Origin of the sequence: Streptomyces sp. AK010 (assembly GCF_014207295.1) — a bacterium.
Classification (GTDB): domain Bacteria; phylum Actinomycetota; class Actinomycetes; order Streptomycetales; family Streptomycetaceae; genus Streptomyces; species Streptomyces massasporeus.
Map to the genome: position 1 here is coordinate 226,333 of NZ_JACHCX010000008.1, position 57,671 is coordinate 284,003.

Here is a 57,671-nt window from a genome sequence, read left to right on the forward strand (position 1 = left end):
ACGTGCTCAGCGTCCCCGACCGGCTCGGGCTGCTCGCGCTGGACCTCCTGTGGCGCGACCCGCTGAGGGTGCCCGGCCCCACCCTGATGGACTGCGCGGCCCGCAGAGTGGGGTTCTTCCTGCCGCCCGATCCGGTCAGCGAGTGGGTCGGCTTCGGGGTGCGGCACGTGGGCCGGGGATCCTGGGTCGCCGTGCCGCCGCCGTACCGGCCCGCCGGTCGCCTGGAGTGGCTCGTGCCGCCGGACGGAACCGGCACCCTGCACATCCCCGGCACGCTCGAGGCGGCTCTGCGGGAGGCCAGCGGAACCCTTGCGGTGCTGGCGCCGGTCAGCGCGGAGCCGGTGGCGCCGGACGGCTGGTGAGGCGGGCGCCTGACGAGGGCACCGTCGCCGCGGGGGGACGGCCGGGGCCGGGGCGGGTGCCCGCGGGGCCGACCTGGCCCGGGTGCCGGCCGGCGGCGGGGTGGGGAGTTATGGCCGAGTGGGGGGCGACGGCCGGGTAAGGAGCGGCGGGCTGGTGGGAACCGCCCACCGGGTGAGACGCGGCGGGTGAGTGAGGACTTGGGGCCGTGCGGGGGCCACCGGGGACGACCGGGCCCATGTGCCGGCCGGCGGCCCATGAGGTGACGGCGGTCCAGGTCTCGCTCTCGGCCGGCGCGGCGAAGGAGACCCACTGGCCGTCGCGGTGCTCCGGGACCGTGTGGCCCCGCGCCTCCCACTCGGCGACCAGGGCCGCGTAGATCGGCGGATGTCCCGCGTACCCGCTGGTGAGTTCGGCGTACGAGCGGGGCGCGGCGTCGTTCCCCGGAAGGCGCCGGGCCGTCTCCGTGCTGTCCATGCCAGGGGAACGCGGCGCCGCACACCGGTGGCACGCGGGCCGGGCCCCGTCCGTCGGGTCGAGTGAACCCGTCACCCGTACGGCGGCACGCGCGCACCGGACAAACATCCAGTCAGGCGGTCGCCCGTTCAGAGGTGGGGACGTTCCCGGCCACACGGCGGTTCCAGGCCAACCGGCTGCCCCCGGCGGCCTCGTGTCGCCCCTGGCCGCCCTCTGGCCTCCTCATGAGGAACAGTTTCGCCGGGTCCGACGGAGTTCTCGACCGGGACGGGCCTGTCCGGTCAGACTGACCTCACGCCGACAATCCGGTACGACGCCAGGGAGAGGCCATGTCACAGCGCCCTGACCTCCGGCAGCGCAGGGCCGTGCTGGAGCACGAGTGGTCCCGCTGGGTGCCGAGGCTGAGCGTCCCGGGCGCGCGGCCGGGCGGCACCGCGACGCTGCGCCACGAGGTGACCGAGTCCTGGGCGCGTTCGCTGGGCAGCGTGGACCCGGCCCGGGACAGCGCCCCGGTCACCGACGGCGGCCAGGTGCACCAGCGCTGGACGTCCTCACCGCTGTACCGGCCGGTCTCCGCCCTCGCCGGGGAGCTGCACAGCATCGCCGAGGAGGCCGGGTTCGTCACGGCGGTCACCGACGAGTCGGGCACCATCCTGTGGACCTGTGGCGGCCCCACCATGCGGCGCCGGGCCGAACAGGTCAACTTCGCACCGGGCGGCCGCTGGGACGAACAGGCCATGGGCACCAACGCGCTGTCCCTCGCCCTGCGCACCGGCCGCCCCAGCTCCGTCTTCTCGGCGGAGCATCTGGTGTCGGCCCTGCACGGCTGGGTCTGCTACTGCGCCCCGGTGCACGGCCGGGACGGCCGCGTCCTCGGCGTACTGGACCTGTCCACGACCTGGGACCAATCACACCCCCTGGCCATGTCGACCGTACGGACACTGGTGTCCAGCATCGAGGCCCGCCTCACCACACAGGAACCCGGTACGGGACACCTGCGGCTCAGCTGCCTGGGCGTCGAGCGGGCCGTGCGGGACGGACGGCAACTGCACGTGCGTCCACGCCAGTTGGAGATCCTCGTCCTCCTCTCCCTCGAACCCGGGGGGTTCTCCGCGGAACGATTGCGCGCGGCCCTGTACGGCGACCGCCCGGTGACGTCGTCGACCTTCAAGGCGGAGATCTCCCACCTGCGCCGCGTGCTGGGCGGCGCGATCTCCCCCCGTCACTACACCCTCACCGATCCCGTGTCCTGCGACGCCGCCGACGTCCTGCGCGCACTGGAGCAGGGCGACACGGACACGGCCCTGCGCCGTTACGGCGGCCCGCTGCTCCCCCGCTCCGAGGCCCCCGGCATCGAGGAGTGGCGCACGCGCATCGAAGTGGCGGTACGCGACGCCGTGCTGGTGAGCACCCGCCCCGAGCACGCCCTGCGCTACGGCGAACGGGCCCCGTACGACACGGAGGTCCACGAGCACGCGCTGCGGCTGCTCGGCCCAGGCGACACCCGCCGGGCGATCGCGCGGGGCCGGCTCGCGACGGCCCTGAGCGGCTGACGGGCGCCGGGTGCGGCACGGCGCCAACCTTGCGCCAACCTCCCGGGAGCACAGTGAGGGCGTCGCAACCCGCCCCGCACTTCACCGAGGAGAGCCGCCATGGTGTACGCGCAGCCAGGAACCGAAGGCAGCATCGTCACCTTCGCCCGCCGCTACGACAACTTCATCGACGGCGACTGGACAGCGCCTGTCGAGGGCCGCTACTTCGAGAACCCGACGCCCGTGACCGGCAAGGCCTTCTGCGAGGTCGCGCGTTCCACGGCGGCCGACGTCGACCTCGCACTGGACGCCGCGCACCGGGCGGCCGACCAGTGGGGCCGCACGTCCACGACGGAACGCGCGAACATCCTCAACAGGATCGCGGACCGCATCGAGCAGAACCTGGAGAAGATCGCGGTCGCCGAGACGTGGGAGAACGGCAAGCCGGTCCGCGAGACCCTGGCCGCCGACATCCCGCTGGCCGTGGACCACTTCCGCTACTTCGCCGGAGTCGTCCGCGCCCAGGAGGGCAGCATCGCGGAGATCGACGCCGACACGGTCGCGTACCACTTCCACGAGCCGCTGGGCGTGGTCGGCCAGATCATCCCGTGGAACTTCCCCATCCTCATGGCCACATGGAAGCTCGCCCCCGCGCTGGCCGCGGGCAACTGCGTCGTCATCAAACCGGCCGAGCAGACCCCGGTCAGCCTGCTTTATGTCATCGACCTGATCGCCGACCTGCTCCCGCCGGGCGTGGTCAACGTCGTCAACGGCTTCGGCGTGGAGGCGGGCAAGCCGCTGGCGTCCAGCCCGCGCGTGGCGAAGGTGGCGTTCACGGGTGAGACGACCACCGGCCGCCTGATCATGCAGTACGCGAGTGAGAACATCATCCCCGTCACCCTGGAACTGGGCGGCAAGAGCCCGAACATCTTCCTGCCCGACGTCATGGCCGCCGACGACGACTTCCTGGACAAGGCGGTCGAGGGCTTCGTGATGTTCGCCCTCAACCAGGGCGAGGTCTGCACCTGCCCGTCGCGCGCCCTGATCCATGCCTCCATCTACGACGACTTCATGGCCCGCTGCGTCGAACGCACCCGGGCCATCGTAGGCGGCGACCCGCTGGACCCGGCCACCATGATCGGCGCGCAGGCGAGCAACGACCAGTACGAGAAGATCCTTTCCTACCTCGACATCGGCAGGAAGGAGGGCGCCGAGGTCGTCACGGGCGGCAACCCCCGCGCGGTGCCGGGCCTGGAGGGCGGCTACTACATCGAGCCGACCATCTTCCGCGGCACCAACGACATGCGGATCTTCCAGGAGGAGATCTTCGGCCCGGTCGTCTCGGTCACGACGTACGACTCGGTCGACGAGGCCCTGAAGACAGCCAACGACACCCTGTACGGCCTCGGAGCCGGCGTCTGGACCCGCGACGGCAACACGGCCTACCGCCTGGGCCGCGAGATCAAGGCGGGCCGCGTCTGGACCAACTGCTACCACGCGTACCCGGCCCATGCGGCGTTCGGCGGCTACAAGAAGTCGGGGATGGGACGCGAGACGCACAAGATGATGCTGGACCACTACCAGCAGACCAAGAATCTTCTGGTGTCGTACTCGCCGAAGAGGCTGGGCTTCTTCTAGACACAGGCGGAAGGGCGCCTGACCGGGCAGACACCCCCGGGCGCCCTTCGTGTAGCACAGCTCCGGGCCGAGCCCGGGCCAACGCGCGGCCGTCGCTGCATCCTCTCGGGCTCTCCATCACCGCACGGAGTCCTCGATGAGACGGTTCGTGAGGGGCCTCGCGCTTTCCGGACAGGCTTCTGACCGTCTATGTCACGCGGCGATTCGCGACTTCTCGTACTCGGCGTGGACTTCGCGCGGAGGGCGGTAACCCACCGCCGAGTGGAGGCGTTTTCCTTCGTGCAGCAGTCGATGACCGTTGCGAGGTACAGCCAGCCTTCCCCGGTCGCGATGCAGGTGATGTCACCGACGAGTTTCCCGCCGGGCGCATCCGCGGTGAAGTCGCGGCCGACGAGGTCCGGCACCTGGCCGGCCGCAGCCTGCGTGGTGGCGCCGCTTCTTTCTCGTTTCCCTGTTCAGGACAACCCTATTGGGTGCCTGTCCGGAAGCATCGTGGTCCCTCATCGCGTGCTGACGTCCTGGGCGAGGAACTCGGCGTGGTCGCGGCGCACATCACTGCGACCGTCATGGGCTTTCGAAGAACACGGCCTGGTTCTTGCCCGCGGTTTTGGCTCGGTACAGGGCGATGTCGGCGTCCCGCAGCGCTTCTGCCGGCGTGGTCGGCCTGGTGATGCTCCGTGCTCCGATGCTTGTCGTCACCCGGACCGAGCGGCCATGGTCGAGGATGAACGAGTCCATGAAGGAGTCGAGGATCCGCATGGTGTAGTCGCGGAGCGCGCCGGCGTCCACGCCCACCGCGAGGAGTGCGAATTCGTCTCCGCCGATCCTGGCGACCGTGTCCTGCTCACGGACCCTGGCTGTCAGCCGCCGGGCGACGTCGATGAGCAGTTCGTCACCGGACGGGTGGCCCAGGGTGTCGTTGACCTCCTTGAAGCCGTCGAGATCGAGCATCAGCAGCGCGGCGGGGAAGGATGCGGTGCACCGGCTGAGAACAGACTCCAGACTCTGGTTCAGCAGCGCTCTGTTGGCCAGCCCCGTCAGTGGGTCGTGGGTCGCCTGATGGCTCAGCTGCTTCTGGAGCTCTTCCTGTTCCCGCAGTGACGCCGCGAGGTAGTGGGCCTGTGTCCGGGCTTCGATGGCCCTGCTCTGGGCGTACCGGGCCAGGAACGCGATGCGCAGCACCAGCAGCAGCGAAAGGGTCGCCAGCATGCCGACGATCACCGTGATGTTCACGGGCTGGCCCCGGATGCCTCCGACATTGGCCAGCACGATCACCGGCCCCACCAGGATGAGCGCGATCAGGATCGACAGTCGTTTCCGGGGCATCCTCTCCTTGCCGTCCGACAGGCGTGTCGGCCAGCCGACGGAGGGGTGCAGCGCCGCAGCCCCCAGCAGGAGGGACGACACCATCCACCCCGCCTCGGACACGTCCTCAGCGATCGCGGTCCCTGTCGTGGCCATGGTTCCGTAGTAGAGGCCGTCTGCGGCGAGGAGGACCAGAAGCCACCCGGTGCACAGAAGAATCGAAGGGGTGCGCTTGCCGGTGGTGAGCATCAGCCGGGCGGCCACGCACAACAGCACCAGGTCGGCGACGGGATAGGCGACGGACACCACGAGCGGCCACGCAGACAGCTCGCTGCGCAGGTAGGGGGCGATGATGAACGCCCATGACAGGATGCCGAACCCCAGCGTGACGATTCCCGCGTCGAGCCACCCCGCCCAGTGCAGGCGGCGAGTGTACTGCCGGGCCAACGTCACCAGCCCGGCGGCGAACAACAGGTAGCTGCCGAGGTAGAGAAGGTCGGCCACACCCGGGAACGGAACCTCCGCGTCGTGCACCTGGTACAGCCCCCAGATCGCGTCCGCGACCGCGAACGGTGCCATGGCCGCCGCGAAGAGGAGCCACGGAAGGATCGATGGCGGCCTGTTCCTGATCACTCCCCACGCGATCGCGAAGACGACTGAGGCGGGGATCAGTACGGGCAGCATGTACCGCGCCGTGGAGGAGGTGACCAGATAGATGATGATCAACACGGCCCCTGCTGCCGCGTACAACCAGGCCGTCGCATCACGGCGGACGGGCAACTGGACGTCAAGCTTGCCCACAGGCTCTCCTTCCCTCCGGCACGTACGCCCGCCCGGGGGGCGATGTCCGAGCGGCTCGTCAGCCGGGTTCGTGGCCTGGAGGGCGGGAGCGCACCGTGCCGAGGGTGCGACAGGTCCGGTCGAGTTCCTCCTGGAGCCGGGGAGCGGTCTCGGCCAGTGACGCCGGCTCTCCGGACCGCGCGTGCTCTTCCAGTTCCTGGCAACAGGCGGCGAGGCTCACGGCCCCCACGTTCCCGGCGGCGCCTCTGAGGCTGTGAGCCTGGTCTGCGATCTCCTGCGCGTCGTGGCGGCCGAGCGCGTGGAAGAGCGCGCTGGTCATCTCGGGGGCCCGGACGAGGAAGTGGTCCACCAGCCTGTCGACCAGTTCGCGCTCGGCGGGGCTGCCGGCGCCGCGCAGTTCGTCCAGCCGCTGCTCGATGGAGACTCGGAGGCCGTCGTTGCCCGTCCGCGGTGGGGTGGTGGGGTGGACCCAGCGCGCGAGGGCTTGTTCCAGCTCGTCGGCGCTGACCGGTTTGGAGACGTAGTCGTCCATGCCCGCGGCCATGCACCGTTCCCGGTCCTCGGCGAGGGCGCCTGCGGTCATGGCGATCACCGGCAGGTGCCCCTGGTCGCCTTCCCGGCGGCGCAGTTCACGGGTGGCGGTGTAGCCGTCCATCCGCGGCATCTGGCAGTCCATGAGCACGGCCTGATAAGCGTGCTCTTCGGCCATGAGCAGGGCTTGGGCGCCGTCGGCGGCGATGTCCGTGCTGTAGCCGAGCCGGGTGAGCAGGCCCTGGGCGACCATCTGGTTGATCTCGTTGTCCTCGACCAGCAGGAGACGGCCCCGGTGGGCCTGCTGGGGTGCGGGGGGGCTCAGCGCTGCCGGGGCGGTCGCTGCCACCGGCGATGTCCGGATGGCGAGTTCGACCAGGGCCTCCAGGAGTTGGGTCTGGCGGACGGGCTTGGACAAGCTGCGGGCGATGCCGGCCGCTTGCAGCTCGGCGGCGGGCGGCTGGGCGCCGGAGGTGAGGAGCAACAGCTGTACGCGGGCGAGCCTCTGGTCTGTGGTGATCCGGCGGGCGAGTTCCAGACCGTCCATGTCGGGCATATACATGTCGACGATGGCGAGGGTGAAGGGACGGCCTGCGGCCTCTGCCTCGTGCAGGGCCACCAGGGCCTGAGGGCCGCCGGCGACCATGGTCGGCCCGATGTGCCATCTGCGCAGCTGCGCGTCGAGGATCAGCCGGTTGGTGTCGTTGTCGTCGACGACCAGGACCCGCATCCCGCGAAGGACGTCGGAGTGCGGCGGGGCCGGGGGTGGTTCGGGGGCGTCGGGAGCGCGAACGGGTACGCAGAAGGAGAAGGTGCTTCCCTGGCCCGGCCGGCTGGTGACGCCGATGGAGCCTCCCATGGCCTCGGTGATCCTGCGGCAGATGGCCAGCCCCAGGCCGGTGCCACCGTAGCGGCGGGTGGTGGAGGCATCGGCCTGGGAGAAGGCGTCGAACATCCGCTCCTGGTCGGCCGCGGCTATGCCGATGCCCGTGTCGGCCACCTCGAACCGCAGCCATGGCGCCCGCTCTGCCGGCGGCCTGGCCGGGGCCGGGCGGGCACGGAGCACGACCTCGCCGGATTCGGTGAACTTCACCGCGTTGGACGCCAGATTGAGCAGGATCTGCCGCAGTCGGCCGGAATCCGCGAGAACCATAGCGGGCAGGTCGGGATGGCAGTCGCTGAGCAGTTCCAGGCCCTCGGCCTGCGGGGTCTGCGCCACCAGCGAGACGACCTCCTCCACCAGCACCTGCGGGCTGACGGGGACCTCGTCCAGTTCCAGCTTGCCGGCCTCCAGCTTGGAGAAGTCGAGGATGTCGTTGATCAGCGTCAGCAGTGCCGTGCCGGCGCCATGGATGCCCTCGGTGTACCGCCGCTGCTCGGCATCCAGTTCGGTGCCCAGCAGCAGCTCGCTCAGTCCGATGACGCCGTTCATGGGGGTGCGGATCTCGTGGCTCATGGAGGCCACGAACTGCGACTTCGCCTGGGATGCGGCGATGGCCTGGTCGCGGGCCTCCGCCAGAGCGGCCTGCGCCTGATTGCGCTCGCTGATGTCACGGATGAAGGCGTTGAAGCAGCGCGCCTTCGCCGACTTCAGCCTCCACACCGCCAGTTCGATGGGGATCTCATGACCGTCGTGATGACGGGCGGTGAGCTCGACCTGACCGCCCAGCAGATCGGACTCTCCGCCGGCCAGCACGCGTTGCAGACCGGCCCTGTGCGCGGCGTGGTACCGCTCAGGAATGATCGTCTCCGTCAGCGGACGGCCCATCGCCTCGTGGTGGGTGTATCCGAACAGCTTCTCAGCGCTCAGGTTCCAGTCGATGACCAGCCCGTCCTCGTCGATGGAGACGAAGGCGTCCCGGGCGGTCTCGATGACCGACCGTGCCTGATCCTGCAACAGCCGCAGCGCTTCCTCCCTGCGCCGCTGTCCCTCCGCCTCACGGATGAACCCGCGCACTTCGAGCGGCTCGCCTGCGGGGTCCCGCACCACCCAGCACGTCGTCTCCGTCCACATCAGGTGCCCGTCGGCATGTCTCAGACGCAGACAGACCGCCACCCGGCCGTCGCGCAGCAGATCGCGTTCGGCCCACTCGAATTCCTCCGCATCGGCCGGGTGGACCCAGGACTTCACCGAGGTCCCCACGATCTCCTCGGCCGGTCGGCCCAGCAGTTCCTGCCCCGTGGCGGACACTTCCCGGTAGACGCCTTCCAAGGTCCGGCGGAAGACCATGTCCGAAGAGTTCTTGAGCAGCAGCCGAAATCGTTCCTCGTCGTCCGCCGCATACTGCCTCGGCGTGGGTGTCGACTCCGGTTCCATCGTCCGCCTCCACATGTCAGGCGCGGCCATGAGGCGTGGCCGGGACCACCGAACAGACCGGTCACGACGGTTTCGGTGCGGCGCGTGCGATGACGGCGATCAAGCGATCCGGTCGTCGGACATATCAAGCAAAGAATGAACCCCAGAAGATCGCAAATTGAGCAAGTGGAGGTTGAAAGGGTTACGGTCTGTCCTCCATTCGGGGTGCCCGGCCACGGGGCACCCGCCTGCCTGCCTTCGCTTCCCGTGACGGCCTTCTGACGGCGCCCCACCCCTCGGATGCGAGGCCACGTCGTCGTACCCACGGCGGGGCCCGGCCGACGACTTCGACCGCGCCGGCGACAGCGATCCCCGGATCCTGCACGGCTGGATCAAGTCCGGCCGGAGCGGCTCACGTTCCCCTGCGGCATCGGCCGCGCGCGGACCGGACCGCGTCCCGTCTCCGAGGCGGCACCTGCGGACCCTCGTGCTGCGGCAGCGCCGTTCAGGCGGAGCCCACCGCACCGTCCGTACCGTTGAGCGGCAGCCGGACGGTGAACGTGGTACCCCGGCCCTCTTCGGAGCGCGCCTGCGTTCGGCCGCCGTGGTTCGCCACGATCGTGTGCACGATGGTCAGCCCCAGGCCGGTTCCCGGTATGGCCTGTTCGGTGGCGTTCGAGGCGCGGAAGAACCGTTGGAAGAGCTTCTCCTGCTCGGCCTCGGGGATGCCGATGCCGGTGTCGCTCACGCTCAGGACCGCCTCCCCGTCCTGCGCGTCTGCTCGTACGCTGACCGTCCCGCCGCCTTGGGTGAACTTCACGGCGTTGGACAGCAAGTTCATCAGGACCCGGTCGAGTTGTTCGCCGTCCGCCTCCAGCAGCAGTGGCTGCTCGGGGCAGCGCGTCTCCAGTCTGACCGAGGCGGCCTCAGCGGCCGGTCTGATCGCGTCGGTCGCCGAGAACACCAGCTGCCGCAGGTCGATCCGTGCCTTCCGGGAGGTGAACGCTCCCGACTCGATCCTGGAGAGCGTGAGCAGGTCCTCGATCAGTGCCCGGAGCCGGTTGGCGTTGCGGTCGACGACGTCCAGCATGCGCAGCTGGGACGGGGAGAGCGGATCGCCGTCCTCGTCCTTCAGCAGCTCGATGTACCCCATGATGCTGGTCAGCGGGGTGCGCAGCTCATGGGAGACGGTGGACAGGAAGTCACTCTTGGCCTTGTCCAGGGCGCGCAGTTTGTCCACCAGGCCTGACTCCTTCTCGTAGAGAAGAGCGGTGTGCAGCGCCCGGCCGATGCCGCCTGCCATGGACTCGGCGAATTCGACGTCCACCGGACGCCAGGGGCGGTCTGCGCTGGTTCGGGCCACGGCCACGGCACCGATCGGTTCCTCCCCCACCCCGATGGGGACGATCACCGCCGAGACCAACCCGAGCGCCGCCGCGGCGGCGCGGTTGTCTGCCGGCATACCGGTCTGCCCGAAGGAGCCGGGGGCACCTGGCATGGGTCTGGTGTCCGACACGTACGGGGACAGGTCGGTGACCAGCCAGGGCGTTGCCCGTCGGTAGTGGTCGCGGACCACGTCGGCCGGGAGCGTCGGGATGCCCCTGCGCTCGTCGTCGGACAGCAGGCCTCGCTCCGCGGACCATACCCGGGCCAGCGGAAATCCGGAGCCGCCGTCCTCGGTGAGAAGGATGAAGACGTAGTCTGCGGCGAGGACCTCGCCGATGCCGTTGCACGCCTCGTCGAGGACGTAGCCGACGTCGAGGCGGTCCCTGATCCGGATGCCGGTCTCCTTCGCGGCCGTCGACAGTCGCTGCCGTTCCTGCTCGACCGCGCGCAGCCGGTCCCTCTGGTCTGCGAGCAGGTTGACCGACCGCGCCACCGCCCGGATCTCCTCCGGTCCCGTCACCTCGGCCCGGGCCGCATGGTCTCCGGCGGTGAGGCGGCCGAGCGTCCGCTCGGTTCTCCGCAACGGCCCGGTCAGGGCCCGCGTGGTGTGCACCGACGTGTACACGGCCAGGGCGAGGGCCGCGACCAGTGCGGTGCCGAACCCGGCGATGCCCGCCCGCATCGCGGTGTCGGCGCGGTCCTGAAGACGCTGCTCCTCTTCGCCTATCTGGTCGTCCAGGCGGGCGTTGGTCACCTCGAACGCGTGGAAGCGCCGAGAGGCCTCGCGGGTGAGCGTGACGGCCCGCGCGCTTCCCGGGGTGCTCTTCGCCTGGTCGTCCGCAACGCGCAGATACGCCTCGATCTGCCGCTGCTGCGCCGCGAGATCGTCTTCGTCCAGGACCCCGTGCGCACGGACCTCACCGCTGATCGACGCAATGCTCTCCCGGGCCGCACGGAAGGCGGCAAGCTCACTCCGGTCGCCCGTGACCAGGTAGCCCCGCATCGAACGCTGCGCGCTCGTACCCGCGTTGAGCAGGCGCACGTTGTCGTCCTGGGCGGGGAGCACGTGGTCGATGATCCGGTCGCGCTGGCTTTCCAGCACCAGCGCGCCGATCAGCGCGCTGGCCCCGCACAGGGCGATCAGCAGGGTCAGCAGTCCGAAGGTGAGGCCGAGCCGGCGCGCCACACGGTCGGCGCCCAGTCCGGAGGTACGGCTCATGCACGATCACCTCCCTTCTCCCTCACCGAGGTGGGAGAGTCGAAGCCGGCCCGGGTCATGGCACCCCACACCTGGGGAGACTTGCGTAACCCGTCCCACATACCGCGCAGCCGCCACCACGCTGTCAGCTGGCGGTATCCGATGTTCTCGGCCACCACCCCGACGATGCCCCCCCAGACGTCCCGCCACCGCGTGAACCGGTGGAAGGCGTACTCCTCCACCGCGACCGACACCATGCCGACGACGATGGCGTAGACGTAGGCGACGATCAGGAAGCGCCACAGGAAGTCCACGTTCACCGCGCCCATCAGTACGCCCAGGGGTACGAGGACGAGACCTGCGAGCTCCACCAGTGGGGCCAGCAGTTCGAAGACCACGTAGAAGGGCAGCGCCAGCAGGCCGATCCGGCCGTAGCGGGGGTTACCGACCATGCGGCGGTGCTTGAGCAGGATCTCCGTCAGGCCGCGGTGCCAGCGCCGCCGCTGGTGGGCGAGGACCTTCCGCTGCGAGGGCGCCTCGCTCCAGGAGATCGGCTCGGCCACGAACACGATGCGGTAGTCGCGGCCCAGCTCGCGCATGTGCTTGTGAAGGCGGATGACCAGCTCGGCATCCTCGCCGATGCAGTCGGGGTCCATCCCGCCGATCGCCACGACCGCGTCCTTGCGGAAGAGACCGAAGGCCCCGGCGATGATCAGCAGGCTGCCGAGCTTGGACCATCCGGTGCGTCCGAGCAGGAAGGCGCGCAGGTACTCGACGACCTGAACGCGTCCGAGCAAGTCCGGGGGCACGCGCACCTCGACCACCCGTCCCGCCACGACGGTGCAGCCGTTGGCGAGGCCGACCACGCCGCCGGAGGCGACCACCCGCTGCGGATCGTCGCAGAACGGTTTGGCCACCGCGAGCAGCGCCTGGGAGTCGAGGATCGAGTCGGCGTCGACCATGCACACCAGCGGGTAGCGCGCCAGGTTGATTCCGACGTTGAGCGCGTCGGCCTTGCCGCCGTTGTCCTTGCGGGCCACCACAAGACGTACGGGACCGCCCCTGGGCAGATGGACGGAGGTGACCCTGCCGCGTACGGGGATGTCGTCGGGGACGACGTACTCCACCTCGGCGAGGTCGAAGGCTTCCCGGAGAGCGTCCAGCGTGCCGTCGGTGGAGCCGTCGTCGACGACGACGACCTCGAACTCCGGGTAGCGCAGCAGCAGCATGGCCCGGACCGCTTCGGCGATGCCGGCCGCTTCGTTGTGCGCGGGCATGATCACGGAAACGGGTGGAGTGAGGGGACTGGTGGCAGCCTCGTCGTGGCCTGCGAAGGGAGCCCGGCGCAGCGTTCTGACGAACTCCCCCAGGGCGATGAGGATCAGCACCAGATAGCTGGTGTTGATGGCCAGGAAGTACACGATCACCAAGCTGTCGCACACGGTGATCAGCGTGTGCACCGCGCCCAGCAGCGACGCCCACGGTTCCCCGGCCGCCACGCTCACAGCGCCACCTCCGCGCGGACGTCGTGGCGTGCGGCCCCGACCGCCGATTCGGCGAGCACGGCTCTGGCCTGGGCGGCGGCCGGTCCGCCGGAGGGGTCGTCGGCCGCCGCCTGCAGCTCGGCCCGTCCTTCCGGGCCGAGCTGCAACAGTGCGCGTGCGGCGGTGGCGGCCACATGCCGGTCGGGATCGCCGAGCAGCTCCGTCAGCGGGCCCGTCGCGGCGACGGCTCCCAGAGCGCCGAGGGCTCCGGCGCCCACCATGCGCAGGGCGACCGGCTGACCGGGCCGGACGGCCGCCAGCAGCGGCTCCAGGCCCTCGGGCATGCCCAGTCTGCCCAGCGCGCGTGCCGCTTTGACGCGCACCTCGATCTGGGGGTCCTCGCGCAGTGCACGGGCGATCTCGGACGTACGGGACACCACGCCGGTCGCGCCGAGGACCTCGATGGCCACGGCCCTGGCGAGGGGTTGTGGGTGTTCCAGCCCCGCGGCCACACTCCGCTGTGCCTCCGGCTCCAGCGAGATCAGCGCCCTGATGACCGCGGCCGGCGGCACGGCCCGCGCTCCGTGGAGGGACTCCAGCAGGTACGGCACAGCTTCCGGTCCTCCGCACCGGCCCAGCGCCCGGGTGGCGGCCAGGCGCACCTCGGGGTCGTGGTCGGCCAGCAGACGGCACAGCGACGGGGCGGCGGGGCGGTGGCTGAGCTGACCGAGCACCTGCGCGGCTCGCCCCCGGCGGGCCGCGCTGCGGCTCGACAGGTCGGCGACGGCGTCCACGGCGGCCCCGCGCAGCTCGTACAGGCGGATCAGCGCCGTGCGGGCCCCACCGGCGACCTTGCCCAGCAGCGCGGCAAGGGTCGGCTCCAGGGCGGCCCAGGTCCGCCTGTCGGTCTCCGCGAGCCGGTTCAGCAGCTCGGTCTGCTCATCTTCCTCCGCGCACAGGAGCTGCAGCAGGGAGCCGCGTACCGGTGCCACGATCCGTTCGCGTCTGCTCTCCCGGTGGCTGCGGACGAGACGGTTGCCGACGATCAGCAGGCACAGCGCCAGGACGACAGCCAGCAGGATCAGCAGCGCGCCACGGATGATGCCGGGGGGAATCACCGTTCCACCCGGTTGAGCACCGCGGTGACCCTGCTGGAGAGTTCTCGCGGGCTGAACGGCTTGATGATGTAGTCGTCGGCCCCCGCCTCGAAGCCCACCTCGACGTCCGCTTCCTGAGACCGGGCGGTGATCATGATGACGGGGAGTGTCGCGGTCTGGGCCGTGGCGCGCAGCTCCCGGCACACGTCCAGACCCGACATGCCCGGCATCCGGATGTCGAGCAGTGCCAGGTCCACGGTGTTCTCCCGTGCTGCCCGGAGCGCCGCCATGCCGTCCTCCACGGCCGTGACCTGGTGACCGCTCTGAGTCAGCTTGAACGCCACCAGATCCCGGATGTCCGCGTCGTCGTCAGCGATCAGGACATGAGCCATTACTCCTCCTGGGACTCCTGGGACTCCCGGGCCACAGAGCTCCGGTAGGAGTCAACGAGCCGCACCACGGCCGACTGCCGGAACGGCTTGGGCAGCACCTCGTCCGCGAGGCCGATCAGATCGTCCGGGTCGAGCACCGAGGTGACGACGAGACGGCATCTCCTGGTCCGGTCGTCCGCCCGCAGCCTGCGGACGACCTCCCGTCCGTCGATGCCGGGCAGCATCACGTCGACGACCGCGATGTCCGGCGGGTCGGCATAGGCGAGGCCCAGCCCCTCTTCCCCCGAGTGCGCGACCGCCACGGGGCATCCCCGCTCGCGGAAGTGCCGCTCCAGCAGAGCGCTCACATCGTGGTCGTCGTCGATGACGAGTACGCGCGGTGGAAACATCACCGTCCTGTCCACGAAGTCGGACTGTCAGTCACACATTAGAATCATTGGTAAGCTTTCACCACATCTACCTCATCAGCCCCATTTCGGTGCACCCCGCACGACGACGTCGGGCAGGCCCGGTCCGAGGCATGCGCCGCACCCGGGCCACCGGGGGCCCACCGCCCGAGCCGCTCGACCCGGGCCTGCTGGATCCGGCCCCGGCAAGCACCCCGGCCATCACAGACTCTGACGGGACGTTTCGGCAGAGGGGCCGCGGATGAGGAGCCCCGGGGTGCCGGGCGGCGGCACGGCGAACACGCTCAGCGCGCTCCCGCAGGCTTGGCGAGGCGGCGGGCAGGCAAGGTGGCACTGCGCATAGGGAGGCTGTCACGCGCGGTGCGGCGGAGGCATCGCACGTACCGCTCTCGCGGCATGAGGATGCCGCCGAGATCACGGACGTGCGGGCTGTCCCGCTGCGCGTCGAGCAGCTCGCCGCCGGCCTGTGCGAAACGCGCGGCAAGGTCACTCACCGCCACCTTCGAGGCGCCGGGCCGCTGAAAGAACATCGAGTCCATGCTGAAGACCGATCCGATCCGGAGGCCGAAGACGCCGCCGACCAGATTGCCGTCCTCCCACACCTCGACGCTGTGAGCGTGACCCAGCTCGTGCAGGTGGACCAGGGTTGCGATCAGCTCTTCGGTGAGCCACAGCGGGACACGGTCACCGCGGCATTCGCGGACGACCCGCTCGAACTCCTGGTTCAGGCTGGTCGACCACGACAGTTTGTTGCGCAGCCGCCGGGCGAGGCTGCGGCTGAGATGCGCGGCCGAGACGGGCAGCACCGGCCTGGGGTCGGGAGACCACCAGGAGACGGTGAAGGGATCGGCCGGCTCCTCCCCCACGAGCGGGATGCGGCCCTCCTGGACCTGATCGGCGAAGACCACCTCGTTGAGGGCACGGGTGTACTCGTCGGATGCCGGGAACGGATAGACCCCGGCGTGGTACGCCGCCAGGAGGGAGGCGGGACTGAGATCGGCGGAGAAGGCCACCGGACCGTCGGGCGCCGCTTCCAGCACGTGCAGCGCCTCCCATCGAGGGCATCGGCTCACCACCGCGGCGCTCCCTGCCCCCGGTTCACCACCGGCCCTGCGTGCTCGGCCTGTTGCAGGAAGTCGAGGAAGCCGTCCATCATCTGCGCGTCCACGGGCGGAATGCCGATCCCGGCGTCCAGCAGTGCCCGCTCCGCGTTGTCGCGGGTGAACTCCGGGAAGACGCCCTGGAAGTACATCTCGCTCACGGTGATGTCGGCGTCGTGGCACAGGTCGACGAACAGCGGCACGAACGGTGTGATCGCGTCGGTGGGGTGCCCGGCCGCATACTTCACCAGAGCGGCGATCCACTCGGTGTACGGGATCTCCTGGACCGGATACCCCCGCCGGCGCATGCGCTCGGCCAGCGAATCGAGCAGTGCGGGGCGGGGGTTGGTGAGGTGATAGACCTCGCCGCGCGGGGGACGGCGGGTGGAGATGTGTCCGATCGCGCGGACGAGGTGATCGGCCGGCAGGAAGTCCAGCGGCAGCCGGACGTCGGGGCACAGACCGGTCCGCGCGATGAAGCTGATGAGAGCGGCCATCTCACTGTTGGTGTTCATGACGCCGGTTCCACTGCTGCCCGCGATGTCCATCAGACGGTAGACGGCAACCGGCAGTCCCGCGTCGGATGCCTTCTTCAGCAGCGCCTCGGCGACCCACTTGGTCTCCACGTATCCCACCGACAGATATTCCGGGAAGCCCAGCGGCGTGCTCTCGGTCACCTCGCGCACCCCGGCCGGCCCGAATCCGGCGAGCACAGCCATGCTGGAGGCGAAGTGGACGGGGACTGCCCTGCCGGCGGCGAGGCGGATGATCTCGTATGTTCCGTCGACGTTGACCGAGCGCAACTCGTGGTACGGGTAGATGAAGTTGACCTGGGCGCCGAAGTGGTAGACGGCGTCGATGGTCGATCCCAGCTCCTCGAACCGGCCGGGAAGAAGACCCAGTCCGGGCTTGCCCAGGTCGCCGACGACCGGCTGGACGCGCGTGCTGGACAGATCCCTGAGGACGTACCGCTGGTGGCTCGCGCGGATCATCTCCATGCCGTGCTGCTCGTCCGAGGCCCTGACCAGGCAAAGGATCCGGCCCGTCGTGCTGCGCAGCAGCTCGTCGATCATGTGGGCGCCGCAGAATCCCGTCGCCCCGGTGAGGAGGACGTCGCCGGAGGGGCGGTGATCCGGTTCCTGCACGTCACGGCCCACGGCCGGTACGCGCCGATCGGTCTCCGAGGCGAAGTCGACGCTCGAACCGTCCGGGCGGGTCAGCGTGCCGGCGCGTGCCTGGCGCACGGACTCGGCGAACGCGGCGAGCATCGGCTGCCGCAGCAGTGAACGGGTCAGGTCGCGGATCTGGGTGACGCCGATGCCGAAGATGACGCGGGTCCGGGCGAGCATCTCCATGGCCAGCAGCGAGTTGCCGCCCAGCTCGAAGAAGTCATCCTGCGGACGGACGTCGTCCACACCCAGGATCTGGCACCACAGCTGTGCCATCCCCTGCACCACCGGACGGTCGTCGGCGCCGGCCGTCGTCGGCGCGGCCCCGGATTCCGGTACGGCCTTGCGGTCTAGCTTTCCGCTGGGCGCGACGGGCAGCCGTTCCACCGCGTGGAAGGCCGCCGGGATCATGTAGCCCGGCAGGACCTCGCCGAGTGCCGACCGCAGCCGTGCGGGCTGCGCCGCCTCGCCGCCGGTCGGTGGCGAGGCGGGCGTGTAGTAGGCGACCAGGTCCCGCTCGCCGTTGTCACGCGTCCGGGCCACCACCATCGCCTGGCCGATCTCCGGACGTGAGACGAGCGCGGCCTCGATCTCCGCCGGGTCGACCCGGAACCCACGGATCTTCATCTGGTCGTCGACCCGGCCCAGCACTTCCAGGTTGCCGTCCGCGCGCCGGCGGCCCAGGTCCCCGGTGCGATACATCCGGTCTCCCGGCGCACAGCCGTGCGGGTCGGGCAGGAACTGCCGTGCGGTCAGGGCGGGTTGCCGCCAGACACCGCGCGCCAGGCCCTGACCGCCGAGGTAGATCTCACCGCGCTCGCCCGGCTCGACCGGGCGTAGGTCGGCGTCGAGCACATGGACGTGGCTCCCCTCCAGTGGCCTGCCGACCGGAGAGACGGCGGTGTCCGGCGCTGCGAGCACTTCCTGGTTCAGGTCGCAGAGTGTGGAGGTGATGGTGGTCTCCGTGAGCCCGTAGGCGTTGACGAGCCGTACTCGGGGGATCTTGCGCAGAACGGCGCGGCAGTCCTTCGCGGTGACGATCTCCCCGCCGACGATGGCGAGCCTCAGCGACGCGAGCATCTCGCCGCGGTCCGCGACGGAGACGATCCGGTGCCAGTAGGCGGGGGGCAGGTCGGCGACGGTGACCCCGTACTCGGGCAGGCGGTGCAGCAGGTCGGTGGGCGCCCACGTCGGGGTTCCCGCGAGGATGAGCGTCGCGCCACTGATCAGTGTGGCGAAGATCTGCTCCAGTGAGGTGTCGAAGCCGAGCGCCGCGGCGTGCAGCACCCGGTCGGCGGGCGTCAGTTCGTAGGCCCGGACCACCGCCGTGAGGGAGTGGGCCAGCGACCGGTGGCTGATCATCACCCCCTTGGGCGGCCCGGTCGAACCGGAGGTGTAGATCACATAGGCGAGGTCGTCCGGACCGGGGCCGGGTGTCGGCCGCGACGTCTCCGACGGCGTCTTCGCAGCTGGTTCCCCGACCGCCTCGGCGTGGACGATGTGTGCCTCGCACCCGGCGAACATCGGGGCGTGCTCGCGGCTCGTGATGATGAGGCGTGAACCGGTCTCACCGACCAGCGAGGCCATCCGTTGCCGCGGGGTCGCGGGGTCGAGCGGCAGAAACGCGCCTCCGGATCCCAGCACCGCCAGCAGGGCGGCGATCAGCTCGGGCACGCGGTCCAGGCACACGGTGACGACGCACTCCGGGCCGACGCCCCTCTCCCGCAACCGGTCGGCGAGCCGGTCGGCGCGACCGCTCAGCTCGGCGTAGCTGAGCCGGCCGTCGTCCGAGAGCACCGCGAGAGCGGACGGCGCACGCGTCGCTCGCTCCCGCACCAGCTCGGGCACGCTGCCCGGCCAAGGCTCCGGTGGCCGCTCGGCGCGGGCACTCGCGGGCCGCATGTCGGTCCACAGGCGCTCGACCAGAGCACCGCACCACGTCTCGGACTCCGGCCCGCCGATCCGGTGCCACCCGGCCGGGATTCGGCGGTCCGCGGGCCAGACCGCGTACTGCTCCTCGTCGTTGCGCAGCACGACGCACGGTGCAACCGACTCTGTCGTCCGAGGATCACGTTCCGTCACCTCGAGCCTCCTGCTTCGGGCGGCGTCCTGCGGAGCACGATCCGAACTCCTGGCGGGAAGGGGCCGCCGCCATCACTGCTCCCCTTCCGCGGGTCTCACAGGCAATTCGGCCAAACGGCCGAGCTGCGGTGCGAGGACCAGTTGCCCCGCCTCCTCGGCACTGACCGGCTCTGCGAAGAGGTAGCCCTGCGACAACCGGCAGCCCATGGAGATCAGCAACTCCTGCTGCCTCACGTTCTCCACTCCTTCGGCTATGACCGCGAGGCCGAGCGTGTCCGCGAGATGTACGATGCCCTCGACGAGGGCGTACTGTTCCGGCGATCGCCCGAGTTCGTCGACGAACGATTTGTCGATCTTGAGTATCGATATGGGGAACTCACGCAGGTAGCTCAACGACGAGTAGCCCGTTCCGAAGTCGTCGATCGCAATACGAATGCCGAGCTCTGTGAGCGCATTCATCTCGCCCAGAATACGCTCGTCATTGTACATCAGCACACTCTCGGTCAGTTCCAGTACGAGAGACGTCGGTTCGATGCCCGAGAGATCCAGGGCGCGCCGGACCACGTTGTAGAAGTCTTCGTCACGGAACTGTCGCGGTGACACATTCACGCTGATGTACGGCGGTTTACGACCGGCCGTCCCGTCACGCAGGACAGAGCCCTCCCAACGGACCGCCTCGGCCACGGCCTGGTCGAGCACCCAGGCGCCCAGGGGGACGATCTGCCCGCTCTCCTCGGCCAGCGTGATGAACTGCTCGGGCAGAACCATGCCGCGCGTGGAGTGGGGCCAGCGAACGAGCGCCTCGAAGCCGGCGATCTGACCACTGGCCAGCTCCACGATGGGCTGGTAGAGCACCAGGAACGACGTCTCGATCGACGAACTGTCCAGAGCCTCCTGCAGATTGGCGCGCTCGGCCATGCCGATCTGCAGTTCCGGGCGGTAGCGGCGCCACTGGCGCTTGCCCGCCGTCTTCGCCGAGTACAGCGCGAGATCGGCGTGTGCCAGGAGTTCGACCGAGTCGACGCTGTCTTCCGTCGTCGCGACGCCGATACTGGCGTACGTGCTCATCCGCCCCACACTGAGCCGGAACGGTTCGGCGAACACGCTCATCACGTGCTCGGTGAATTGCTCCACGCCCTCTGTCGCGACGGAGCCCTCCACCAGCAGGGCGAACTCGTCACCGCCGATGCGCGCGGCGGTGTCGGAGGCACGGACGGTCGTCTGCAGCCGGAGTGACAGCGCGACCAGGAGTTCGTCGCCCACACCATGGCCGTGCATGTCGTTGACGACCTTGAAGTCGTCCACGTCGATGAAGAGCACGCCGACCACCGTGCCGTCGCGCCGAGCCTGCGCAAGAGCGTGGTTGACCCGGTCCTGGAAGAGCACGCGGTTGGCCAGGTTGGTGAGCGAGTCATGGAACGCCTGGTGGGTGAGTTCGCGCTCGAGTTTGCGCTGTTCGGTCACGTCCCGCAACGTGAGGACCACTCCACCGACGGTCGCCTCCTCCCGCAGGTCGCTCCACCTCAGCTCGACCTCGATGGACGACCGGTCGGCGCGGACCATGCGCCAGTGCTCGCGCCCGGTCTGCGGCTCGCGCCTGCGTATCCGGCCGAGCGTCTCGACGACCGCGCGGCTGTCCTGCGGTGGCACCAGATCGACGAGGAGGGTGCCCTCCAGGTCCGGAAGGCCGAGCACCTGGTCGGCGGAGGGGCTGGCGTAACGGACCCGGTCGTCGTCATCGAGGATCAGGATGACATCCGAGGCGTTCTGCACCAATGTGCGGAAGTACACCTCACTCTTGCGCTGGGCGACCTCCTGGGCGAGAGAGACCCGCTCCGCCGCAAGTGCGGCCTGTGCGGCGAGAGTCACCAGCGTGTCGCGGAGCACGAGCAGGTCGTGCTCCTCCCCCGCCACGATCAGCACCCCGATCAGCGAGTCGTCCGAGGGGTGACCCTGCGCGGCGAGCCGGCAGACCAACGCGTGGTCGTTGTGGGCCGTCTCCACCGTGAGGTGGTCGACCAGGGCGGGCCCTACACCGTCGAGGGTCACCAGACGGTTCTCGCCGGACGCGATCAGTTCCCGTACGGCTGCGGCAGATCGCTCGGCCCGGGGCCCGCGCAGGACGCTGTGGGCCCCGTTCACCCAGAGTGTGCTGTCCGGCAGGGTGAGCAGCGCGGAACGCGGCGGGCCGTCCGGCAGCAGCTCCGAAATCGCGGAGTGGACGGCCGCGGCCACATCCCGCAGCTCGCCCGCTCCGCCCAGTGACGACACCGCGTTGCGCAGTGCCTTCTCCCGGCCGACGGCCCGCCGGTGGGTCGCGACCACCCCCGCCAGGCGGTAGAGCACGAGGAGGAAGAGCACCGCGGAGAAGGCCCCGATGACGCCGACGTTGGACCTCACGCCGCGCACCGCCTCCGTCAGGAGGATGGCGGGCGCGATGAGCGACGCCAGGGTGAGAAGGGCCAGCCGGCCCGTGCCGGTCTCGACTCGCCATGGCAGTGGCTGCGTCAGCAGGCGCATGGACGGATGGAGCGCGGCAAGCGCCCAGGCTCCGTACAGGACGGCCCAGCCGAGTTCGACCGCGCTACCCGTGCGCCACGTCCCGTTCAGCTGGATCAGGCCGTACAGCACGTCGGCGGTGAGCAGGCCGACGGTACCCGCGGTGAGCAGCATGAGCGAGCGGCTCTTGCCGCCACGGCCGACGAGCAGCCGCAGCAGCATCGCCAGGACGAGGATGTCACCGAGCGGATAGGCGATGGCGAACGCCTTCTGCACCCAGGTGAGGCCTACCTCGCGGGTGTACGGATCGATGAGGAAGAGCCACGACAGCAGCGCCAGGCCGACGGTCAGCGTCAGCGCGTCGACGAGGCTCGCCCTGTCGCGCCAACTCGTGCGCCAGTGCACAAAGCCCAGCAGCGCTGCTGCATAGAGCGGATATGCCGCGAGATAGAAGCCGTCAGCGATCGACGGGAATGGGATCTCTTCGTTGAACAACTCAATGAGAATGATCTGGGTGGCCTGGCCTGCGACAAAGGCGAAATTCCCCGCGCCGAGAAGCAGCCAGGGAAGTCGATGCGCCGGATGGTTGAGAAAGACACCGAGGACGATACCGATGACGCCGGTCACTCCAATGGCGACGAAGAGCAGCCGCTGTTCCGGAAATACGTAGTAGAGCGCCGTCAGCATGACGATACATGAGCTGAAAACGACCATCGCGGTCTGGCTTCGCAGTCGCGCGTTCATCCCAACCAATCTCCTGAGAGGACCACTTGTCGGGCGGGGTGAGCTGGGCGAACGGCACGGGGCGGCGAAGAGGGCCGTGGGACCGAGCTGACGAAGGAGAATTCCCCGGCCCGGGCCGGGACTCGGCCCCGATCGCCTGTGAACACGTTTTCCGGTGAACATGGCCCTCCGGTATACACGCTCACCGTTGTGCTGGCCACTTCTGCGCCGAGGGGTCGACATGCCCTCATCCAGCTTACCGGGATTGCCCGTTCTCGCACGCTTGCAGCGAGATGCGGCGTCGCCTCGCGGAATAGTGCGACATGCGCGAAAATGCAGGTCGCGGAGACCGGACCCGGTCCGGTTTCAGCGACGGTCGGCTCCTGACGGAAGGGTGCAAGCCGTGCTCCCCTACTGCCGCAGAACCTCTCCTCCTTCAGGTAGTTGGCTCTTTTCCGCGGTGGCCGTCGTGTCACGCCTTTTGATGTTCATGTTCGGCAGCATCGTCATGACGCTGTCACAGCTCGGCGGTCAGGCGCCCGAACCGGCCGTCATCCCTGGAGCCATGGCGCGGCGGCGGGGCGTGCCCCGGCCCCGGAGGTCCGTCCGTCCCGGCAGTGCCCGCGGAGAAGACACCGCGCGGTGGTTCGAGCGCCGCGCTCAGCCGCCGCGCCGCACCCGGGCCGCCCTGCGGGCCTCCGCGAGCTTGCGGGCCTCGCTACTCCTACGGGACGACCGGCCGGCGGAGCCGCTCTTCGCGTCCTTGGTGCTGCCCAGGCCTCGGAACGGGGCGTTGTGGTTCTTGGGGCGCGGTGCGGCCGGCCCACCGTCGAGAGGCTCTCCTGAAGGGGCCCTGGCCCCGGTGATCCGGCTCAGCTCCGCCTCGCCTGACCGCACCTTACTGACCTTGGGAGCAACTTCGGCGTCGGCCATGACCTGGCTCGTCTCACGGCGCTGCCCCGACAGGACGAGGGTCACGACCGTGCCGAAGCGCCCGGCCCGAGCCGTGCGGCCCGCGCGGTGCAGGTAGTCCTTCGGATCGGTGGCCGGGTCGACGTTGACCACGAGGTCGAGGTCGTCGACGTGCAGGCCGCGCGCGGCGACGTTCGTCGCCACCAGCGAGGTGACCTGCCCGTTCCTGAACTGGGCCAGGGTCCGGGTGCGCTGCGGCTGGGACTTCCCGCTGTGCAGGGCGGCGGCGGCCACGCCGCTGGCCCGCAGGTGCCGTGTGAGCTGGTCGACGCCGTGCTTGGTGTCCAGGAACAGCAGCACGCGGCCGTCCCGGGCAGCGATTTCCGTCGTCACCGCGTACCGGTCCGGGCCGTGCACGACGAAGACGTGGTGGTCGATCGCGGACACCGCGCTGGACGAGGGGTCCACGGAGTGGACGGCGGGGTCGCGAAGGTAGCGGTGCACCAGCTGGTCCACGTCGCGGTCGAGGGTGGCGGAGAACAGCATGCGCTGCCCGCCGGAACGCACCTGGTCCAGGATCTCGGTGACCTGTGGCAAGAACCCCATGTCACACATCTGGTCGGCCTCGTCCAAGACCGTGATGCGCACCCGTCCCAGTCGGCAGCCGTTGCGCTCGATGAGGTCGTGCAGCCGGCCGGGCGTGGCGACGACGATCTCGGCGCCGTCGCGCAGCGCGGTGGCCTGCCGTCCGATGGACACTCCGCCCACCACGGTCGCGAGCCGCAGTCCCAGCGCCTCGGCGTACGCGGTGAGCGCCTCACCCACCTGCTGCGCCAGCTCCCTGGTGGGCACCAGGACGAGCGCCAGCGGCTCTTTGGGCTGAGCACGCCGCCCGGCCGTCCGGGCGAGCATCCCCAGCCCGAAGGCGAGCGTCTTGCCGGACCCGGTGCGGCCACGGCCCAGGACGTCCCGCCCAGCGAGCGCGGCCGGCAGGGCCGCCTTTTGGATGGGGAAGGGAACGGTCACACCGTGTTCGTCGAGCACTCGCAGAACCTCGGCCGGGAGCCCCAGCTCTGCGAAGGAGGCTGCCGAAGGAAACGCCGAGTCCTGTCGCCGGGCATCGCGGGGTGCTGATTCGCTCACGGAAAGCCTTCCTCCTGAGAAACCGTACCGAGGAAGGCGCGGCGGGGATGCGGTCACCGGCCAGGGACACCGGACGGGTCACCGGCGCAGTGAGCGGCAAACAGTCAACGCTAGCACGGGGCGCTGCGCGGGAGCTGCGGAGCGAGGAAGGCCCGGGCTGCCGGGACCGGGCTCTCGGGCCGGGTCCCGGCGACTCGCCGAGTGCTCCTACGTGCGGTGTCCGACCGTGATGACGCCCTTGGTCTTCGCACCGGTCCTGTTGTCGTACAGGACATCGCCGGTGGACTTCTTCCAGATCCTGATGCGGAAGGTGTCCGGTCCGTCGGTGGCGGTGATCCTGAAGGCGTAGCCGCTCTTGCCGCCCACCGTGCCGGTGCCCTGGTGGACGGCCTGGGAGCCGTTCACCACGAGCCAGTCGGAGCCGGTCGAGCGGAACGTGAGCCGGGCGGGCCCGAAGACGAACGTGGCCTTGCCCACGGGGACGGTGGCTCCCTTCCGGTACTGGGCGGCCAGGGTGAACGCCGCCTTTCCGGTCAGCCCCGGCCCGCCCGGGTAGGCGCCGGCCGGCGAGGTGATCGTGCCGGCTCCGGCGGCGGGCCCGGCGGACCGGTCGTAGACGATCAGTTCCGCCAGGGTGGTGGTGTCCGTGCCCGCGTCGTCGTCGGTGACCGTGACGACCGGGCGGTGGATGCCAGCGTCGTCGTAGACGTGTGCGGCGCGGCAGCCGGAGGCGGTGACCGTGCCGGTCGTCGGCCGGCCGCCGTCCTTCCAGTCGACCTCGCAAGTGTGGCTGTCGGATGTGCCCGGGTCGTCGAAGGACGCGGTGACCACGGCGGCCTCGCCGGCCGGGAGCGGCGAGCCGGGGCCCTTGGCGGACGTGATCGTCGGGGCGGCGTTGGAGACCTTGACCGTGGTGGTGTCGCTGGAACGCCCGCCGGTCAGGGTCGCCCGGAAGGTGCCGTCGTCGGTGCAGGTGACGGTCGTGCGGGCCGCCGCGGGGTCGTCGACGGTGCACGGGGCGCCGTCCTCGACGGTCCACTCGGGGGTGCCCGCCCCGGAGACGGTGCCGGCGAGGGTGATCGCCTCGCCCTCGGCCCCGGTGGCGTCCGGCCCGGCGTGGACGACGGTGACCGGGTCGATGCCGCCGAGGGTCGGGACGACCTTCTCGATCAGGCCGTCGGAGCCGAACTCCATCTTGTCGACGGTGGTTTCGCGGTGGGTGCCGTCGCCGCCGGGGATGGCGAAGCGGTGGTAGGCGATGTACCAGTCGTCGGTGTTCGGGACGTGCACGACGGAGTGGTGTCCGGGTCCCTTGATGCCCAGGGACAGGTCCTTCTCAAGGATCACGCCCCGCTTGGTCCACGGGCCGGTGGGCGAGGGGCCGGTCGCGTAGGCGACGCGGTAGTTCTCGTCCCGGGTGTCGTTCTCCGACCACATGAAGTAGTAGGTGCCCTTGCGCTTGATGACGAAGGTGCCCTCGTTGTAGCCGCTCGGGGTGATGTCGGTGACCTTCGAGGTGTCGATGGAGGTCATGTCGTCGCCCAGCGGGACGACGTAGGCGCGGCCGTTGCCCCAGTAGAGGTACTGCTTGCCGTCGTCGTCGGTGAAGACCGCCGGGTCGATCATCTGGCCGCGGAAGTCACCGGCCTTCAGCAGGGGCTTGCCCAGGGCGTCCTTGAAGGGGCCGGTGGGCGAGTCGGAGACGGCCACGCCGATGTTCGCGTCGGCGCAGAAGTAGAAGTAGTACGTCCCGTCCTTCTCCGTCATCGCCGGCGCCCAGGCCCGGCTGTCCGCCCAGCCGACGTCCGGCCCCAGGTCGAGGATGACGCCGTGGTCCTTCCAGTGGACCAGGTCCGTGGACGAGTAGGCCTTGAACTGCGTGCCGCTCCAGCCGTCGAAGCCGTCGGTCGTCGGGTAGAGGTAGAAGGTGTCGCCGAAGCGCACGATGTTCGGGTCGGCGTTCAGCCCCGGCAGGACCGGGGTCTTCATGATCAGCGCCGAGACCTTCCAGCTGCGCTTCTTGCCGTCCGACCCGGTGACCTCGTAGGTCACGGGCTTGGTGAAGTCGTGCACGCTGCCGGAGGCGGGGCTGATGGTCGCGCCCTCGGCGAGGGTGAACTCCGGTGCCAGCGCGGTGAGATCGGTGCCCGCCTTCATCGGCAGGGTGATCGTACCGGCCGCGTTGTCGACGAGCGCGTCGACCTTGAGCGCCGGGTGCGTCGCCTTGGCGATGCCCGCCGTGTTGCCGCTCAGGCGCATGACCTCGGTGCCGGTGAGGGCACGGTCGTAGATGCGGAAGTCGTCGACCTCGCCGCCGAAGTACGGGTCGGCCGCGTAGAGGGACCGGCCGATGTAGCCGCTGTAATCCTTGGCCGCGCTGTACAACTCGGACGGCTTGACGGTGGTCGTGGTGCGGGCCGCCTCGATGCCGTCGGCGTAGAGGAGCATCGTGCCGGTGGCGCCGTCCAGCGTCACCGTGACGTGCCGCCACTGGCCGGGGGTGAGCTGCGAGCCGGCCGTGAGCTTCGACTCCGCCGACCAACTCGCCTTCGTGATGGCCGAGTAGAGGCTGGAGCCGCCGTTGGACGGAGTGGCGAACAGGTACCTGTCGCTGTCGGGACCGAGCCCGAACAGCCACTGGAAGCTGCTGCCGCCCTTCCACTTGGCGTACGTCGACACCGTCACGCTGCCGGCGTTCTTCAGCACGCCGTTCGGGATCTTCACATACGGCGAGTCCGAGCCGCCGGACATCCTGAACGAGCCGCCGTCGACACCGGTGCCGAAGTCGGGCGTGCGGACATAGGTGCCGTGGTGGCCGTGCCCGCTGGAGTCACGGGCGATGGTGCCGCCCGTCTCGTCGAAGTCGTAGTGCAGCAGCAGACCGTCCGGGGTGTCCGGCCCGTCGTCGGACACGGTGATCTCGGCCCGGACCGGGATCGCGGTCCCGTCCGGCAGGCTGCCGGTCACGGTGAAGGTGCCGGCCTGGGCGTACTTCGACGCCGGTACGTCCTCCCAGGTGACCGCGACGGGACGCTTGACGCCGTCGGCGTACTCGGCGATCACCGTGGCCGGCAGAACGGGGGCGTCGCCGACCCGGGTCTTGACCGACACGTCCTCGACGCTCTTCACGATCTGGTCGGACTGGTAGGCGCGCAGCAGCCGGTCGTACTCGGCCTGGGTGACCGGCAGCACGGTGCCGTGGCGGGGCTTGGCGGGCAGGTCGTAGCCGGTGGAGGGGGTCCAGGTGCCGGAGTCGAGGTCGGTCGTCTCGAACGGGATGTAGCCGCGGCCGCCGAACTCGTCGAGGAACGCGTACCACTTCTCCTCGGTGTTGGACTTGAACACCAGCGGTCCCTCGGCGGCGTTCATCGCGCCCTTGCCGATGCCCTCGGCGACGGCGGTCCAGGACGGGTTCAGGATCGAGTCGCTCTTCTCCTGGAAGATGAACTTGCTGTTGGGAGTGGAGGAGCTGTTGTTCCGCTCGTCCTTGGACAGCCGGTAGTACGTGCCGTCGTGCCGGATCATCGTGGAGTCGATGACCGAGTAGCCGCGGTCGATCCAGACCTTGGGCTCGCTGAAGGTGTAGAAGTCGCGGGTGGTGGCGTACATCATGCGGTTGTACGTGTCGCCGGAGTGATCGGCGTTGCCGTACAGCTTCGACGCCCAGAAGACGACGTACTCGCCGCGCTCGGCGTCGTAGAACGCCTCCGGGGCCCAGGTGTTGCCCGCGTTGTCGGGTGAGACCTTGACCAGGCGCTGGTTCGTCCAGTGCACCAGGTCGGTGGACTCCCAGACCATGATGGACTTGCTGCCGGTGCGCTGGGCGGCGTCCCAGTCGCCGTTGCCGTAGATCCTGAGGTCGGTGGCGATCTGGTAGAACTTGTCGCCCTCCGGGGAGCGGATGATGAACGGGTCGCGCAGGCCCTTCTCGCCCAGCGTGGAGGTGAGGACCGGCTTGCCGTCGTTCAGTTCGCGCCAGTGCAGCGGGTCGTTGCCCTTGCTGAGGGCGGCGTAGAGCTGTTCGCCGTCGGAGGTGCCCTCGCCGGTGAAGTAGCTGAACATGTAGCCCTTGAGGGCCGCCTCGGCGGGCAGTTCGGGCACCTCGGCCGTCATGACGCGGGTCGCCTTCGCTTCGCCCTTGGTGACGGTGGCGGTGAGTTCGACCGTCGTGGTGCCGTCGCCGTGCGCGGGGCGGTGGACCTCGCCGTCGGCGGAGACGACGTCCGGCTTGGCGGAGGACCAGGTGACGGCCGTGCCGAGGGCACCGCTCCCTGGGAGGGTGAGGTTGCCGCGGGCGTCGTCGAGGTTGTGGACCGTGAGCGCCTCGGCGGCCTGCCGGACGGCGGCCGCGTCGTCGAGTGCGGGCCGGACCGTGACGTCGAAGGTCTTGGTGCCGGTCACGGTGCCCTTCTTCAGGGTCGCCGTGAGCGTGGCGTGGCCGTCGGGTGAGCCGGCCTCGGGGCGGGTCACCTTGCCGGTGTCGGACACCACGGACGGGTTGTCGCTCTTCCAGCTGATGGCGGAGCCGCCCGCGGGGCCGGTCCTCGGCAGGTCCAGGTCGGAGGTGACGCCGCTGATGTCGCCGAGGCTGAGGGCGTCATTGTCGTCGGCGACGCCCTGCGTGGCGACGGGGAGGGAGAGCTGCTCGACCTCCGAGCCGTCCAGGGCCCTGTCGTACACCCGGAAGTCGCGTATCCGGCCCTTGAAGAGCTTGTCGCCGTCGTAGACGGACTTGCCGATGTAGTTGGCCTTGGTGGTGCCGGAGCCGATGGCGCCGGGCGTGGTGGTGACCGAGGTGTTGCGGCCGACCTCGACGCCGTCCTCGTAGAGCACGCCCGTGGAGCCGGTCTGGGCGTAGGTGACGTGCTTCCACACGCCGCGGGTCAGGTTGTGGGAGTCGGACGGCTTGGTGGTCTGCTCGGTCGACCAGTTGCCCGTCGCGACGGAGGTGCGGAAGGAGTTGCCGGTGGTGAACAGGTAGCCGTTGCCGGTGCCCGCGCTGGTGTTGCCGAAGCCGTAGAGGAAGTAGGGGGTGCTCTGGGCGGAGTCGATCAGCACGTCCATGGAGACGGTGATCGCGTTCATGCCCTTCATGACGTCGTCCGGCACCTTGATGTAGGTGTCCGATCCGTTGAAGGCGAGCCCCTGGCCGGATGCCGACCAGTCCGCGGTGCCGTTGACCGTGCCGGTCCGGCCGTTTCCTGAGGCGTCGGTGGCGGTGCCGCCCGAGGTCGCGTCGAGCTTGTACCAGAGGGCCAGGCCGTCGGTGATCTCCGCGGCTTCGGCGGCCGGGGCCTTGGGGGCCTGTGGAGCCGTCGGTGCCGCGTGTGCGGAGGCGGTGGGTCCGGCGAGGGTGAGCAGCATCGACGCGGCGGTCAGTCCGGCGAGATGGCCCGCCCGGCGTCTCGCGCGGCTGCGAAGTCGTGCGACGTGCGTCATGTCGAGGTTCCCTGCTGAGGCATGGCTGATGACGGACAAGGCGGAACGGAAAGGACGAGCGGCCGGCGAGGCGACGGCAAGTCCCTGCCGTGGGCCTGCCGTTGCACGCAGGTGAAGTGTGTGGCGAGAGTCTCAGCGACGCCCGGGGCAACGTCAAGAGGTTTCGAACAATGTCCGACAGATCGAACACGCGTGACGCCGCGGACCCGATTCGCCGAGTGCCGTCGGCCTGCGAGGGATTGGCCTCGTCCACACCTCGGGCGGGTACGGCACGTCCAGGCCGGGAGGCTGGCAGCTTCTACAGTGTTGTAGAAGCTGCCGACGCTTATGGAGCAGCTCTCATGACCCGGTGGGACCGTCTCAAGGAATCCGCCTCGACGATGCAGACCCAGCTGATCGCGAAGAAGAACGACCTGAAGAGCGGCGCCTTCCGCGACTCCAGTATGGCCATGTGCGCCCTGGTGGCCGCCGCCGACGGCACGGTCGACCCGGCCGAACGGCAGCGCGTCGCCCAGCTCATCGCCACCAACGAGGTGCTGCAGAACTTCCCCGCCGACGACCTGCGCCGCCGCTTCGAGGACAACCTCGTCAAGCTCACCGCCGACTTCGACTTCGGCAAGGTGAGCGTCATGCAGGAGATCGCCAAGGCGAAGAAGAAGCCCGCAGAAGCGCGGGCCGTCGTCCAGATCGGCATCGTCATCGGCGGCGCCGACGGCGACTTCGACAAGGACGAGCAAGCGGTGGTCCGCGAGGCGTGCTACGCCCTCGGCCTGCCGCCGCACGAGTTCGACCTCTGACCGAGCGGGCCCGGGGGCCAGGGGGCCAACGTGGTGTTCCCCGGCTGTGTCGAGCGGCAGTGGCGCGGGGATTCGGCCATGCTGGGGCTGTTCGGCGCTGTTTGATCGGGTGGCGGCGCTGCTCGGAGCGCCGCGCTCGACCGCGCCGTCCGCCGGGCCGGTACCGGCCTTCGGGGGAATTTCGGGCCGGTTCCGCTGTCCGACGGCCGGTGGGTGGTACGGGCATGAGGTGTCGACGCCCCCCGATCCACCCGTCTCGGCGCTGCCGGACCTGAACGACGCCGAGTCGCGCGTGCCGGGCGTACTGCGGACCGCGGCCGCGTACGCGTGGCGGCTCATCGCGGTCGGCATCGTCGTCCGGGTCGCGTTCTCCCTGCTCGGACAGTTCCACCGGGTCGCCGTGGCCGTCTTCCTCGGTCTGGTCGTCACGGCGGTGCTCCGTCCCGCGGCCGGTCTGCTGGCGCGGTTCATGCCCCGGCCGCTCGCGGTCGCCACCGCCCTCATCGGCGGCATCGTCCTCGTGCTCGGGGCACTGGCCCTGGTGGGTGAGACCGTGGCGGATCAGCGGACCGGGCTGGAGAAGGAGTTCATGGCGGGGATCGACCGGATCGAGCGCCGGCTGGAGGAACCGCCCTTCCGGCTGCCCGCGGACGCGTTCGACGATCTCCAGTCCCGGATCGGCAAGCTCCTGTCGGACCACCGCTCCACCCTCATCAGTACGGCGCTCAGCGGCGCGAGCAGGCTGGTCGAGGTGCTGACCGTGCTCGCGCTGGCCTTGTTCTGCGCGGTGTTCTTCACGCACTCCGGCGAGAAGCAGTGGCAGTGGCTGTGCGGCCAGCTCCCCGAACGGGCCCGGCAGCGGGTCGCCGTCGGGGCCGGGGCGGCGTGGCGGACCTTCACCGGGTACACCCACGGCATCCTGCTGGTGGCGGCGACCAACGCGGTCCTCGTGGGAATCGCGCTGTTCGCCCTCGGGGTGCCGCTCGCCGTGCCGTTGGCCCTGCTGGAGTTCATGGCCGCGTTCATCCCCCTGATCGGCTCGCCCATCGCCCTGGCGGTCGCGGCGGTCGTCGCCCTGGCGTCGAAGGGACCGCTCATCGCCCTGGTGGTCGTCGCCCTGATCGTGGTCATCGGCCAGATCGAGGGCCACCTCCTGCACCCCATCGTGATGAGCTGGGCCGTCCGTCTGCACCCGGTGGTGGTCGCCCTGGCGGTGGTCGGCGGAGCGGTCGCGGCGGGGGTGATCGGCGCGGTGGTGGCCGTACCGCTGGTGGCGGTGGTGTGGTCGGTGTACCAGGCGCTGCGGGGACCCCAGGGCGAACCGGCCTGAACACCCCCTCCCGCGGTGCCGTGCCGGGTCGGCACCGCGGGAGGGGAGGGCGGATCAGGCGTCGCGGTACTGACGCAGGTACGCGCCGGTCACGGAGACGTCGGACTTCAGCAGTTCGCGCGGGGTGCCGGTGAGGACGATCTCGCCGCCGTGCTTGCCGCCGTCCGGGCCGAGGTCGACGACCCAGTCGGCCTGTCGGACGACGTGTTGTGCTCGATGACCACAACGGTGTTGCCGCGGTCCACCCACCGGTTCAGCAGGGCGACCAGGGTGTCGACGTCCGACATGTGCAGCCCGGTCGTGGGTTCGTCGAGGACGACGCCCTCGGAGGTGATGGACTCGGCCCATTCCAGCGCGTTGGACATGAGTTCCACCGGCGAGAGGTGGGTCCACTCCAGGCCGCTGGCCTCGACCGCCTCCTCCGGCGGGCTCGGCCGGCCACCGCACCGACTAAAGCCTCGATCAGCTCGCCGGCCGCCTCGCCGACGAGGACCGCAGGCTGGACGCATCAGGCGGCGTGCCTCGCTGAGCCGGGTGGAGGCGTGGTCGAGGTAGACCCGGCCGCGCTCGTCCGACCCGTCGGCAAGGCCGAGCGTGACCTCTTCGATGCCGCGCTGCGCGGGCGATCTGCGGATCGACTCCGCCTTCGCGCTGTCCTGTTCCCGCCTCGCACCGGAGGCCGCCCGGACGTTCCGGCTGCTGCCGGGCGGGGACTTCAGCGCGGGCCCGGCCCAGCCTCACCGCGCTGACCGCGGGCCGGCCGGTGCCGCTCATCCGGTTCGTGCGGTGACGGGCGTCAGCCTCTGCGGCCCGTCGTGGACGCGAAGCCCAGCCAGGTGTGCCGGTTGTTCCACCAGCACCAGCCGACCTTGGGGGCGTTGCGGCGCTCGCGGCCGTCCCGGCCGGTGCCGTTGCTGATCCAGATGGCCGGGGTGCGGGCGTCCAGGGTGCCGTTGGGCTTGCGCAACCGGGAGCCGATGGTCATGAAGCAGAGGTTGCGCTCCAGGACCTCGGGCTGCTGGAGCACCCAGTGGATGCCCTCGGTGAGCACCAGCGGGGTGCGGTCCTCCTTGGCGAGGGCGGGCAGGGCCTCGTCCGGGGACCAGTTGGACATGTGGTCGCCGCGGTCGATGCCGGAGACCAGGTAGAGCGGAGCGTCGGGCAGTTCGAGGGAACAGGGGGTGAACTCGTCGACGTCGGGCATGTCGACGACGACGAAGCCCGGCTTGCCGTCGCGGCGGAGCAGCGGTGCGAGGGCGGAGGCGGGGGCACGGTCCGGGTGCACGGCGAGCAGGGCACCGTCGCCGTCGGCACTGGCCGCGGCCTGCGCGCCGAAGGTGCGGATCTCGTCGGCGGACAGTCCCGCCCTCTCGTGCACCCCCAGTTCGATCAGCCGCTCGGCCTGCGCGCTCAGGGCCGGGAGTGCGGGGAGGACGGTGGACGGGTCGGACGGGGTGTCGGGCACGATGCTCCCTGGGTGGACGACGTGGGGAGAAACTCGAACGCGCGCCGGACCCGCCCGCCGGGCGGATTCGGACCTGCGTGAACTCATGGGCAGCAACGAGCCGGTCCCCCGGGACGTTCCCGCTCCGCCGTGTCCGTTCCGGCCGATCTGGACCGGGCGCGGCGCGAGTGCGAGGTGCTGGAGCCGGCCGTCGGCTCACGCGCGGGGTTCGAGGCCGTGTTCCCCGGCGTCAGGCTCCAGCCGATCCACGGGGACGCCCCCGCGGCCAACATCGTCTCCGGGCCGCACGGCGTGCTGTACTCCGACTTCGAACTGACCACACTCGGGCCGGTCGAGTGGGATCTGGCGGCCTTCGGCCCCGAGTGCGAGGCCGCGTACGACGCCACCGCCGGGCGCCTGGGTCTTCGCCGGCTGGACCGGGACGTGCTGCGGGTCGTCAACGCGGTGGGCATGTCCCGCGCGGTGGCGTGCCTCGCGCTGGCGCCGCAGCTGCCCCTGCTGGTGGACGCGCTGAAACCGGCCGTGGAGCAATGGCGGACGATGCCTTTCGCCGGAGGGCCGGACGCATGAGGCCCGCCCCGTGCGCGACGGCCGCTCACTCGGGCAGCGGGCGGTCGTCGACGATGTGCTTCATGACGAGCGTGGAGTTGAGGCGCTGCACGCCGGGCAGCCTTGCGAGCCGCTGGTCGTAGAGCTGCTGGAAGGCGCCCAGGTCGGTGGTGGCGACGCGCAGCAAGTAGTCGGGTTCGCCGAACAGGCGCTGGGCCTGGAGCACGTGCGGGACGGCGGCCACGGCCTCTTCGAACGCGGAGACCGTGTCGGCGTCCTCCCAGCGCAGAGTGACGAAGACCAGGGCCTCGAAGTTCAGGCCCACGGCGGCCGGGTCCACCACCGCGCGGTAGCCGCGGATCGCACCCTCGCGTTCGAGATCGCGCAGCCTGCGGTGGCAGGGCGAGACGCTCAGCTTCACCCGTGCGGCCAGCTCGGTGACCGTGAGACGGCCGTCCAGCTGCAGCTCGGTAAGAATTTTCCGGTCCAGGGCATCCATGGAGAAGATTCTGCCCCAGATCGCGCGATCAAGGAGTAAAGAAGGGAACACATTCGGGCCGATCCGGCCTAGCCTTCCTCTCGCACCACAGCACGTGAGAGGGAACGATCGATGGACACGACCACGCTGGCGGCCTTCCTGGCAGTGGATCTGCTGCTGATATTCACGCCCGGCGCGGACTGGGCCTACGCGATCACGGCGGGCCTGCGGGACCGGTCGGTCGTGCCGGCGGTCGCCGGGCTGGTGGCCGGATACGCGGGGTACACCCTGCTCGCGGTGGCCGGACTGGTGGTGATCGTGGCGAGCTCCGGGACGCTGCTCACCGCGCTGACCATGGCCGGGGCCGGCTACCTGGTGTGGCTCGGCTGGGGAGTGCTCCGCCGGCCGGCGCCCCTGACGGCCTCAGAGGCGGAGGCGGGCACCGAGGGCTCCTCCCGGCTGCGGGTCATGCTCAGGGGAATCGGGATCAGCGGCCTGAATCCCAAGGCGCTCCTGCTGTACTTCTCCCTGTTCCCGCAGTTCATCGATCCGGCGGGGGCGTGGCCGGTCGCCGGTCAGACCGGTCTGCTCGGCTCGCTGCACATGACCGCCTGCGCCGTCGTCTACCTCACCGTAGGAGTCCTCGCCCGCACGGTCCTGAGGACCAGGCCCTCCGCAGCCCGGGTGGTGACCCGGGTCTCCGGTGCGATGATGATCGTCGTCGGCGGGTTCCTGCTCGCGGAACGCCTGGCCGGCTGACGGACCCGAGCATCCTCCCCTGCCGAAGGAGCGTACGTGCACGAGCGGACCCCTCAGGAACAGGACGGGGGCGGCCGGCGGGGGCTCGTCGCGACCGGGCAGCAGCCCCTGATCCGTATCGAGCGGCCCGGAACGATCCACATCGACCGGCCCGGAACGATCCTCGACCGGCCCCGGCCTCAGCGGAGGATCACCGTGCGGCGGCCCTGGACGAACACCCGGCCCTCGCAGTGCCAGCGCACCGCCCGCGCCAGGGCCGCCGACTCCGCGTCGCGGCCGATGGCGGCGAGGTCCTCGGGCGTGTGGCTGTGGTCGACGTCGATGACCTCCTGGGCGATGATCGGGCCTTCGTCGAGGTCCGCCGTGACGTAGTGGGCGGTCGCGCCGACGAGTTTGACGCCGCGTTCGTGAGCCTGGTGGTAGGGCTTGGCGCCCTTGAAGCTCGGCAGGAACGAGTGGTGGATGTTGATCATCCGGCCGGGCAGCCGGGTGCACAGGTCGTCGGAGAGCACCTGCATGTAGCGCGCCAGGACGACCAGTTCGACGTCGAACGAGTCGACGATGCCGAGGAGCCGGGCCTCGGCCTCCGGCTTGGTCGCGGCGGTGACGGGCACGTGGAAGAACGGGATGCCGTGCCAGGTGACCAGCGCCTCGTGGTCGCGGTGGTTGGAGACCACCGCGACCACGTCGATGGGCAGATCCCCGCTGCGGGTGCGGAAGAGCAGGTCGTTGAGGCAGTGGTCGTAGCGGGACACCATGATCAGTACGCGGCGGCGGGTGCCGACCGGTTCGAGGTGCCAGCGCATGGCGAACGGCGCGGCCACGCCGGTGAATTCACGGCGCAGGAGCTCTGTGGTGTCCTCGCCGCCGGGTGCCGCGAAGCGCACCCGCATGAAGAAGTGGCCGTCCCGGCGGTCACCGAACTGGTGGTTGTCGATGATGTCGCTGCCGTGGTCGAGCAGGAAACGGGAGACGGCGGCGACGATGCCGGGCGATTCGGGGCAGTCGAGGGTGAGGATGTGCTCGGCCGGTTCCATCACGGCACCTCCGGTCGGCTGAACTCGCTCATCGCGTCGACGAGCCAGCGCGCCAGGTAGTCGGCGAACGAGGAGCGCGGCAGCAGCCGGTACGTCGGTGCGTCGTCGACCTGCCAGAGCAGTACGGAGACGGGCCCCACCGTGGTCGACATCGCCCGGCCCGGACCGAAGGCCCGGGGATGCAGGTCGAGCGGGCACCCCTTCTCCAGCACCTGCCGGGCGCAGGGGCCGCTCAGCTCCAGCGTGGTGCGGTTCGCGGAGACGTCCACGACCGACCCCGGATCCGACCCCAGCGCGTCCCGCAACGCGACGGCCTCCGGCTCCCGCAACGCGACGCCCTCCGGCTCCCGCGACGCGACGGCCTCCTCGGGCGGGGAGAGCACGAGCCATTCGTCGGGGCCCAGCCAGAGGATCGTGCGGGGGCCGGACGCGGCGGTGTCACCGCACCGGCGCGGGAGCGGCGCCCCCAGGGCCGTCTCGATCCGGCCGGCCGTCTCGGAGGAGGGGTCGACGCGCAGGTTGACCATGGTGAGGTACGGCAGTTCGGTGAGCGTGACGCCGCGTGCGCCGGTGACCGCGGCCTCCCGCATCCGCTCCTCCAGATGGGCCAGGGGGCTCCGGCGCAGCGTCTCGGTGCCTGTCTCAGCCATCGCGCTTGGTCCCTTCGGGGTCGTAGAGGACACAGTCGGTCACCTCGACGGGCACCAGGTCCTCGCCCACCGGGGCGAGCAGGGTCTCGCCGATCCTCGCCCGTCCGCCGGCGACGAGGGCGAGGGCGAAGGGACGGCCGAGTGCCGGGCTGTGATAGCTGGAGGTGACGTGCCCGAGCATCGGCACCGGCACCGTCTCCAAGGTGACGTTTGGCGCGACGAGTTGGGTCCCTTCGGGGAGCCGGGTCGTGCGGTCGCTCGGAAGCAGGCCGACCAGGTGCTTGCGGTCGGTGCGGGCGGTGTCGGCGCGGGAGAAGGACCGCTTGCCGATGAACTCCTTGTGCTTCGACACCACCCAGGACATGCCCGCGTCCTGCGGGGTGACCGTGCCGTCGGTGTCCTGCCCGACGATGACGTACCCCTTCTCGGCCCGCAGGACGTGCATGGTCTCGGTGCCGTACGGGGTGATGCCGTACGGCTGCCCGGCGTCGTGGACCTGCTCCCAGACGGCCAGGCCGTACCACCCCGAGACGTTGATCTCGTAGGCCAGTTCGCCGGAGAAGGAGATCCGGCAGATGCGTGCCGGGACGCCACAGGCCAGGGTGGTCTCACGGAAGGCCATGAACGGGAACGCCTCGGCGGACAGGTCGACGTCGGGCGCGAGCCGGGCCACGACCTCCCGGGACTTCGGGCCGACGACGGCGATCGTCGACCACTGCTCGGTCACCGACGTGCAGTGGACGTCGAGTTCGGGCCACTCGGTCTGCAGCCACTCCTCCAGCCAGTCCAGGACGCCGGCGGCACCACCCGTCGTGGTGGTCATGAAGTAGCGGTCGTCGTCGAGGCGCAGGGTCACACCGTCGTCGAAGATCATGCCGTCGGGCTTGCACATGACGCCGTAGCGGGCGGTGCCGGGCTTCAGCTTCTTGAAGGCGTTGGTGTAGATCCGGTTGAGGAACTCGCCCGCGTCCGCGCCCCGGATCTCGATCTTGCCGAGGGTGGAGGCATCCATGACGGCCACGCCCTCGCGGGCCGCGCGGCACTCGCGGGCCACGGCGGCGTCCATGTCCTCCCCCGGCCGGGGGTAGTACCGGGGGCGCTTCCACTGCCCGACGTCCTCGAACTCGGCGCCGTGCGCCATGTGCCAGGCGTGCAGGGGCGTGGTCCGCTCCGGGTCGAAGAGGTCGCCGCGTTCCCGCCCGGCCAGGGCGGCGAAGGCGATCGGTGTGTAGGGGGCCCGGTAGGCCGTGGTGCCGATCTCGCCCATCGAGCCCCCGAGGGCCTCGGCGATGACGCCGATCGCGTTGACCCCGGACGTCTTGCCCTGGTCGTTCGCCGTGCCTAGGGACGTGTAGCGCTTGACGTGCTCGACGCCGCGCATGCCCGCGCCGGTGGAGCGCCAGACGTCGGCGACGGTGACGTCCCGCTGGAGGTCGACGAAGTGACGGTCCCAGGTGCCGGGTTCGCCGTCGGGGCCGGGGACCAGCCACAGCGCGCGGGTCGGGCCGGCGGGGAGCGGCGCGCGCTCGGGCGGTACGGCGACCGGGAAGCCGGCCTCCGTCGCGGCCACCGCACCCGCCCGGGCCCCCTCGGCACGGCAGCCGTCTGGGTCGTACGTCCCGCGCGCCGCACCGACGACCTGCTGGCCGCGCACGGCGCCGTCGGGCACGAAGGCCACCAGCGTCTCGTCCCAGCGCAGCCGGCCCTGCCGCTGGCTGTGCAGATGCACCACCGGACTCCATCCGCCCGAGACGGCGAGCAGGTCGCAGTCGAACCGCTCCGGTGCGCCGGTGAGCCGGCCGTCGGCTTCGAGGGCCCGCACGGTGACACCGGTGAGCCGGTGGCCGCCCTCGGTGTCGATCACCGCGCTGCCGGTCAGCAGCCGCACACCGGTGGCCCCGGCCACCTCGGCCGCCCGCCGGGTCGGTTCGGGCCGCGCGTCCACGACGGCCGCGATGTCGATCCCGGCCGCGTGCAGATCGGCGACCGTGTCGTAGGCGCTGTCGTTGGTCGTGCTCACCACGGCCCGCGAACCCGGCGCCACGGCGTACCGGCCCAGGTACGTCCGCACGGCCGAGGAGAGCATCACCCCGGGCCGGTCGTTGCCGGCGAAGACCAGAGGTCGCTCGTGCGCACCGGTCGCCAGCACCACCTGACGGGCCCGGATGTGCCAGAGCCGCTGGCGTGAGACCCCCTCGGGGGCGGCGGTCCCCAGGTGGTCGGTGCGGCGCTGGAGGGCGAGCACGTAGTTGTCGTCGTAGGAGCCGAAGGCCGTGGTGCGGGGCAGGACGACGACCTCGGGAGCGGCGTCGAGGGCCGCCCGGACGGCGGCGACCCACGCGGTGTCCGAGTACAGCGGACCACCGGGCTCGGGCCGGTCGTCGACGAGGATCACCCGCGCGCCGGAACCGGCGGCGGCCGCGGCGGCCGCGAGCCCCGCCGGTCCCGCGCCGACGACCAGGACGTCGGTGTGGACGTACTTCTTGTCGTACACCGCGGGGTCGGGTGCCGGGTCGAGCCGGCCCATCCCGGAGAGGGTCGTGGCGGACAGGCCGTCGTACAGCTCGACGGTCGTGGCCGGGAGCATGCCCTCCGCACAGGGGCCGTCCAGCTGTACCAGGGCGTTGGGCTCCTCGAAGCCCGCGGCGACGATGCCGCGCGGGCGGCCGCGGTAGAGCGACGGGCCGGCCTCGACGCGTCCGTTCGCCAGCATCGCGGAGGCGAGGGTGTCGCCCGGGTGGCCGGTCGACTCCCGTCCGTCGACGGTGAAGCGCAGCACGGTGCCGCGGTCGACGCGGCCCCCCTGCGGGAGCCGGAAGGGCTGGTCGGTCATCGGGTCCCTCCGGGGCGCGGCTCGTCGAGCCGGTAGGTGGTCAGCACCTCGTGGGTGGCGGTGTCGCGCAGGACGTTGAACCACCGGCGGCAGCCGGTGCCGTGCATCCAGCGTTCGGCGAAGGGGCCCTTGGGGTTGTCGCGGTAGAAGACGTACGCGGCCCACTGCTCGTCGGAGAGGTCGGCCGGGGTCTCGGGATGGGGGACGTGGGCCTGTCCGCCGTAGTGGTACTCGGTCTCGTCCCGCGGCCCGCACCACGGGCAGGTGATCAGCAGCACGGTGGAGTCCTCCTCAGTGGGCCACGGCCGCTGCGCCGTGTTCGTCGATCAGAGCGCCCGTGGTGAAGCGTTCGAGGGCGAAGGGGGCGTTCAGCGGATGCGGCTCGCCGGTGGCGATGGTGTGCGCGAAGGTACAGCCGGCGGCCGGGGTGGCCTTGAAACCGCCGGTCCCCCAGCCGCAGTTGACGTACAGACCTTCCACGGGAGTGCGGCCGATGATCGGTGAGGCGTCGGGGGTGACGTCGACGATGCCGCCCCAGGTGCGCAGCACGTGCGCCCGGGCGAAGACGGGGAACAGTTCGACGGCGGCGGCCATCTGCCGCTCGATGACGTGGAAGGAGCCGCGCTGGCCGTAGCCGTTGTAGGAGTCGACGCCCGCGCCCATCACCAGCTCGCCCTTGTGGGCCTGGGACACGTAGACGTGCACGTGGTTCGACATGACGACCGTCGGGTGAACCGGCTCGTGCAGCTCCGAGACCAGCGCCTGGAGCGGATGCGACTGCACCGGCAGCCGTACGCCCGCCCGTTCGGCCAGCACGCTGCTGTGCCCGGCGGCGGCGAGGCCGACCCGGCCCGCGTGGATGCGGCCCCGGTTGGTGTCGACGCCCACGACCCGGTCGCCGTCCTTGAGGAAGCCGGTGACCTCGCAGCCCTGGATCAGGTCCACGCCCAGCTCGTCGGCGCGGCGGGCCAGCGCCCAGGCGACGTGGTCGTGCTTGGCGATGCCGGCCCGGGGCTGGAAGGTGGCGCCGAGGACCGGATAGCGGGTGCGGGGCGACACGTTGAGGATGGGGCAGACCTTGGCGACCTGGTCGGGGTCGAGCCACTCGGCGTCGACGCCGTTGAGGCGGTTGGCGTTGGCCCGGCGCATGCCCTCGCGGACGTCCTGGAGGGTGTGGGCGAGGTTGAGGACGCCGCGCTGGCTGAACAGGAAGTCGTAGTCCAGTTCCTCGGGGAGCCGCTCCCACAGCTTGAGCGCGTGCTCGTAGATCGCGGCGCTCTCGTCCCAGAGGTAGTTGGAGCGGATGATCGTGGTGTTGCGGGCCATGTTGCCGCCGGCCAGCCAGCCCTTCTCCAGGACGGCGACCTTGGTGATGCCGTGGTTCTTGGCGAGGTAGTAGGCGGTGGCCAGGCCGTGGCCGCCCGCGCCGACGATGACGACGTCGTAGGAGGAGCGCGGTTCGGGGTTGCGCCAGAGGAAGTCCGGGTGCTCCGGGAGCGGTCGGGCGGTCATGCCGGGGCTCCGTCCAGGTAGAGGGGGAAGGCGGCGGCGAGCCTGCCGACCCGCTCGCGCAGTGCGTCGTCCGGCTGTACGCCCTTCAGGGCCTCGGCGATGATGTCGGCGACCTCCCGGAACTGCGTCGCGCCGAAGCCGCGGGTGGCCAGGGCCGGGGTGCCGATGCGCAGGCCCGACGACACCATCGGGGGGCGTGGGTCGAACGGCACGGCGTTGCGGTTGACGGTGATGCCGATGCGGTGCAGCCGGTCCTCGGCCTGCTGTCCGTCGAGCGCCGAGTGGCGCAGGTCGACGAGGACCAGGTGGACCTCGGTGCCGCCGGTCAGGACGGTGATGCCGGCCTCGGCGACGTCGTCGGCCAGCAGTCGTCCGGCGAGGATGCGGGCGCCGTGCAGGGTGCGCTGCTGGCGTTCCCTGAACTCCTCCCCCGCCGCCACTTTGAACGCCACCGCCTTCGCCGCGATCACGTGCTGGAGCGGCCCGCCCTGCTGGCCCGGGAAGACCGCCGAGTCGATCTTTTTGGCGAGGCCTGTCCGGCTGAGGATGACGCCGCCGCGCGGGCCGCCGAGGGTCTTGTGGGTGGTGGTCGTGACGACGTCGGCATACGGCACCGGGTTCGGATGGAGGCCCGCGGCGACCAGACCGGCGAAGTGCGCCATGTCCACCATGAGGTACGCGCCCACCACGTCGGCGATCCGCCGGAACGCGGCGAAGTCCAGCTGTCGCGGGTAGGCCGACCACCCGGCGACGATCATCTTCGGCCGGTGGGTGAGGGCGAGCCGCTCGACCTCCTCCATGTCGACGCGCAGGTCGGACTCGCGCACGTGGTAGGGCACGACGTCGTACAGCTTGCCGGAGTAGTTGATCCGCATGCCGTGGGTCAGGTGACCGCCGTGCGCCAGGTCGAGGCCGAGGATCGTGTCGCCCGGCTGGAGCAGGGCGAACATCGCGGCGGCGTTGGCCTGCGCCCCCGAGTGCGGCTGGACGTTCGCGGCCTCGGCGCCGAACAGCTCCTTCACGCGGTCGACGGCCAGCCGCTCGACGACGTCGACGTGTTCGCAGCCGCCGTAGTAGCGGCGGCCCGGGTAGCCCTCGGCGTACTTGTTGGTGAGGACCGAGCCCTGGGCCTCCAGCACGGCGGCCGGGGCGAAGTTCTCCGAGGCGATCATCTCCAGCGTCGACTGCTGGCGGTGCAGCTCGGCCCGTACGGCGGTGGCGACGTCCGGGTCCAGTTCGCTGAGCGGGAGGGCGAGGGGGGACGCGAGTGTGCTGGTCGACGGGCTGGTTGCCATGGGTGCACCATCCTGGGAGCCAACTAATGCGCAACTGATATATCAGACTGTGCGGTACGGTATGGGAGCTCGCCGGACAGGTCAAGGGGGCATTCATGCAGCAGCTGGCGACCGAGCCCATGAACGGGGATTCCCGGAGCCCAGAGCCCGGCGGCGAGGAGCTGTCCCTCGCCGAGCGCGCCTACCGCGCCATCCGCGACCGGCTCGTCATGCTCGAGATCCGCCCGGGCGCCCCGATCCACGAGGAGCAGCTCGCGCAGTCCCTCGGCGTCGGGCGGACCCCGGTCCGCGAGGCGCTGAAGCGGCTCCAGTACGAGCGCCTGATCACGACCTACCCCCGGCGCGGCACCTTCGCCACCGAGGTCAACATCACCGACCTCGCCCATATCTCCGAGGTGCGCCAGGAACTCGAACCCCTGGCCGCCGCCCAGGCCGCGCGGCGTGCCACGGCGGCGGACCGGACGGTCCTGACGGCCCTGCGGCAGGAGCTGGAGCGCGCGGATTCCGCCCGGCAGGACGCCGGCGAGCTGATGCGCCTGGATCTCCAGGTCCACCGCGCGGTCTACGCCGCCGCGCACAACCCGTACCTGGAGGACACCCTGGTCCGCCACGACAACCTCGCCACCCGCATCTGGTGCCTGTTCCTCGACCGCCTGTCCGACATGGCGGGACACGTCGAGGAGCACGGGCCGCTGATCGAGGCGATCGTCGCGGGTGAGCCGGAGCGGGCGGCGCGGCTCGCCCGAGGCCACGTCGAGGGGTTCGAGCAGGCGATCCGCGCGGCCATCTGAGCGTTCGGGCTGGTCACCGAGGTGCTTCGCGGCAGACGAGCCCCATCGGGCCGGTAGCGGGACAATCGGGTGCAAGGACTCGTGAGCAGGCAGCGGCGGCACATCCGGAGGCACCGTGCAGGAACGCGTACCGGAGGACTTGGCGTTCGTCGTCGACGCCGGTGGAGCGATCACGGTGTGGAGCGACGGGGCCCGCCGACTGCTCGGCTACGAACCCGCCGAGCTCGTGGGCAGGCCCGTCGGCGACCTGCTCGCCGCCCGTCTCCCGGAGTCCGCGCGGCGGCACACGGCCGAGGGCCGGCGGTGGGCCGGTGAGGTGGCGCTGCGGCACCGCGACGGCAACCGGGTCGTGGTCCGGCTGCAGGGGACGCCGCTGCTGGACGCCGAAGGCGGCCGTCTCTGGCTCGTGACCGGCACCGTGCCGGCGTACCCGGGCGCGCGGGGCGAGCACGGGGCCCCGCCCCTGTGGGACCTCACCCTCGCCCAGCTCCCCGTACCGGTGGCGGTCTACGACCGGGACGCCCGGCTGGTGGGCGCCAACGAGACCATGACCGAGGTGATGGGCAGGTCCGAGGAGGAGATGAAGGGCCTGACCCTGTGGGAGATCGAGCCGAACCCGCCCTTCGACACCTACGACCGCCTCCAGCGGGAGGTCCTGCGCACCGGCGAGATGATCTTCCACGAGGAGCACGGCAAGGCCCCGGGCGAGATCCGGCCGCACGCCTGGTCCATGTTCTTGTCGCCGCTGAAGGACGAGGCGGGTGTGGTCCAGGGCATGTCGGCGACCGTGTTCGACACGACCGAGCAGTCCTGGGCCCGGCGCCGGCTGGCGGTGCTCAACGAGGCCGGTCTGCGCATCGGGAGCACCCTGGACGTGACCCGGACGGCCGAGGAGATGGCGGAGGTGGCCGTGGCCGGGGGGTTCGCGGACTTCGTCACCGTGGATCTGCTGGAGTCCGTCGCCCGGGGAGACGAGCCGGGACCGCTGCCGACGCGCACGCCGGCCACCGTGCGGCGCACGGCACAGCGATCGGTGCTGGAGGGCTGCCCGGAGTCGGTGGTGGCCACGGGCGACACGATCGCTTACCCGGTGGGGACGTTGCCGCTGCGAATCCTGGCCGCCGAGCGGGGCGCCCGGCACCGGCCGGGGGATCCCGAGATGCTGGGGTGGCTCAGGGCCTCCCCCGACCGCGCCCGGACCGTGACCAGGTACATGATCCACTCGGTGATGATGGTGCCGCTGCGCGCCCGCGGCGTGACCCTGGGCCTGGTGCACTTCCTGCGCCACCGCACCCCGGATCCGTTCAGCGAGGACGACCTGCTGCTCGCGGAGGACATCGTCGCCAGGGCCGCGGTCAGTGTGGACAACGCCCGCCGCTTCACCCGGGAGCGCCGCACGGCCCTGGCGCTTCAGCGCAGCCTGCTGCCCGAGCGGCTTCCGGAGCTGGCGGCGATGGACATCGCCTACCGCTATCTGCCCACCGGGGCCGGTGCGGACATCGGCGGTGACTGGTTCGACGTCATCCCGCTGTCCGGCGCGCGCGTGGCCCTGGTCGTGGGGGACGTGGTGGGCCACGGCATCCAGGCGTCGGCCACGATGGGCCGGCTACGGACCGCCGTGCGCACGCTCGCCGATGTCGATCTCGCCCCCGACGAGCTGCTCACCCAGCTGGACGACCTGGTCATCCGGCTCGACCGGGAGGAGGGCCCGGAGGTGCGCGGGGCAAAGGAGGCGTCGGGGCAGGTCGGCGCCACCTGCCTGTACGCCGTGTACGACCCGGTGTCCCGCCGCTGCACCCTGGCCCGCGCCGGGCATCCGCCGCCCGCGCTGGTCACGCCCGACGGCAGCGTCCGGTTCATGGACCTGCCGGCCGGGCCGCCGCTGGGCCTGGGCGGCCTGCCGTTCGAGGCCGCCGAGGTGCAGCTGGAGGAGAACAGCCTTCTCGCCCTCTACACCGACGGTCTGATCGAGGCGCCCGGCCACGACATCGAGATCGGGATCTCCCTGCTGCGCCAGGCACTGGGTGGCCCCGCGGTGGAGCTCGAGGAGACCTGCGAGCAGGTGCTGAGCGCGCTGCTGACCGGCCGGCCCGCCGATGACGACGTCGTGCTGATGCTGGCGCGGACGGCCGTGCTCGACGCCGGGAAGGTCCGCACCTGGCAGCTGCCCCCGGACCCCGCGGCCGTGGCCCGGGCCCGCAAGATGGCGGGCGAGCAGCTGGCCGAATGGGGCCTGGCGGAGGCGCAGTTCGCCACCGAACTGATCGTCAGCGAACTGGTCACCAACGCGCTGCGGTACGGCGGCGCCCCCATCGAGCTGCGGCTGATCCGCGACTCGACCCTCATCTGCGAGGTGTCCGACGGCAGCAGCAGCGCCCCGCATCTGCGCCGGGCCCGGATCTTCGACGAGGGCGGCCGGGGACTGCTGCTCGTCGCCCAGCTCGCTGAACGATGGGGCAGCCGCCAGACGGCGACGGGCAAGACCATCTGGGCGGAACAGGGCTTGCCGGCCGGGGTGTGAGCCGGCACAGCGTGCCGACCGTGTCCGGCTCAGGGCGGGCATGTTCCCAGCCGTTTGGTACGGGCGCGGTGTCCGGAGCGGCATGCCGCAGGTGGCAGGGGTAGGAGCTCCAGGTCGGCGAAGTGGACCTGCCCACGCTGCTCGACACGACCAGGGCGTGCTCGACGCGTTCGACGGGAGCATCGACGCGATCGTCGGCTACTGGGACTTCCCGGTCAGCACCCTCGTCCCGATGCTGAGCGAACGCTACGGCGCCCGCAGCACCAGCCTGGAGTCGGTCGTCAAGTGCGAGCACACGTACTGGAGCCGGCTGGGGCAGCAGAAGGCCACCGACCGGCAACCGCCCTTCGGCCAGGTCGACCTGTCGGCCGAGCCGCCGTGCCCGCCGCAGGACGTGACCTTCCCGATGTGGCTCAAGCCCGCCCTCTCCTACTCCTCGGAGCTCGCACGGAGTGGGTGACGAGGAGGAGTTCCACAAGGCCGTCACCGAGATCCGCGACGGCACCTCCGGCGCCGCATCGGCGATCGGCCAGGCCATGCACGCCCAGGCGGAGGTGACGGGCGGCGAGGCGGGCCTCGATCTGCACGCGCAGGCCGTCGACCACCTCCAGGGGTCGCCCGCCGCGTACGAACTGGCCCGTGCCCTGGTGGGCCACGGCGCCGCGGTGGCCCGCGCCGGGCGGCTGCACGACGCCGCCGACCGGCTCTACCAGGCCCGGAAGGAGCCGTGCACTGCGGCGCGCCGAGGGCCTGGCCGCCCGGGCGAGGCAGGAGCTGTCCTCGGCCGGGCTGCGGCCGCTGCCCCTGCGGTACCCGCAGACGGACACCCTCACCGCGCAGGAGCGCAAGGCCGCCGAGATGACGGCCCGGGGCCAGGCCGCGGCGGTCGTCGCCAAGGCACTGCACCTCACCGAGCAGGGTGTGCGGCAGCTGCTCTCGTCCGTGTACCGCAAGGTCGGCACGGACGCGGCGGGCCTGGCCGAGGCCCTGGAGACGTTCCCCCGGCCGCGCCGGTGACGGCCGGCCGAGAACCTCTCAACTTCCCTTTCCGACAGACCACTTGATCCGCGGGCGTGGATCTTCGCCTTGGAGACGTTCCGCGGGCGGTTCGTCCCGCGGACCGAGGCCGCGGTGAAGGCCGCTGTCACCGGGGGTGACGCGCGCGTCTCCTTCGTGGACACGACCGGCTGGCTGGAGTCGGGCGATCTGACGGACTCGGTGCACCCCAACGACCGTGGGCACCGGGTCATCGCCGACCGGCCGGCACCGGTCATCGCGGCGCGGATCGGGTCCTAGTGCCGCGGCAGGCAACGTTTGCCCGTCAAGGAGCGGCGTCCGGTGCGTGCTCTCGGCGTGCCGGGTGCATGCCCTCGTACTGGATGTACTTGGGTTTGTGCCCGGTGCGGCGAGAGTGCGTGCCGGGCGTCGCGACGGGGCGAACGTTGCCTGCCGCGGCACTAGCGGGTCCGAGGGGTTGGGGCGGGCCTCACATCGGGCCGGGGCTCGCTCCTCCCTTGAGGCGTTCCAGGTCGGAGGGGCGGACCTGGATGACGAACAGGGCGATCAGCGCGGCGACCGCGGTGAAGATCGCCGCCATGACGAAGGCGGCCGACACTCCGGCGGTGAGGATCTCGTCGGACCAGGGCTTGGGCGGTTGCCCGGTGCGTTCGAACCGGATGCGTTCGGCCGGGGTCGCCTGCCGGAGGAAGTCCGGGACCTGCTTGTCCGCTTCGTTGGCGCTGGCCGTGCCGTACATCGTGACCAGGATGGACAGGCCGAGGGAGCCGCCCACCTGCTGGGTGGCGTTGAGGAGTCCCGAGGCCGCGCCCGTCTCCCGCGTGGGCACGTTGGACAGCGCCATGAGCGTCAGCGACACGAACTCCATGCCCATGCCCAGGCTGAAGACGAGCATCGGGCCGAGGACGCTGCCCGCGTACGTGGAGTGAACGTCGGTCAGGGTCAGCCAGGCCAGACCCGCCGCCGCCAGGATCGCGCCGACCACCATGAACGGCTTGGGTCCGTAGACGGGCAGGAACCGCGAGGCCAGTCCGGCGCCGATGGCGATGACCGCGCTGACCGGCAGGAAGGCCAGTCCGGCCGCGAGCGGGCTGAACCCCAGCACGTTCTGCACGAAGAGCGTGAGGAAGAAGAACATGCCGAAGATGGCGGCGGCCAGGCACAGCATGATGCCGTAAGTGCCCGCGCGGTTGCGGTCGGCGAACATGTGCAGCGGCGTGATGGGTTGTTTCGAACGCCGCTCGACCAGGATGAAGGCCGCCAGGACGATGACCGCTCCGGCGAACGAGGCGAGGGTCAGGGGGTCCCGCCAGCCGTCCTGCGCGGCTCTGATGAAGCCGTAGACGAGCAGCACCATGCCCGCGGTGGAGGTCAGTGCGCCGGTGATGTCGAAGCGCCCGGGGTGGCGTTCGGACTCCCTGATGTAGCGCGGGGTGGCGAGCACGATGAGCAGGCCGATGGGCACGTTGACGAACAGCACCCACCGCCAGTTCAGCCACTCCACCAGCATGCCGCCGGCGAGCAGACCGATCGCGCCGCCACCGGCCGAGACCGCGGCGAAGACCCCGAAGGCGCGGTTGCGTTCCGGTCCCTCGCGGAAGGTGGTGCTGATCAGGGCGAGGGAGGTCGGGGACGCGATGGCGCCGCCGACGCCCTGCAGCGCGCGGGCGCCGAGGAGTTGGCCGGCGTTCTGCGCGAATCCGCCGAGCAGGGACGCGAGCACGAAGAGCAGCACGCCGAAGACGAAGACGCGCCGCCGGCCCAGGATGTCTCCGGCGCGGCCGCCGAGCAGCAGCAGGCCGCCGAAGGTGAGGGTGTAGGCGTTCACCACCCAGGACAGGCTCGTGGTGGAGAACTCCAGGGAACTCTGGATGTGCGGCAGCGCGATGTTCACGATGGTGATGTCGAGGACCACCATCAACTGGCAGGAGGCGATGACCAGCAGCGCCATCGCGTTTCCGCCACCACCGGATTCCCTGGTGGTGGTCGCCTGTGGTGAAGCCGGCTGCGGGCCGCTGCCTGCGGTGTCCACCGTTCGACGGTACGCCCGGGCCCCACGCCCCACCACTCGGACTGAGATATCAGCGAAGTGCGGCGATAATCCGCTCAAGGCGGCCCAGCGGCCCGCGTACGGCGCAGTGGGAGGGACAGTGATCCGTGTTCTTCTCGTCGAGCAGACCCGTCTCGTGCGGGGAGCGTTCGCCGCTTCGCTGTCGTGGGAGGACGACATCGAGGTCGTCGCCGAGGCCGACGGCAACGGGGACGTCCTCGCGCGTGCCCTGGTGTAGCGGCCGGACGTGGCGGTGATCGGCGTGGACTCCGGGGAGGGCGAGGAGATCGCCGTCCGGGGCGAGCGGCGCGCGGCTGCCGGAGTGCCGGATGCTGCTGATGATGGCCTCGACGACACCCGAGCGGCTGCGCCGCATGCTCGATCTGCACGCCGCTGGTGTCATCAGCACGAGCGCCCCGCCGGACCGGCTGGTCCACGGTGTCCGCAAGCTGGTGAGGGGGCAGCGGTTCGTCGACCCCGAGTTCGCGCTGGCCGCGCTGGACGCGGGAGCGAACCCGCTGACCCCGCGCGAGGTCGAGGTGCTGCCCCTGGCCGCCGACGGTACGCCCACCCGGGAGATCGCCGAGCGGCTGTGCCTGTCCGCGGCGACGGTCCGCAACCATCTGTCGGCGATCACCCGGAAGACGGGCGGCCGCAACCGGATCGACGCGATCAGGATCGCCACGGAGTCGGGTTGGGTGTGAGCTCCACGCCCCTGCTCCCGCCCGCTTCCCCCCTGTTTTTGCTTCCCCCCTGTTTCCCGCCCGCTGCCCGCCTGGCTGTCGCCCGCTCCCCCGTCCCGTTCCGAGATCCCGTTCCGCGCCCCGACAGAAGAACGGCCGGGCAGGTCATCGAGGTGTACCTGCCCGTCCCCCGCGGGCCCTCGCGCCCTGTCCCGAGATCTGATACGAGCATCTCAGAGCGGAGGCGCCGCCCACCAGCACCGTTTGTCACGCGTCCGGCGTGAAGGCGTCATCCCGGAACCGTGACGAACGCCGGGGCCGGGTGGGCGTTCGGTTCGGCCCCCCTGGTCAGCGGCCGCCGCGGATGAGGCCCGTCAGATAGCGCCACAGCGAGGAGCGCTGCCGGGCGGACGGGTCCGGCAGGACCTCCTCGGCCACCCCTGCGGCGGGTTCCTCCGCCCAGGGCCGCGGCGGCGGCGCGGAGGCCAGTTCGTAGTGCACGGGCAGGGAGCGCAGACCGCGCATGAACGGCGAGGAGCGCCAGGGCAGTTGGTCGGCAGGCAGGGCCAGGTCGAGGTGGTCGAACCGCTCGAAGAGGCGCCCCACGCCGGCCGCCGCGACCGCCGAGGCGAGCTCGCGGGCCGGGCACTGGCGCGGTCCTGCCCCCCAGGACAGGTGGGCCCGGGTGCTGATGGTGGTGCCCGACGCGACGTGGTCGGCGAAGAGCGGGTCGGCGTGGGCGGCGCCCGGGGAGACCCACACCGGGTCGCCCGCCCGGATGGTGTAGTTGCCGAGCGGGGTGTCCCGGGCCGCGAACCGCGGGACGAAGTTGACCAGGGGCGGCTTGCGCATGACCACCCGGTTCATGGTCTCCCGGACCATCCCGGCGGACAGACTGGCGCGCACGCTGCCCTCACCCGAGATGACCTCCACGACGGTGTTGGAGATGAGGATGCCGACGTGGTCGGAGGTCATGCCGAGCAGCATGAACAGCTCGCGGGCGAGGTGGTCGAGCGACAGGTCCGGGTGGGCGGCCAGCAGGTAGGAGGGGAAGTCGTCGCCCGGCTTCTCCAGCTTCAGCGCGGCCAGTTCGGCCAGCGTCGCCAGCAGACGCTCCAGGGCCGCCTCGGCGTCCGGGCCCGCGTCGAGCACGCGCCACATGTCCATCAGCGCGTCGTCGCCCTGGGAGCCGGGGAAGCCCAGCAGGTGGCTGGCCACCATCAGCGGCAGCGGCCGGGAGAACTGCGCGGACAGGTCGGCCACGCCGGTCTTGCCGCCTTGGCCGACCAGGGTGATCAGTTCGTCGGCGTAGGCGGTGACGGCGGCCTTCAGGCGCCTGGCCTGGGGGTGGCGGGGGTCCTGGAAGGGCTTGAGGGCGACGTCCCAGGCGGTGCGCAGCGGCCGGTAGCCGGCGCCGCCCTGGATCAGGATGTGGTTGACCTCCAGGGAAGGGCCGAGCGGCCAGTCGGCCGGCACCCTGCCCTCGGAGCGGGCCCGCCAGTTCTCCAGGCCCTTGGGCCAGCCGTCGTCGTCCTGGAGCACCTGGAGCGACTCGCGGTAGCCGAGGACCAGCCAGGCCGGCATCCCCAGCAGATCGACGGGTGCGACCGGGCCGTGCTGCTGCCGCAGCCGCTCGTACACGAGCGCGGGACGCGTCTCGTAGTCCCTGGTCAGCAGCGGTTCGGGAGCGAGTACCTCCAGACTCGTGTCGTCCAGGTCCACGGGTCCGCCGTCGCCCCGCTGCGATTCCATCGTCTTGCCACCCTCCGACACGCCCTGTACCGGCCCACCATCAGCCGGTAGCCGGAAACGGTGGGGACCCTACCCCAGGCTGAACTCGCGGGTGACGACGGGGGTGGGTGGTGAGGAGGGGTCAGAGTGCGGGTCAGGCCGCCGTGTAACCGAGTTGACGGCGCATATAGGGCGTCATGAGGCTCTTCGCCTTGGCCATGGTGGTGGTGCGGCTGCCGAGGACCGCGAACTCGCCGCCCGGGACGGGCAGCACGGTCAGTCCGTCGGCGGGGCCGAACGGCACGATCAGCGGGGTGCGCTGGGCCGGCCGGTAGAAGCGCGGTTCCCTGCGGTGTTTGCCGGAACTGTGCAGGTGGGCGCGGATGTTGTGGGCGGCGATGTCGGCCTGGGCGAGGGCGGCGGGGGTGATCTTGAGTTCGCTGACGTCGTTCACGTCGCCGACGGCGAACACCTCCGGCCTGCCCTCGACCCGGAGTGTCCGGTCGACCTTCACGTGCCCGGCTCCGTCGAGCCAGTCGCCGTGTCCGGCCAGGCGCAGCCAGAGGGTGTTGGGGGTGGTGCCCGTCGCCCAGAAGGACAGGTCGGCCTCGACGATCGTGCCGCGGGCGTCGCGGTAGGTGCCGAAGTCGTTGCCGGGCGACATGAAGGCGTCGAGCCGTACGTCGATGTCGTGGGACTCCAGCCAGGCCAGGGCCTTTTGCCCGGGGCGGGCGCTGCCCGTGGAGTCGAGCAGCGCGGGCCCGGAGTGGGCGAGCGTGACCCGGGCGTCCGGGCGGGCGAGGCGGATCTCGGCGCTGAGTTCGACGCCGCCGGGGCCGCCGCCGACGACCAGGACGTGCTCGGCGGTGGCGATGTTGCGCTGGTGCTCGGCGAACGACTTGGCCGCTTCCTCGGTGGTGGTGCCGGTGAAGCGGGCGGGTTCGGGGTAGTCGGCGCCGGTGGCGATCACGACCACGTCGTAGGGCAGTCGCTCGCCGGTGGCGAGGACGACCTGCCGCTCGGTGGTGTCGAGGCGCACGACCTTGCCGGTGGCGACCCGGCCGTGACGCAGCAGCCGGTCGTAGGGGATGAAGGGGGTGTGCGTCCACCCGGGGTGCACTCCGGCACGCAGGGAGGCGATGCGGTGGAAGAAGACCTCTTTGCGGTCCACCAGCGTGACCCGGGCCGTGTCGTCGAGCCGTCTGGACAGCCGGACACCGGCGTACCCGCCGCCGATCACCACTACGTCGCCGTCGTACACACCCAGCCTCCTGCGCCTGGTGGGGGAAGCGAGGGCCGCCGCGGACCGGGCCCCGCTCGGATCGGCCCCCGGCGGCCACTCGACTGACGCGACAGTAGCGCTTGAAACCTAAAGGGATTCCGAGGTTCCGTGCATGTTCCGTGAAGAGACCGGAACCTGACCGGCCGTCATTTTCCCCAGATCTTCCGGTAGGCCTCCCGGTAGCCCGACGGATCCCAGGTCGAGGCGCCTTCGCTGTTGCGGGCCGTGGCGATGTGCACGGGGGCCACGTATCCGCTGTCGGGCCGGCCGGAGAAGGCGCGGTTGAACTCGTCGACGATCTGCCAGCCCTGGAGGGACAGCGGCTCGGGCACGGTCGCGGCCTGGTACTGCTCGTTGTTGACGCGTTGGAAGGCGGACGGGTCTCCGTCGCCGGCCCCGATGTTGTAGGGCGGCCCGGAGCCCTCCTCGCCGGCGGCGCGGAAGGCGGGTGCGGCGTCGGCGAAGTACAGGTCGTTGATGGCCACGGAGTGGGTCCAGCGGTCCTGGAAGCGGGAGAGCAGGGAGGAGATCTCCCGGGGGGTGCGGCTGCTGGCGTCGGGGATCGGGATGTTCTCCACCGAGAGCAGCCGCACGCCCTGACAGCTCGCCAGCTCCTTGCGGATCAGGTCGGACTTGTTGCGCGCGAAGGGGATCGACGCGTCGGTGATGAGCACGACCCCGGCGCGGCCGCCCGAGTCGGAGATGATCCACTGCGCGCTGATGCGGGCCACGTCCTGGACGCGGGTGGTGACGTTGGTGAAGAGGTCGGGCTGCCGGCTGGGGCCGGGCTCGGGGACCGCGTGCCAGCCGATGAGCTCGATGCCCTGCGCGCCCGCCCGGGAGGCCTGCTGGGCCGTCGAGTCGGGGTCGAACCCGCCGATGACGATCCCCGAGGGCCGCAGCGCGACGGCTTCACTCATGGCCGCCTGGATGCCGGCCGGGGTGCCGCCGCCGTCGATCACCCGCACGTCCCAGCCGATGGTCCGCGCGGCGTCCCGCACCCCGTTCGCGGCGCCCGCGACACCGGGGTTGGTCATGGTCTGGGCGACGAAGACGAGGGTCTTGCCGGACACCGCCTCGGGGCCGCCGGTCGGCCCTCCCCAGGGGATGTCGGTCTGCTCCGCCCGGGCTACGGCTTCCCGGGCCCGGGTGTGGACGGCGGGGCAGCCGCTCGGGCCCGTCGCGGTCTCGTCCGCGCCGCCGGAGGAACCGCGTTCGCAGCCGGTCAGGGCGGCGGCCGTGGCCAGCAGGGCGCAGGAGGCGAGCCGCGCGGTGCGGACTGCGGGTGCGGCCTTGCGGGTGCGGTGCACGGGAGCTCCAGGGGGGATCGACACGGCGGGGCGGTGCCGGGAGGGGTCAGGGCGGGGCCGTGCCGCCACCCGGCGCCGGGGCGGACGGGGGCGGCGCGGCGGGTGTGTCGCGGGCGGCGCCGCCGCGCAGCCGGCGGCGGGCGGCGTATCCGGCCAGGCCCACGGCGATGAGCAGGGTGCCGCCGTTGAACAGCGGGACCGTCCAGAACTCGGCGCCCAGTTGGGCGATGCCGGTGAGGCCGACGGCGAGGACGGCGACGGCGACCACGGTGCCGAGGGCGTTGGGCCGCCCGGGTTTGATCGCCGTGGAGCCGAGGAGGGCGCCGACGAAGGCGGGCAGCAGGTAGTCGAGGCCCACGCTCGGGTTGCCGATCTGCTGCTGGGCGGCGAGCAGCACACCGGCGAAGCCGACGATCAGGCCCGAGGCGGCGAACGCGTAGACCGTGTAACGGCGGGTCGGGATGCCCACGAGGTCGGCCGCGCGCGGGTTCGACCCGACGACGTACAGGTAGCGGCCGAGCGGCAGCCGTTCCAGCACCAGCCAGAGCACGGCCGCGAGGGCGAGCACGTAGAAGGCGGGGACCGGCAGGCCGAGGAACGAGGAGTCGTAGAGGTCGGTGAACGCGGGCGGCAGGCCCTGCGGGCCGGGGACGATCCGGCCGCCGTCGGTGATCCAGCCGGTCACGGCGTACATCATGCTGCCGGTGCCGAGGGTGGCGATGAAGGAGTCGATCCGGCCGAACTCGACGACGACGCCGTTGAGAACGCCCACGACCAGTCCTCCGGCGAGCACGGCGAGACAGGCGAGCGGCCAGGGCCAGCCCTCGTTCACGACGAGCTGCAGCACCATCACATGGGCCAGGCCGAGGCCGTAGCCGATGGAGAGATCGAAGGCGCCGGTGACGACGGGCACCATGGCGGCGAGCGCGAGGACGGCCGGGATCGACTGGTTGGACAGGATCGAGTCGACGGTGTCCAGCGTGGGGAAGGTGTCGGGCAGGGCGAGGGAGAAGACCAGGTAGAGCAGGGCCGTGAGGACAAGCAGGCCGTAGGCGCCGATGTGGTGGCCGCCCGGGCGGCTGCGGGGCCGGGGCTGCGGCGTCACGGGTGCCCGTCCGTGGACGGGGGCATGGCCGAGGCCGCCCGGGTGAGTCCGGCGACGGTGAGGGCGGGGCCGCTCAGTTCGGCCGTCACGGTTCCGCGCACGAAGACCAGCGTGCGCCGGCACACGCTCGCCACCTCCTCGAAGTCGGTGGACAGCAGCAGCACCGCGAGACCCGCCTCCAGCGCCTCGTGGAGCAGGCGGTGGATCGCGGCCTTGGCTCCGACGTCGACGCTCGCGGTCGGCTCCTCCAGGATGAGCAGCCGCAGGTCCGTCCGCAGCCAGCGGCCGATCATGACCTTCTGCTGGTTGCCGCCGGAGAGCGTGGCGATGGGCGTCTCGGTGTCGCGGGGGCGCACCGAGAAGCGTTCCATCAGGGCGGCGGCCCGGGCCCGTTCGCCACGGGGGCCGATCCAGCGCGGGGCCGGCGGGCCTCCCGCGCGGGGGTTGGCCAGGAGGTTCTCCCGCACGGTCAGCTCGGCGAGACAGCCCTCCCGCAGCCGGTCGCCCGGCACGAGCCCGACCCGGAGACCGACGGCCTCGGCGACCGAACGGGGACGGTACGGCCGCCCGTCCAGCAGGGCCCGCCCGCCCAGCAGGGGCCCGGCCCCGGCGAGGGCGCGGCCCAGGTCCATGTGCCCGGCGTCGGACAGTCCGACCAGGCCGAGGACCTCCCCGGGCGCGAGCTCCAGGTGGACGGGTCCGGCCCGGGCGGTGCGCACCCCGTCGAGGGCCAGGACGGGGGGTGCGCCGGCCGGGGTCCCGGTGGGGCGGTGGGGGGCCGGCTCGTCCGTCTCGCCGACGATGTCGCGGACCAGGCGTTCGGGACTGTGGCCGGCGAGCCGGCCGTGGCTGACGACGCGGCCGTCCCGCAGGACGACGAAGGTGTCGGCGACCCGGTACACCTCGTCCAGGCGGTGGCTGACGTAGAGGATCGCGTGTCCGCGGTCGCGCAGGTCGTGCAGGACGCGGAAGAGCCGGGCGCAGTCCGCGGCGGGCAGGCGGGCGGTCGGCTCGTCGAGGACGATGAGCCGCGCGCGGGCCGCCAGGGCCCGGGCGATCGCGACCAGCGAGCGGTCGGCCGGCGGCAGGCCGGAGACCGGCGCGTCCGGATCGAGGTGGGCGGCGACGACCCGCAGCGCCTCGACGCAGCGCGCGCGGGTGCGCCGCCAGGAGATCAGCCCGGTCCGGCGCCCGTACCCGGTGGTCAGGGCGATGTTCTCGGCCACCGTCATCCACTCCACGAGACCGAGGTCCTGGTGGATGAACGACATGCTCCGGGTGGCGGTGGGGCTGCCGAGGAGCTTCCCGGCGACGGTGACCTGCCCCGCGTCGGCGCGGTGGACCCCGGCGAGGATCTTGATGAGCGTGGACTTCCCGGCGCCGTTGGGCCCGAGCAGGGCGAGGACGCTGCCGGGGCGGACGTCGAGGTCGGCTCCGGCCAGCGCGACGGTGCCGCCGAACCGCTTGCCGAGTCCGCGGATCCGGACAAGGGGTTCCGGCCCGAAGGGCGAAGCCGCCTTCGGGGGTGTGTCGGGAGCATCGCGCACCCGATCAAATTACAGCATTTCGGACATTCTCCGGCGCGCCGCCCGGGCGGGCCGGTAGCGTCACGCCGCATCACTTCGCCTCACGCCGCGTCGACCCCGCACTCGGCCCAGATGACCTTGCCCTCGGCCAGGTAGCGCGTGCCCCAGCTCTGCGAGAGCTGCGCCACGAGGAACAGACCGCGCCCGCCCTCGTCCGTACTGGCGGCCCGGCGCAGGCGCGGCGCGGTGTTGCTCGCGTCGGAGACCTCGCAGATCAGGGTCCTTCGGTGGAGCAGCCGCACCCGGATGGGTCCGGCGCCGTGCCGGACGGCGTTGGTGATCAGCTCGCTGAGGATCAGCTCCACGGCGAACGCGGTCTCGTCGAGCCCCCGGTCGGACAGCCACCGCATGGCGGACGCCCGGACCTCTCGGACGAGGGCCGGGTCGGCGGACAGCTCCCAGGTCGCGATCCGGTCGGTGTCGAGGGCGTGCACACGGGCGACGAGCAGGGCGATGTCGTCGTGCGGGTGGGCGGGTGCCACGGTGTCCAGGACCGCCTGGCAGGTCTCTGCGGGGGCCCGCTCGGGATGGGCCAGGGCCTCGCGCAACTGCTCCAGGACCAGGTCGACGTCGCGGTGCCGGTCCTCGATGAGCCCGTCGGTGTACAGGACCACCTGACTGCCCGCGGGCAGGTCCACCTCGACGGCGTCGAAGGGCAGGCCGCCGAGGCCGAGGGGGGGCCCGGCGGGGAGGTCGGGATAGGTCACGGTGCCGTCGGGACGGACGAGCGCGGGGGGCGGGTGTCCGGCGCGGGCCATCAGGCAGCGCTGCACGGTCGGGTCGTAGACGGCGTACAGGCAGGTCGCACCGATGACACCGGCGCCCTTGCCGTCCGGGTCCTCCCGGTCCAGACGGCCCACGAGATTGTCCAGGTGGGTGAGGACCTCCTCCGGTGGGAAGTCGAGCTCGGCGAAACTGC

General features: G+C 71.1%; 41 protein-coding genes and 3 pseudogenes (2 of these 44 only partly in view). 14 read left to right on the plus strand and 30 right to left on the minus strand.

All coding sequences use genetic code 11. From position 1 onward, the window contains the following. Window positions 1-362, plus strand: partial view of a hypothetical protein gene (locus HDC93_RS18120; RefSeq protein WP_185012004.1) — the 3' portion only. It extends 127 nt beyond the left edge of the window; the window shows 362 of its 489 coding nt (coding positions 128-489); its start codon lies off the left edge, out of view; it ends in the stop codon at window positions 360-362. Here HDC93_RS18120 and HDC93_RS38475 read toward each other — a convergent pair. Then, window positions 328-837, minus strand: a complete 510-nt coding sequence (locus HDC93_RS38475) for a hypothetical protein (protein ID WP_260419625.1) — start codon at window positions 835-837, stop codon at window positions 328-330. The two genes, HDC93_RS18120 and HDC93_RS38475, sit on opposite strands and share 35 nt — an antisense overlap. 329 nt (window positions 838-1,166) lie before the next feature. Here HDC93_RS38475 and HDC93_RS18130 point away from each other — a divergent pair, with 329 nt between their 5' ends. Both HDC93_RS18130 and adh read left to right on the plus strand, forming a co-directional pair. After that, complete coding sequence (locus HDC93_RS18130; RefSeq protein WP_185011945.1) at window positions 1,167-2,390, plus strand: GAF domain-containing protein; 1,224 nt, start codon at window positions 1,167-1,169, stop codon at window positions 2,388-2,390. A gap of 99 nt (window positions 2,391-2,489) precedes the next feature. Next, entirely contained in the window at window positions 2,490-4,007 is a 1,518-nt protein-coding gene (gene adh, locus HDC93_RS18135; protein ID WP_185011946.1) for an aldehyde dehydrogenase, read from the plus strand. Between the two features lie 272 nt (window positions 4,008-4,279). On the opposite strand, the pseudogene HDC93_RS18140 reads toward adh, so the two are convergent. The 13 genes and pseudogenes from HDC93_RS18140 to HDC93_RS18200 form a co-directional block, all read right to left on the minus strand. Beyond that, a pseudogene (locus tag HDC93_RS18140) lies at window positions 4,280-4,417 on the minus strand (IS3 family transposase); the annotation flags it as partial. Between the two features lie 154 nt (window positions 4,418-4,571). After that, on the minus strand, window positions 4,572-6,113 hold the full coding sequence (locus HDC93_RS39340) for a GGDEF domain-containing protein (RefSeq protein WP_185011947.1): 1,542 nt from the start codon (window positions 6,111-6,113) through the stop codon (window positions 4,572-4,574). A 58-nt stretch (window positions 6,114-6,171) separates the two neighbouring features. Next, window positions 6,172-8,961: a response regulator gene (locus HDC93_RS18150; protein WP_185011948.1), complete on the minus strand. Its 2,790-nt coding sequence runs from the start codon at window positions 8,959-8,961 to the stop codon at window positions 6,172-6,174. Window positions 8,962-9,445: 484 nt separating this feature from the next. Further along, complete coding sequence (locus HDC93_RS18155; protein ID WP_185011949.1) at window positions 9,446-11,545, minus strand: ATP-binding protein; 2,100 nt, start codon at window positions 11,543-11,545, stop codon at window positions 9,446-9,448. Next, the gene (locus HDC93_RS18160) at window positions 11,542-13,029 is read right to left on the minus strand and encodes a glycosyltransferase (RefSeq protein ID WP_221516815.1); all 1,488 of its coding nucleotides are present in this window, start codon (window positions 13,027-13,029) and stop codon (window positions 11,542-11,544) included. Before HDC93_RS18160 ends, HDC93_RS18155 begins: the two co-directional genes overlap by 4 nt. Further along, window positions 13,026-14,126, minus strand: coding sequence for a HEAT repeat domain-containing protein (locus tag HDC93_RS18165; protein ID WP_185011950.1), 1,101 nt, complete (start codon window positions 14,124-14,126; stop codon window positions 13,026-13,028). The genes HDC93_RS18160 and HDC93_RS18165 overlap by 4 nt, the downstream gene beginning before the upstream one ends. After that, entirely contained in the window at window positions 14,123-14,497 is a 375-nt protein-coding gene (locus tag HDC93_RS18170; RefSeq protein ID WP_185011951.1) for a response regulator transcription factor, read from the minus strand. The genes HDC93_RS18165 and HDC93_RS18170 overlap by 4 nt, the downstream gene beginning before the upstream one ends. After that, window positions 14,497-14,901 (minus strand): two-component system response regulator, encoded by a 405-nt coding sequence (locus tag HDC93_RS18175; protein ID WP_185011952.1) that lies wholly within the window; start codon window positions 14,899-14,901, stop codon window positions 14,497-14,499. The genes HDC93_RS18170 and HDC93_RS18175 overlap by 1 nt, the downstream gene beginning before the upstream one ends. Window positions 14,902-15,188: 287 nt before the next feature. Then, window positions 15,189-15,917, minus strand: a complete 729-nt coding sequence (locus tag HDC93_RS18180) for a leucyl/phenylalanyl-tRNA--protein transferase (protein ID WP_311774572.1) — start codon at window positions 15,915-15,917, stop codon at window positions 15,189-15,191. A gap of 56 nt (window positions 15,918-15,973) precedes the next feature. After that, window positions 15,974-19,207: an amino acid adenylation domain-containing protein gene (locus tag HDC93_RS18185; protein ID WP_185011954.1), complete on the minus strand. Its 3,234-nt coding sequence runs from the start codon at window positions 19,205-19,207 to the stop codon at window positions 15,974-15,976. A 120-nt stretch (window positions 19,208-19,327) separates the two neighbouring features. After that, complete coding sequence (locus HDC93_RS18190; protein WP_185011955.1) at window positions 19,328-22,498, minus strand: bifunctional diguanylate cyclase/phosphodiesterase; 3,171 nt, start codon at window positions 22,496-22,498, stop codon at window positions 19,328-19,330. Between the two features lie 639 nt (window positions 22,499-23,137). Further along, entirely contained in the window at window positions 23,138-24,532 is a 1,395-nt protein-coding gene (locus tag HDC93_RS18195; RefSeq protein ID WP_185011956.1) for a DEAD/DEAH box helicase, read from the minus strand. Window positions 24,533-24,739: 207 nt separating this feature from the next. Continuing rightward, window positions 24,740-29,971, minus strand: coding sequence for a family 43 glycosylhydrolase (locus HDC93_RS18200; RefSeq protein WP_185011957.1), 5,232 nt, complete (start codon window positions 29,969-29,971; stop codon window positions 24,740-24,742). A 341-nt stretch (window positions 29,972-30,312) separates the two neighbouring features. Here HDC93_RS18200 and HDC93_RS18205 point away from each other — a divergent pair, with 341 nt between their 5' ends. Both HDC93_RS18205 and HDC93_RS18210 read left to right on the plus strand, forming a co-directional pair. After that, window positions 30,313-30,768: a tellurite resistance TerB family protein gene (locus HDC93_RS18205; protein WP_185011958.1), complete on the plus strand. Its 456-nt coding sequence runs from the start codon at window positions 30,313-30,315 to the stop codon at window positions 30,766-30,768. Between the two features lie 292 nt (window positions 30,769-31,060). Next, entirely contained in the window at window positions 31,061-32,098 is a 1,038-nt protein-coding gene (locus HDC93_RS18210; protein ID WP_185012006.1) for an AI-2E family transporter, read from the plus strand. 54 nt (window positions 32,099-32,152) lie between these two features. Here the strand turns inward: HDC93_RS18210 and HDC93_RS18215 are convergent. Both HDC93_RS18215 and HDC93_RS18225 read right to left on the minus strand, forming a co-directional pair. Next, window positions 32,153-32,415, minus strand: a pseudogene (locus HDC93_RS18215) (excinuclease ABC subunit UvrA); the annotation flags it as partial. 479 nt (window positions 32,416-32,894) lie between these two features. Further along, window positions 32,895-33,563, minus strand: coding sequence for a DUF5701 family protein (locus HDC93_RS18225; RefSeq protein WP_185011959.1), 669 nt, complete (start codon window positions 33,561-33,563; stop codon window positions 32,895-32,897). 129 nt (window positions 33,564-33,692) lie between these two features. Here HDC93_RS18225 and HDC93_RS18230 point away from each other — a divergent pair, with 129 nt between their 5' ends. After that, window positions 33,693-34,133, plus strand: a complete 441-nt coding sequence (locus HDC93_RS18230; RefSeq protein WP_260419626.1) for a phosphotransferase family protein — start codon at window positions 33,693-33,695, stop codon at window positions 34,131-34,133. A 25-nt stretch (window positions 34,134-34,158) separates the two neighbouring features. On the opposite strand, the gene HDC93_RS18235 is transcribed toward HDC93_RS18230, so the two are convergent. After that, window positions 34,159-34,611, minus strand: a complete 453-nt coding sequence (locus HDC93_RS18235) for an Lrp/AsnC family transcriptional regulator (RefSeq protein ID WP_185011960.1) — start codon at window positions 34,609-34,611, stop codon at window positions 34,159-34,161. Between the two features lie 111 nt (window positions 34,612-34,722). On the opposite strand from HDC93_RS18235, the gene HDC93_RS18240 reads away from it, so the two are divergent. Then, window positions 34,723-35,349, plus strand: a complete 627-nt coding sequence (locus tag HDC93_RS18240) for a LysE family translocator (RefSeq protein WP_185011961.1) — start codon at window positions 34,723-34,725, stop codon at window positions 35,347-35,349. A 179-nt stretch (window positions 35,350-35,528) separates the two neighbouring features. Here HDC93_RS18240 and purU read toward each other — a convergent pair whose 3' ends face one another. Genes purU through glyA form a run of 6 tightly spaced genes read right to left on the minus strand, consistent with a single transcriptional unit; the run spans window position 35,529 to window position 42,676 of the window. Further along, window positions 35,529-36,386 (minus strand): formyltetrahydrofolate deformylase, encoded by an 858-nt coding sequence (gene purU / locus HDC93_RS18245; RefSeq protein ID WP_185011962.1) that lies wholly within the window; start codon window positions 36,384-36,386, stop codon window positions 35,529-35,531. After that, the gene (locus HDC93_RS18250; protein WP_260419627.1) at window positions 36,386-37,036 is read right to left on the minus strand and encodes a sarcosine oxidase subunit gamma; all 651 of its coding nucleotides are present in this window, start codon (window positions 37,034-37,036) and stop codon (window positions 36,386-36,388) included. Before HDC93_RS18250 ends, purU begins: the two co-directional genes overlap by 1 nt. Continuing rightward, window positions 37,029-39,869: a sarcosine oxidase subunit alpha family protein gene (locus tag HDC93_RS18255; RefSeq protein WP_185011963.1), complete on the minus strand. Its 2,841-nt coding sequence runs from the start codon at window positions 39,867-39,869 to the stop codon at window positions 37,029-37,031. The genes HDC93_RS18250 and HDC93_RS18255 overlap by 8 nt, the downstream gene beginning before the upstream one ends. Continuing rightward, entirely contained in the window at window positions 39,866-40,147 is a 282-nt protein-coding gene (locus tag HDC93_RS18260) for a sarcosine oxidase subunit delta (RefSeq protein WP_031102929.1), read from the minus strand. The genes HDC93_RS18255 and HDC93_RS18260 overlap by 4 nt, the downstream gene beginning before the upstream one ends. A 13-nt stretch (window positions 40,148-40,160) precedes the next feature. Then, entirely contained in the window at window positions 40,161-41,381 is a 1,221-nt protein-coding gene (locus HDC93_RS18265; protein ID WP_185011964.1) for a sarcosine oxidase subunit beta family protein, read from the minus strand. Beyond that, window positions 41,378-42,676: a serine hydroxymethyltransferase gene (gene glyA, locus HDC93_RS18270; RefSeq protein WP_185011965.1), complete on the minus strand. Its 1,299-nt coding sequence runs from the start codon at window positions 42,674-42,676 to the stop codon at window positions 41,378-41,380. Before glyA ends, HDC93_RS18265 begins: the two co-directional genes overlap by 4 nt. A 95-nt stretch (window positions 42,677-42,771) precedes the next feature. Here glyA and HDC93_RS18275 point away from each other — a divergent pair, with 95 nt between their 5' ends. The 5 genes and pseudogenes from HDC93_RS18275 (at window position 42,772) to HDC93_RS18295 (ending at window position 47,284) form a co-directional block, all read left to right on the plus strand. Then, window positions 42,772-43,467 (plus strand): GntR family transcriptional regulator, encoded by a 696-nt coding sequence (locus HDC93_RS18275; protein WP_185011966.1) that lies wholly within the window; start codon window positions 42,772-42,774, stop codon window positions 43,465-43,467. Window positions 43,468-43,582: 115 nt separating this feature from the next. Further along, window positions 43,583-45,988: a SpoIIE family protein phosphatase gene (locus HDC93_RS18280; protein ID WP_185011967.1), complete on the plus strand. Its 2,406-nt coding sequence runs from the start codon at window positions 43,583-43,585 to the stop codon at window positions 45,986-45,988. Window positions 45,989-46,092: 104 nt separating this feature from the next. After that, a pseudogene (locus HDC93_RS18285) lies at window positions 46,093-46,491 on the plus strand (biotin carboxylase); the annotation flags it as partial. A gap of 136 nt (window positions 46,492-46,627) precedes the next feature. Further along, entirely contained in the window at window positions 46,628-47,005 is a 378-nt protein-coding gene (locus tag HDC93_RS18290) for a hypothetical protein (protein WP_260419628.1), read from the plus strand. A gap of 69 nt (window positions 47,006-47,074) precedes the next feature. Continuing rightward, window positions 47,075-47,284: a hypothetical protein gene (locus HDC93_RS18295; RefSeq protein WP_260419629.1), complete on the plus strand. Its 210-nt coding sequence runs from the start codon at window positions 47,075-47,077 to the stop codon at window positions 47,282-47,284. A gap of 190 nt (window positions 47,285-47,474) precedes the next feature. On the opposite strand, the gene HDC93_RS18300 is transcribed toward HDC93_RS18295, so the two are convergent. Next, window positions 47,475-48,956, minus strand: a complete 1,482-nt coding sequence (locus HDC93_RS18300) for an MFS transporter (RefSeq protein ID WP_185012008.1) — start codon at window positions 48,954-48,956, stop codon at window positions 47,475-47,477. A 199-nt stretch (window positions 48,957-49,155) separates the two neighbouring features. Between HDC93_RS18300 and HDC93_RS38490 the strand changes: the two genes are divergently transcribed. Together HDC93_RS38490 and HDC93_RS18305 are read left to right on the plus strand one after the other, a co-directional pair. Further along, on the plus strand, window positions 49,156-49,293 hold the full coding sequence (locus tag HDC93_RS38490; protein WP_260419630.1) for a hypothetical protein: 138 nt from the start codon (window positions 49,156-49,158) through the stop codon (window positions 49,291-49,293). Window positions 49,294-49,384: 91 nt separating this feature from the next. Continuing rightward, the gene (locus tag HDC93_RS18305; protein ID WP_260419631.1) at window positions 49,385-49,759 is read left to right on the plus strand and encodes a response regulator transcription factor; all 375 of its coding nucleotides are present in this window, start codon (window positions 49,385-49,387) and stop codon (window positions 49,757-49,759) included. 327 nt (window positions 49,760-50,086) lie between these two features. On the opposite strand, the gene HDC93_RS18310 is transcribed toward HDC93_RS18305, so the two are convergent. The 6 genes from HDC93_RS18310 to HDC93_RS18335 all read right to left on the minus strand — a co-directional run. After that, entirely contained in the window at window positions 50,087-51,490 is a 1,404-nt protein-coding gene (locus HDC93_RS18310) for a cytochrome P450 (RefSeq protein ID WP_185011968.1), read from the minus strand. Window positions 51,491-51,623: 133 nt separating this feature from the next. Further along, a complete protein-coding gene (locus HDC93_RS18315) occupies window positions 51,624-52,730 on the minus strand; it encodes an FAD-dependent oxidoreductase (protein ID WP_185011969.1) in 1,107 nt (368 codons plus the stop codon). Between the two features lie 167 nt (window positions 52,731-52,897). Further along, window positions 52,898-54,061, minus strand: coding sequence for a substrate-binding domain-containing protein (locus HDC93_RS18320; RefSeq protein ID WP_185011970.1), 1,164 nt, complete (start codon window positions 54,059-54,061; stop codon window positions 52,898-52,900). Window positions 54,062-54,107: 46 nt separating this feature from the next. Beyond that, window positions 54,108-55,166 carry an ABC transporter permease gene (locus HDC93_RS18325; RefSeq protein ID WP_185011971.1) on the minus strand — a complete coding sequence of 353 codons (1,059 nt, stop codon included), beginning with the start codon at window positions 55,164-55,166 and terminating at the stop codon, window positions 54,108-54,110. Further along, window positions 55,163-56,713, minus strand: a complete 1,551-nt coding sequence (locus HDC93_RS18330) for a sugar ABC transporter ATP-binding protein (protein WP_185011972.1) — start codon at window positions 56,711-56,713, stop codon at window positions 55,163-55,165. Before HDC93_RS18330 ends, HDC93_RS18325 begins: the two co-directional genes overlap by 4 nt. An 80-nt stretch (window positions 56,714-56,793) precedes the next feature. Further along, a protein-coding gene (locus HDC93_RS18335) for a SpoIIE family protein phosphatase (RefSeq protein ID WP_185011973.1) crosses the window boundary here: on the minus strand, window positions 56,794-57,671 show its 3' end. 2,260 nt of this gene lie beyond the right edge of the window; 878 of the gene's 3,138 nt are visible here — the last part of the coding sequence; the start codon falls outside the window, past its right edge; it ends in the stop codon at window positions 56,794-56,796.

Coding starts and splice junctions, on each gene's coding strand:
- HDC93_RS18250 (WP_260419627.1), bottom strand. CDS start 37,036: ATGGCTGAGACAGGCACCGAGACGCTGCGCCGGAGCCCCCTGGCCCAT.
- HDC93_RS18130 (WP_185011945.1), top strand. CDS start 1,167: ATGTCACAGCGCCCTGACCTCCGGCAGCGCAGGGCCGTGCTGGAGCAC.
- HDC93_RS18200 (WP_185011957.1), bottom strand. CDS start 29,971: ATGACGCACGTCGCACGACTTCGCAGCCGCGCGAGACGCCGGGCGGGC.
- HDC93_RS18255 (WP_185011963.1), bottom strand. CDS start 39,869: ATGACCGACCAGCCCTTCCGGCTCCCGCAGGGGGGCCGCGTCGACCGC.
- HDC93_RS18300 (WP_185012008.1), bottom strand. CDS start 48,956: ATGGCGCTGCTGGTCATCGCCTCCTGCCAGTTGATGGTGGTCCTCGAC.
- HDC93_RS18170 (WP_185011951.1), bottom strand. CDS start 14,497: ATGGCTCATGTCCTGATCGCTGACGACGACGCGGACATCCGGGATCTG.
- HDC93_RS18190 (WP_185011955.1), bottom strand. CDS start 22,498: ATGAACGCGCGACTGCGAAGCCAGACCGCGATGGTCGTTTTCAGCTCA.
- glyA (WP_185011965.1), bottom strand. CDS start 42,676: ATGGCAACCAGCCCGTCGACCAGCACACTCGCGTCCCCCCTCGCCCTC.
- HDC93_RS18310 (WP_185011968.1), bottom strand. CDS start 51,490: ATGGAATCGCAGCGGGGCGACGGCGGACCCGTGGACCTGGACGACACG.
- HDC93_RS18205 (WP_185011958.1), top strand. CDS start 30,313: ATGACCCGGTGGGACCGTCTCAAGGAATCCGCCTCGACGATGCAGACC.
- HDC93_RS18150 (WP_185011948.1), bottom strand. CDS start 8,961: ATGGAACCGGAGTCGACACCCACGCCGAGGCAGTATGCGGCGGACGAC.
- adh (WP_185011946.1), top strand. CDS start 2,490: ATGGTGTACGCGCAGCCAGGAACCGAAGGCAGCATCGTCACCTTCGCC.
- HDC93_RS18265 (WP_185011964.1), bottom strand. CDS start 41,381: ATGACCGCCCGACCGCTCCCGGAGCACCCGGACTTCCTCTGGCGCAAC.
- HDC93_RS38475 (WP_260419625.1), bottom strand. CDS start 837: ATGGACAGCACGGAGACGGCCCGGCGCCTTCCGGGGAACGACGCCGCG.
- HDC93_RS18235 (WP_185011960.1), bottom strand. CDS start 34,611: ATGGATGCCCTGGACCGGAAAATTCTTACCGAGCTGCAGCTGGACGGC.
- HDC93_RS18155 (WP_185011949.1), bottom strand. CDS start 11,545: ATGAGCCGTACCTCCGGACTGGGCGCCGACCGTGTGGCGCGCCGGCTC.
- HDC93_RS18305 (WP_260419631.1), top strand. CDS start 49,385: ATGCTGCTGATGATGGCCTCGACGACACCCGAGCGGCTGCGCCGCATG.
- purU (WP_185011962.1), bottom strand. CDS start 36,386: ATGGAACCGGCCGAGCACATCCTCACCCTCGACTGCCCCGAATCGCCC.
- HDC93_RS18240 (WP_185011961.1), top strand. CDS start 34,723: ATGGACACGACCACGCTGGCGGCCTTCCTGGCAGTGGATCTGCTGCTG.
- HDC93_RS18275 (WP_185011966.1), top strand. CDS start 42,772: ATGCAGCAGCTGGCGACCGAGCCCATGAACGGGGATTCCCGGAGCCCA.